The following is a 52789-nucleotide window of genomic DNA, read 5'->3' on the forward strand; positions in this document are numbered from 1 at the left end:
GAAAAAATGTAAAGCGTGTGAAATTTTACTGATGGTAAAATTTCACACGCTTTTTAATTTAGAGGTGGGTTTTGTCCCAGCCTCTTCATTATTAATCCCAAATTTTCGGGATTGTCACTTTCGCTGTTCGTAAATAATCCAGTAATTGCCCCGTATGAACGGATTCATGGTAGGCAATCCTCAGCAACATATCTCCCAAATCTCTTATGTATCCTACATCTGAGCGGTCAATTTGAATCCTTGTTAAATCCTCATTCGCGAATGATTGAACCGTTTCCATAAATTCAAGTCGATAAGGCTCTGCCCATAATAGTTCTGCTTCAACAGTGGTGTAAGGCCGTTTTTCAAATGGAGATTCATAAGTACCTAGACTGCCTTTATTTTTAATCGCCTGGTGGTAATAATGTTCACTTTCAAGCACATGTCGTATCATCTCGATACAAGACATTGCCTCATGATCGGGCTTCCAACGTAACTTTTCTTGAGGGATAGATGTCCATAGCTTAATACTACGTCTACGCACTTCCTCGAAATTTAATACAAGTAGATCAATTGCGTTCATATTCTTCCTCCATTCACTCGTATACTAAAATTATACACGAATATACGTTCTGTTGGAAGTTATTTCTACCAACCTAGAGGACGATTTTTCAATTGTTTGTGGAAAAATCTATACACTTGGCTTGCGCTCTTTTTTTCTTCATCATCTGATTGACTCGTCTATTATGTTGAAGATATTTTCTGACGTGACGATTGGCAAAAAATAATCTGCGGTACCGATCATCTTGGTATTCTTCCTCAAACCAATCATACTGTCGTAGTCTTTCCGTATTGCGATCGATTTTTGTTGAATGTAAAGTCGTAGAACCATTCAATGCATTGGCTAAAATTGCTAACATAAACTCTAACATGGATTCACAACCAATCATGTTGAATACTCTTATACGAATGTAATGAAATCGCGTGACCGAAAAATGGGAGGGGCACTCATAGAAAGTACCCCATAGTAACAAATCAGGAGATGCCTTGTTAAACGCTTTTCGCTTAACATTACTATTTATATGATAAGATAACTAGGATTTCTAGACCATCATAACGATTTCACCATTAAAAAGAGATCTATCTATCTATCGACTTTAGGATAAATGTAAAAAAATAAACCAGGTACCCTTTATTTAGGCGTACCTGGTTTATTGTATGAATGAGGATGAAATTGTCTATGTAATAAATGGATGCCTATAAAAATACTGCTGACACCGATAATTCTTACTAGTACATTTTGGAGAAATTGCTTATCGTCTACAGAGATTACGATGAACATGAGACCTATCGTTAGTAATGCAGAGCCAATGACCCCTTTTATTATTCTCATAAAGATGTTCGGTTTATAATGCTGCAAAAAACGAATCGCTCCTTTCTGAAAAGCAAAAGGATCACTAGGCTGGTTTAAGTGACCCTTTCATTATATTGAAGGGATATTTTTAGGTGCTAATGGGATGTATTAGTATCCGTAACCCATAAAACTAGCGCCAACGATAATTAAAAGAATGAAAAGAACTACGATTAATACAAAAGATGAACCGTTATAGCTGCCGCCATTGTCGCCGCCATAATAACAACCGCCGTTGTTCATATTACCTACATTTCCGCCGTATCCGTATCCCATTGAAGATCCCCCCTTTCTACAACCTATAATATGTAGGTGGGGAGGGTAGAGAAATGGTATTTACCCTATACTAGCTTATTTATTTTCAAGAATATCATAAATAGAGGGGATTTTCTTTGTTTGTCTAGTGAGAAAGAAGGAAATGAGGGGAATTCTCTCCGCTTGTATGGTCGCTCCTTTCTAAAAAGAATCCGCATCTCGGGTTTTTTTAATAAGGAAACAATCTAAATGTGTCTTAGTGTTCAAAATATGGAAGAAAATATTCCTAAATATAACATTTAATGTTGATATTTTTACATAATATGTTATTTTAAGATAGGTAATATAGTACCAAATAATAACTAAATTGCCAAAAAACCTACATAGGACTATAGGAGGATATAGAATGAAGAAAAAATTTACATTCAATCAGTTGTTAATTGGGGTTAGTACAATGGCCATTTCGTTAGGTGGGCTACAGGCGGAAGCATCGGCAGCAGAAAAAACGCCGTATAATGTATTACAAATGAAACCCATTGGCATAGAAATGTCGAAAGATGAAATGGTGCATTCGACAATGGCTGAAGAAACATTATCCTATGAAGAACGTTTAGAAATTGGAGATTTTTCACAACATCCAGCACCCATTATGGAACAGATGGATACACAGCAATTGCAGGAGCAGTACTCGATGGCAGAGCTTAATAAAATGAGCGATCGTGACCTCATCCATACGCTGGGCAGTATCCGTTGGTACCAAATTACAGACTTATTCCAATTCAATGATGACACAAAAGCTTTTTATCAAAATGAAGAGCGCATGCAAGTAATCATTAATGAATTAGGGAATAGAGGAAATTCGTTTACGAAGGATGATTCAAAGGGGATCGAAACATTTGTTGAGGTACTGCGTTCTGCTTTTTATGTAGCGTTTTATAATAATGAACTAGGTTATTTAAATGAGAGAAGTTTCCAAGATAAATGTTTACCAGCCTTAAATGAAATAGCTAAAAATCCAAACTTTAAACTTGGTACAGATGAGCAAGATAAAGTTGTATCTGCCTATGGAAAATTAATAGGTAATGCTTCTAGTGATGTGGAAACCGTTCAACATGCTACGAAGATTTTAAAACAATATAATGAAAATCTTTCTACCTATGAACGTGAGAATTCAAAAGGACAAGCTATTTACGATTTAATACACGGCATTGATTATGATATGCAGTCGTATTTATATGACACTCGTAAAGAGGCCAATACAACGATGTGGTATGGGAAGATTGATAGCTTCATAGAGGAAGTTAATAACATTGCCCTAATACATAATGTGACGGATAGCAATAGTTGGTTAATTAATAATGGCATTTATTATGCAGGGCGTTTAGGGCAATTCCATAGCAATCCGAATAAAGGTTTAGAAGTAGTTACACAAGCGATGCATATGTATCCCTATTTAAGTGAAGCTTATTTTGTGGCAGTAGAGCAAATTACGACAAATTATGATGGACGTGACTTAAATGGAAATACCGTTGATTTACAAAAAGTACGCGAAGAAGGAAAAAAACAGTATCTACCGAAAACATATACATTTGATGATGGATCTATTGTATTCAAAACGGGAGATCAAGTAACGGAAGATAAAATTCAAAGATTATACTGGGCGGCAAAAGAGGTAAAGGCACAATATCATCGTGTAATCGGGAATGATCAAGCACTAGAGCCAGGTAATGCTGACGATGTCTTAACAGTTGTCATTTATAACTCTCCCGATCAATATCGATTAAACCGTCAATTGTACGGATATGAAACAAATAATGGTGGTATTTATATTGAAGAGACTGGAACATTCTTTACATATGAACGTACACCTGAGCAAAGTATTTATAGCTTAGAAGAGCTGTTCCGTCATGAATATACGCATTTTTTACAAGGTAGATTTGAGGTGCCTGGTCTATTCGGGACGGGTGATATGTATCAAAATGAGCGACTCACATGGTTCCAGGAAGGGAATGCAGAATTTTTTGCAGGGTCAACACGTACAAATGACGTTGTGCCTCGTAAGAGCATTATAAGTGGGTTGTCACATGATCCATCACAACGCTATACAGCTGAACAAACAATGTTTGCCACATACGGTTCCTGGGATTTTTACAATTATTCATTTGCTTTACAGTCTTATATGTATACTCATCAATTCGATATGTTTGATAGAATTCAAGATTTAATTCGCGCGAACGATGTGAAAAATTATGATGCCTATCGTGACACTTTAAGTAAAGATTCACAGTTGAATATGGAATATCAAGCGTATATGCAGCAATTGATCGATAACCAAGAAACATACGAGGTGCCACAAGTAGCAGAGGGTTATTTAATGCCGCATGAACCAAAAGCGTTAAACGAAGTACAGCAAGAAATTGTCGATATTGCACATGTGAAAGATGCAAATATGACGAAACACCAGTCTCAATTTTTTAATACGTTTACACTCGAGGGAACATATGTAGGTGGTGCTACACAAGGAGAATCTCAAGATTGGAAAACGATGAGTAAGCAAGTAAACCAAATGCTGGAGCAACTGTCTCAAAAAGAGTGGAGCGGCTATAAAACATTGACTGCGTACTTTGTCAACTATCGTGTAAATGCGGCAAACCAGTTCGAGTATGATGTAGTCTTCCACGGCGTTTCCACTGATGACGGTGAAACGCAAGCACCAATTGTACAGGTAAATGGTCCATATGCTGGTACGACCAATGAAAAAATTCAATTTAACAGTGATGGGTCAAAGGATACGGATGGAGAAATAGTTTCTTATCTTTGGGATTTTGGTGATGGCGCAACAAGTGAAGCAGCAAATCCTACTCATGTATACGAAAATGAAGGAACTTACAAAGTGACGTTAACCGTGAAAAATAATAAGGGACAAGAAAGTAAAGGGCAAACAACTGCCACTGTACGGCAAGGAGGACAGACAGGGCAAGAACATGCGACGATCATTCCATTCAATAAACCACTAAAAGGTAGTTTGATTGATAATGATACAAATATCTATCAATTTGACATTACATCGCCAGAAGAAATTGATATTTCTGTCGTAAATGAAAATAAAATTGGCATGACGTGGGTGCTTTATCATGAATCTGATAAGCAAAACTATGTAGCATATGGACAGGAAGATGGACAGACAATAAAAGGTAAGTACAATGCGAAACCAGGAAAGTATTATTTATACGTTTATAAGTTTGATGATGAAAATGGAACATATACCGTTCAAGTACAAAATAGTACCAAAACGGAGATAGAACCAAACAATCGTCCAGAAGAAGCCACTATGCTTCCATTTAATATACTACTAAACGGTAGTTTAATGGAGGATGATCATACGGATGTATACGAATTCAATGTTACATCTCCTAAAGAAATAGATATATCAGTTTTAAATGAAAACCAAATTGGCATGACATGGGTGCTTTATCATGAATCAGATAGCCAAAATTATGCGTCTTTTGGACAGGAAGACGGAAACATGATAAACGGTAAATTGAATGCAAAGCCTGGAAAGTATTATTTATATGTTTATAAATTTGCGAATGAGAACGGAACATATACAGTTCATGTACAGTAATGAATTGATAGAAGGTAAATAACAGTATAAAAATATGCCGTTCAAACGGTCAAAGCCATCGAGAGTTCACACTCTTGATGGCTTTTATAGCATAAGTTAAAGGGCGGTGACACATGAGATAGACAGTTCGACTCGCCGTAGTGGTGACATTGGCTTTCCGTTTTTGAGCTCTACATATTAAAAGATAGTCGGTATCATACCTCCGTCCATACGAATCGGAGAGCCTTTAAAGGCGGAAGCATAGGGACTACAAATAAAGGTAGTGATTCGCCCAATTTCAATGGGTTTGATAAACCTTTGTATTTCCGATTGAGGAAGGTTTGTAGTCATAAATTTGTGTTCTTTCTCGGTAAAGCTCATCTCTTGATTAGCATACATACTATCAATGATTGCATACACATTCTCAGAAAGTGTTGGGCCAGGCATAATTGTATTGACGGTAACCTCTGTTCCTTTTGTTAATTGAGATAGGCTTTTTGACAAAGAGAGGAGCATCGTTTTTGTCATACAATATTGAGGCATTTGCCCAGAAGGCATAATGGCCTCTTCACTCGCGATAAAAATAATGCGGCCGAATTCATTTTCTAGCATTGTAGGTAAGTAAAATTTACATAGACTATTAGCCGCAAGAACATTCGTACGGAAGTATTTTTCCCATATCTCATCGTCAACATCTTCATATGACATCATTTCATAAATACCCATATTGTTCACTAAAATATCTATATGAGGATACTTTTCGAATAAGGCTTCTCTTTGCAGGCTATCTGCAATATCGGCTGTTGCATTTTGAGGATAAGTAGATGGGTAGGCTGATTTTATTTCATTTACAATGCGTTCTACCTCATTATAATTTCGCCCATTAATGAGTACATGAACACCTTCCTTGGCTAGCTCAAAAGCAATAGCTTTCCCTATACCTCTCGTTGATCCAGTAACTAAAGCTGTTTTATTGTTCAATCCCATATCCATACTCTATTTCTCCTTTATTATTATAGTAATTTAAACATTTGTTTCTATATGTTTAGTACGCCAATTTGCTGGTGTATCCCCTTCCCAAAGGCGGAAGGCACGGTAGAACGAGTTCTGATCTTCATAGCCAATTAAAAAGGCGACCTCTTTAATATCAAGAGAGGAGTCTGCTAAATAAACCTGTGCCTGCTCCTGTCTAACTTCCATTAACAGATGCTTAAAGCTCGTACATTCGTCTGAAAGCCGACGCTGTAAAGTACGGTCGCTCATCCCTAACTCGCTGGCAACCGTCAGAATGTCTGGGCGTCCTCCCATTAAGCTACGTTTCATCATCCACTTGACCGTCTCGGTAAGCGAACGGCTTTGTTGGTGCTCGCTCAATGATTGATCTAGAGGCGGAGTCAGCATCTCTAATAGCTCTAAATTATATGAAGAGAAGGGGCGGTCCAAATCCTCTCGATGTAACGTCAACCTGTTCCATTTTGTTCCTATCTGGATACGACAACCGAAATAGGCTTCAAGCGTTTGGATATCACCCATTGAATGTGAAAATTCAACGCATTTTGCTGTTAAAGGGCTATCCGTTCCTCGTCGTCCTAGCTCAAGAAGAAAGGCCAGTGTGATGCCAACAAGCATCGGCGGACCCGACTGCTCCCTATCTGACCATTGCAGCTCGATTGTACAATTTTCTCCCTCCTCAGTAATACGGAGGCTCTCAGGCGGGCACAATTGCTTGTAGCGTGCCATTCTGTTGAGAGCATCACGGAAATCACGAGCATGGTAAGCTGCTAAGACGGTTGGTGGGTAATGATTGCTATCAAAGTTAGTTGCCAGCTGGATGATTCCTTTAGCCATGTCGTCCATGTGATCGGCATATGCCTGCCAAATCGCGTAATATTGTGCTAGCGAAACAGTTGGTTCAGTCATCAAAGTGATAGGTAATTGTGCTTTTCGGATGACATCGTGGGGGGCTATCCCTAATTGACGGAGCCCCTCCCAAAATCCTAATGGCATTTTAATACGAGTAGAGGTAGGTAACGTCAATGTATCAGGCTCCTTTATTCATTTATTGTCTTTAAGAAGTTGTGTTTAAACGGAACAGTATATATAGTAACTTTTTCATCACGCCATGTAACTAGCAAACACTGACTACCAACTTGCAAATTACGCCAAATTTTTTTGAATGACAACGGGGCATTACTTTTCGATTCAGAAAGAATGTAATTATCATCAATTTATCATGCTACTAGGACGGAAATACATTTTGTAACATAATAATATCTTTTATATAAACATCCTTTTGGTTATTTTCTTATAGTGTTTACGTAAAATCAAAATTTTACTAGATACAGCTTAGTGATATTGGTATAAAGTAGTAAATATAGGAAATTGATATAGATATTATTAAGGTATTGAAAGGTTGTAGTGTTAAATGAAAAAAAGTTATTTATTATTATTATTTCTAGTTGTACTAATGTACGGATGCTCTAACGGAGTAAAGGAGACACCTACTGCTAAAGCTGAGGATGCTGAAAAAATAGTCACAAACGATCAAGAGAGGCAAAAGCAAGTAGTCGATCGTCAATTATATGAAAAACTATCTGAAGCAGTTGAAACATTAGGTTATACATATGACATGCATACTTTTGCAGAAAATGAGCATGATAGAGGCGTTTTATATGCGGAATTAGTTGATTTTGATAATGATGGTGTTAATGAGGTTTATACATTCATGAAAGGAATTGACTACCCGCTATCTGCCTATCCTCATCGTAATAAAGATAATTACATACAAGAAATTTGGACGGGAAATCCAAATGGAGAAGATGCGTTGCTATCTTTTTCAAGTGAAATTGATAAATTAGTATGTTCCGCTTGTGACATGAATGTTTCTTTAGTAAAGGGGAAGGATGGTCGTACCTTTGTTAAAATGTTTTCCCATCAAATGAGTCAAGGTATTGCTAATAACAACATATGGGTTTACGCAAAGGATCCCAAAAAATCAGAGATGGAATTAGTAGTGTCCGGTAATTTCGGTCATAATAATGAAGGCGATCTCTTTTATACATTAAATGATGAAGAAACAGATCGAATGACGTTCGAAGAAGAATTTGAACGATATGATGGAGAGGAACGTCCCATACTGATTAGTAATTTTGCTGAGAAAAATTACGGTTTTGACGCTTCTAGTCCAGCCACTATTGTTGGAAAAACCCTTGCAACTCTTTCGCCGAGTGTAAATAATATTGTAGGGAAAGAAGAATTACTGGAGAAGGATAAAAAGAAAGAGATTGTTGAGGCATTAGATGAATTTAGTAGTATGAGAAGCATTAATCATCATGACCCGCAAATTGTTATGACTTTAGTGTTAGACGTTGTCCAGAAGTACAATATTGATCATGAGTATTCGGAAAATGGCGAAATGGTTTTCGATGGAGCTATCGTACAAGCGAAATATAAAGAGGTATTCGGCGTTGACCTTGCTATAGATAGTATGAATTTTCCATCGAGAGATAGCCAAGGCATTGTAACTTATGAGTTAGGTAAGTTTTATATTTATCCAACTGGCTTTTATTTCGATTCCATTCATCGTAATTATCAGGATGTCTATAAAGTATCTAATGATGTATATTATGTAACATTTCTTGACTCTGAATTTAATAGCTTAGATTATTCCTTAACAAAAGATGTGACGGTCACTTCTGAGGAAATGTTCAAGAAGGACATTGCAAGTTGGCCAATGGATGCTCGGGGATTGCTAAAGCCAAATATACAAAGATATGCAGTGGTTAAATATGTGGATGGTGAACCAAAAGTTCAATATATGGGCGTACAGAATTTAACAGATAACCAATTACAAACGTTTTAAATCGAACAAATTTTGATCCAGTTCTTCTTTTCATTCCGACAAGTGAAATATGATACTATAAACAAATAGTATGTATGTTGGAGGGATGATAGTGAAAGCAGAAAAACGTTTAAGGTTTTGCGAAAAAGGACATCGTTTTTACAAAAGCACAGATTGTCCAAGCTGCCCGACCTGCGATAAAGAAAATAAGCCTACGAGTGGTTTCCTTTCAAAACTGAGTTCTCCTGCAAGAAATGCCTTAGTTCACGAGGGGATTGATACCTTGCATGAACTATCCAAATACACCGAAAAAGATTTATTAAAAATTCATGGAATTGGACCAGCGTCTATCCCCATGATGAGAGCTTCATTGGAAGAAGAGGGATTATCATTTAAGCGTGAGGGAGAAAACTAAAATGACAAATAAAGAACTATCAGTTGAACAACGCGAGGAACTATTGCAAACATTGCAAGCTCGATTTGAGAAAAATATGAATCGCCACGAAGGCCTTCAGTGGACAAATATCCAGGCTAAGCTGGAAGCGAATGTAGATAAACTGTGGTCGCTCCATGCAATGGAAGCAACTGGCGGAGAACCGGATGTCGTTCGCTATCATCCAAATTCGGATGAATATATGTTTTATGATTGTTCGGCAGAAAGTCCAAAAGGTCGCAGAAGTGTATGCTATGACCGAGAGGCATGGGAAGCAAGAAAAAATCATAAACCCGAAACGACCGCAATGGATATGGCAGCAGAAATGGGGATTGAGCTTTTAACGGAAGAACAATATCGTGAGTTACAGCAACTAGGTAAATTCGATTTAAAAACATCAAGCTGGATTCAAACCCCTGAAAAAATCCGTAAACTGGGCGGGGCTATCTTCTGTGATCGTCGCTACGACACAATCTTCCTCTATCATAATGGGGCAGATTCTTATTATGCAGCTAGAGGTTTTCGAGGATTACTAAAGGTTTAAGTGGAAAATAATCATGAAAAAACAATTTTCTCTAGGTAATCAAGTGACTTGATTACCTGAGTTTTTTTAGAAATACACGCAAACATATAACGAGCCAAATAATTGTTTATGGATTTTTTTACTTAGTACTAGACAAATATGGTTTTTTATTATACAATGATATTAATAAAATCGGTCCTAAAGAAACAATGAATTCACATATTACAAAGAGTAATCGTGTTTTTTTGATACTTTTTGCAATATGTGAATTTTTTCTTGAACGATGTAAGATTTTATTTAATACAATTAATGGAGGTCATTCAAATGACACAAGGTACAGTAAAATGGTTTAACTCAGAAAAAGGTTTTGGATTCATCGAAGTAGAAGGCGGACAAGACGTTTTCGCACACTTCTCAGCTATCCAAGGTGAAGGTTTCAAATCACTTGAAGAAGGCCAAAAAGTAGAATTCACAATCGAAGATGGTCAACGTGGACCACAAGCTGCAAACATCGTAAAACTTTAATATTTGCATGCTTTCAATACCCATTATCGGGTAATAATAAAACCAGGCGCTCATTTATAATGAGTACCTGGTTTTTTTCTATGGATTATATAAGAACTCTTACAATGACATGGGATTTTATTACATTTATATTTCTTTTGATTACTTCCATACTATTTATCACATGATAAAGATAGATGGGGGGTGTTGGTTCGTGGATTATGAATATACAGTGAAGTTCCACTTTAACGAAAGTCGCGAAGAAGAATATAAAATCAAAACTAATATTGGACAAGAAACTTTTACAGAAGAAGTTTTTAATGGGTTCAACGAGAAACCATGGTATACCTTTACAGAAACAGAACATTTCAAATCGATATTAATTAATACGAAAGACGTTTATAAGGTATCCATCGTGCAACAGACTATACAATTTGATTAATTTTATGTCGAAGGCCATATCCCATGTCGGAGTGGCTTTTTATCATGTCGTTCGTAATGAAAAGGGAGGCGGAAAAAATTAAAAGAGTCACCCGAAAGTGACTCATAAAATAGATAGGTGCATGGATTATTGTTATTACCAGTATTGGAGGATTTATTGTTTTCACGGGACGGATTAATAGGGTGTTCCCTTTTAAAGGTATTAATATGAATTATACAGGAAAGCAGCTCCAACGATTATGAGAAGTATGAATAGAACAACGAGAAGTGCAAACCCTGTACCATTCCCGTAGCCTCCACCGTTACCACCATAGTATCCAGACATAATGATAAACCTCCTTTCGATAATTTTATAATATGTATGCCTAACCAAATGATTAGCGATAAATGTCATAGGACACATCAGAAAAAAGTTAAAAGTTGAATTCATGAAGGAGAAATTGAATGGGATACAAAAGGAAACAGATGAAGTGGAAGGGTGTAGGTATTTTTAACGGAGACTAAGCGATTAACGAACTGTATGAAAATCGACGATCAAAAAATGCAAGCGCACGAGCACCTGCTTCAGATAGGGACTACATCCATTTTAGCCATCATTACATATTCATGTTTCGCCTTTTTTCTTTTCTTGCATAATATGTTCTAAGGAAGGTATTAAATACAGAAGTGGAAATGATTATATACCACGGAGCCCCGATCTCCCCTGTCATAATCCGATCATAAATTCCCCAAACCATTACAGAAGCCAATAAAAACACAGCCGTATATCTTTCTGATTTTGGATAAATTTTATACTTTTTATAGTCATGCTCACTAATGATTAACCACCACTTTCATTTTTTATGGGACTATATTCTATTTGAGGAACCACTAAAATACAGGCTGATGAAGAATGCCAAAAGGAAGCATATGGCTTTCAATTAACCTAATATTGGAATATTGGGTAATGATAAGTATATTATAGAATGTGCCGTAAATAATCAATGGGGAGCTATGTAACGGTGTCTAAACTGGGATGTTAATCTCCGTGATTCTATAAGTGCATAAGGCGGCAGTTACATAATTACGCTAGAAGCGAGACAAGTCACTTATCGTTTAAACGAATTTCAAGCCCACCTACAGAAAATATTTTTTCGTGAAATTGAAATGGGACATAATGAATTTCCGGTACGATCAGGTGGCGAATATTTATTATACGTGCTTAAATCGGATGGCGGCCGTTTGTTATGAACAACTCAATGTCTGATTTTTCCGCTTATGCATGGAATCTGAATCCAAATTTATAGTGAGGAATACATCTAGCTGACGTAGATGAGCCGTGCTTGATTTAAACTTTTTTATCTCTCAAAGAATGAAGATGTTTGATAGGGAAGGTACGGTGGAAAGGAGTGGATAGCTGCAATTGAAGGGGCTGTAAAAGGAAAATAATTAGTAGTGGGCCAGGTACTTATTCATGTTTTATTTTATCTGATTGACATAAGGAGGATTTGAATGAAAAGTTTAGCAGGGACACTATCATTATGTTTTTCATTTACATTATTCATCTATTTGTTTGGCATAAAAATGGAGCATTCCGTCAAATATGATGCAGGACTCTTTTTCCTCCCCGTTATTTTACTAGGGCTTTCACTCTCTTTCTTTATTTCAGATTACAAAATAAATAGTAAAAGTAAGGGAAGAGGATGACACTACATTATTCAGTAAAGCGTCAATTGGATGAAGACTTCGAAGCTTAAAGCTGAATAATTTTTTTAGTAAGCATCCTCTTATGATAATTTGAATGCTTGTTAATATGTTCTAACTGGAGGGCTGAACAATAGTAAATGGTAAAGTATGAGCCCTCCGTTAGCACAGTAAATAATTCTACTCCTTCAAATCAGAGGCTAACATGCCATACACAATGCTATCGGTCCACTCATTTTTATTCCAAAAATCTTGTGTGAAATGGGCTTCTTTTCTCATGCCTATTCGTTCACATAATTTTTGTGAAGCGATATTCCGTGCATCCAGCTTAGCTTGTAGACGATGTACATTAAAAACATCAAATAATTGAACTACTAAACTACTTACTGCTTCGGTTGCCAAACCTTTCCCAGCCACTTCATTGGAAAAGCTATATCCAATTTCAACAGTATCTTTCATATCTGTATACCATACAGACAAATCACCAATTACTTTATTCTTATAGGCAACTGCCAAACTTAACATTGACTCTTGAGAGAGTATACCATTCGCTAGTTTCTTATTAAATTTTTTCTCCATATTTTCATGAGTCCATTGATTATGTAATAGGAATTTACAAGTATCTTCATTATTATAAATCGCAAATACATCCTGTAAATCGGTATTCTTAAAAGGTCTAATCATTAATCTTTCTGTTGAGAATTCCATGCTAGCTCGCCCCCCTTTCATTCATTCTACAAAATTAACCAAAAACATACAATGTTCAGGTGCTAAATGAAAACCTTACATATGAGTAAAAAAATATGACCTTGTTGCTTGCGATTTTACTGAAAGTTTGGGGGTGTACAGTCTTACGTTCTAGCTATTATATATGGTTGAAGAGTGGAGAGCTCTTGTTTCGAGAACTTAAAGTTGGAGTACGTGACAGACTGTAGCGGGTGTTACAATAGTAGTAGGTACATGGATTTATAATAAAATTGTAGATTTTTTGAAGCAAAAGCTTACGAAAATGCAAAAAGATGGTGAAAAAGCAAAAGTTAAGGAGCGTAGTTTACCTACAAAAACGCTGATATGGACATCAATTATACAGACCATGCACACGCTAAAGCTCCGCATAGACATGATTAGGTGAATGGACAAAGAGGAGAGGGCTATTAAAAATGAGACTAGAAGAATACATTGAATTGCAAAAAAATATTAATCGGTGAAGAGATATTATTCATTTATAAAGGGGATAGATATTGGATTAGTAAAGATTTAAAAAAGTATTATTTATCTAGGGTAAAAGATTCTTTTACTCAGGGTTTTAATATATAGATGAACTTTTTGAAAATGCTACAATCGATGGGAAAACCTTATCTAGTATCTATAATGAGTTAGAATAATGTGATTTATAGCACTTAAACCCAGGTACCCAATTAATTTTGAGCCTGGGCTTTTTTTATTGCCATGACATAAGTTACTATGATTTTGCTAATTTCATTTTTTTGTGTGTAACGACTCTAATTAAAAATACTATCCTTTACATAAAAAGTAACATTCCCCTAAAAAAATCCCTGGAAACAGTCGAAAAGCATGCGTAAAAAGGTGAAACAATATCCATTTGTTGATGAAGCACTACCACTTATTGATGGTATCATTAAGCATACAGTCGATACACAAAACGGAGTTGTAACTGCTACGGCAGAAACATTCTTTGCATAGGTGAAAAAACCAACAGATGTTGTGCCTCCCTTAAAAAAATTTAATTATTGACATTTTTGTAAATTAAATTTAATATTTATTTATTGTAATATTTGTAAATTATGTAAAAATAAATAAGTTATAGGAGATGATATGATTAATAAATCAAAGATTTATAAAACGTTATTAATATTGTTGCCCATTAGCTTACTAATGAATTTATTTTTTGTAGTGAAGTTTACAGAAAATAATTCGAGGAAACAAGAATACTTCATTTACAACCTAAACCTCAAATTGTATGAATTAAATTTAGCAATAAATAATCAAAAAGAAAACGATTGGCAGGACCCTCAAATTGTAATCAATCAGCTAGAAAAGGTAAAAGGCATTTTAGTTGATTCGGTAATAACTAATAACTTCGCAAGTAGTGTGTTGAATGATGAAGAAAAAAAGATGCTACAGAGCATATACAATTTTTTAGAGCCTTTGCCAAAAAGTGATTTATTTGAGGTAGGAAAATGGGAAGAAGCGGATACAGAATACATTTTAAGGGTTGGAGAAGCATTAAGTTTGTCTAACTATACTGCTAACAGCTTCCCTGAACAAAGTTGGAGTTCAGTTGTAAAACAATGGGAACAATTGGTTAAGGCATTTGAAACTAATTTTAATTAAGAAAAAATGGAGAGGATAAAAACTATGAATATTCGTAAGAGATTTTTAGCTATGCCTTTTTTAACATTTATTATTCTGACAATCTTTAGTACAAATGCAAGTGCAAGTGAGTTGACTCCCGAAGAAATTGAACATTTAACAACATTAGGCTTCAGCGAAGACATCGCCTCAAGTGTAACAAAAGAAGAATATGTTGAATATTATCAAGATTTAACTGCTGCAGATGAATCACAGAGTGTTACAAATTATTACAATTTTGTTTCCAATAAATATCTACCTGAAGGGACTTTGGAAGTAACTAAATATTCTGAAGCAGAAGCTTTTAGAGAAATGAATAAACTAGAACAGTTTGCTGTGGGTATCAATAATAGCACTTGGTTAGCAATGACTCTATCCTCTACAAAGCTTACAAACGGACGAGTATTGCTGAAAAATGAATTTATGTGGAAAAAAGGACCACAGGTATTCTTTAAAGATGCATTTGCGATTACACACTCTGCAAACGTTGTAAGATATGACAATACTATTAATTTCCGTTATATATTTAGAGATATTCACGGATCAGATAGATATTATACAGGATCAAACGAAAAAAATAATAATGGAGTAGCAACATTATTTGATATAAAAGGCGAACCAGGATACTCTCATACAGGTTATTTATCAGTCGAAGCAAATAGATCAAGTTCTAGTGATATTAGATCAAATATATTTGGTCATTATACACATATGACAATTGGGTTTACTGGTTCGGTTACAATTACTACTGGAGATATTTCATTAGGATTGGCGGCAAAAGAAAGTAAAGCAGATGACGCGTCTATTACACATGAATGGTAATAAGTAAGTCAAAAATTTATAAATATGCACATCGTTTCCCATACAGCGAATAGCCATCTATCAAATAGTTCGTATAGATGGCTATTTTGTAACTTTAGGGATGAACTGATATCTAAATGTAATATGCTTCCTTTCGGTAAAATTAATGAAGGTTTTTCAAAACATACTGATTTTGCTAATTTGTATGGGCTAAATAAATTGTGAATTAAAGTTGTCCTTTGATGCTGCATCAATTAAATTGCAAGAGCAGCGGCGTAGGTATGATGAACTTGTTGCTTCAGGTACTGCATCCCCAGCACAGATTTAACAACAAGCCAATGCTGTTAACCACACACAAGCACAATACAATCACTTAGAACGTGAATTAGCAGAGGTTACAGACCAATTTCGAATCAAGTCATCTCAATGGACTCAATGGACAACGCATAAAGGAAGTTGGGGGTAGATTATCTTCAATTGTCGATGGATTGATGAATGCTGGTAAGAAATATTAATGTATGTCACAGCACCAATTACAGCAAAGGGTGTTGGAGCATTTGCCTTTGCAGTTGTTTGAAAATCTGCGGATGAAACTGAATCTGAATTCCAATTCTTCTCTGATTAAACCCGAAGTTGTCTAAAGAGATACCTGCTGCTGCCACTGAAATTGCAAAGTTGGCTGAGGCTGCCGGACAATTAGGATTAAAAATGAAGCTATTTTAGGTATCACACGAACAATGACTGATATGGGTGTAGCGACAATCATGTTTACACATGATTGTCGATGATGGGTGGCTAATTGTATATATACCATTTTTTAGGTGTATAACGACCCGAATAAAACTACTATCCGTTACACAAAAAAGTCACCAAAATCACGAAAAAGTCACATTTCCCCCTAAAACCTACGAAATGAGGCAAAAAGCATGTCTTTGTACATTCACACAAAACCTTGCTATAATTAGGTTTGCGAATACATATGAAAGAGGGTAAAAGCATGAACGCTTATGATGAATATATGAAGCAGGTTGTGAAACCGATGCGTGAGGAGCTAGTAGGAGCTGGGTTTACGGAGCTGACGACGGCTGATGCGGTAAATGAATTTATGGCAGAGACGAAGGGGACCTCGTTAGTAGTCATTAACTCGGTGTGTGGTTGTGCGGCAGGGCTTGCTCGTCCAGCAGCGCGTGAGGCGATTGCGGCAGTGAAGCCGGATCATCTTGTGACAGTGTTTGCGGGGCAGGACCCAGAGGCGACTGCAGCAATGCGTGGTTATTTCGATGAAGTACCACCAAGCTCACCTTCCATGGCGATTTTAAAGGATGGGGAATTGGCTTATTTTATTCCACGTGAACAAATTGAAGGCTTCCCTGTGGAGCAAATCGTTTCCCATTTAACTGGCGTATTAGAACAAACATGCGAGCAATAAATACGATTGTAACAACAGCGGGCAGACCAGACGATGAATCGATGGCGCTCGCTGCTTTTGCGTGTCAAACATTAGGGGCTACATTTGAGCCGAGGAAAAAGCGCTCTGTTCGGAAGATGTCAGAGGCGTTTCAGGCAAATATTATAGTGGCAGGGAAAAATCGCTATGATTATTATGCTTATGGGGTAGAGGAGCCGTTTTTCTTCCATCCTAATTCTGCGGCATTTCGCTTAAAACGGATTGCTCGAGGTGAGGCAGAGCCATTTTTAGAAGCCACGCAGCTTCAGCTAGGAGATACAGTACTGGATTGTACGCTTGGACTAGCGGCGGATGCGATGTTAGCCGCTTATATGGTTGGGGAAACAGGGCGCATTGTAGGCCTAGAAGCAAATCCAAATGTCGCCTTTATTGTCGGGCAGGGCATGCAAAGTTATGATACAACAGAGCTACCGTTAACGGCCTGTATGCGACAAATCGAGGTCGTTCAGTCCGAGGCAGTTCGTTATTTAAAAACATTGCCAGCGAATGCGTTTGATGTCGTTTATATGGATCCAATGTTTGAGGAAGCTATTGAAGAATCCAATAATTTCGAGGCTTTACGCCGAGTGGGTGAGCATGTTACTTTAACTGATGAATGGGTGCAAGAAGCGAAGCGGGTCGCGAAAAAGCGTGTGGTGCTGAAGGCTCATTTTCGATCAGAATGGTTTACGAAGTATCATTTTCAGCAATATGAGCGAGTGACCGCTAAGTTTCATTATGGTGTTCTCGAAGTGTAGGGGCTTGTTTTAAGACAGGCCTCTATTTACTTATAGGGCAAAAATAAGGAGGCTCCAAATATATGACGAATAGCGAAATTAGAACCCCTTTTGAACTAGATTTATTAGCCAAAGCACAATCATTGAAAGCTACAAAACCTCCGAGTCCGTGGGAGCATGAAACGATCATTCCTGCCAATGGTGTACGAGCCTGTGGATGGGATCAAGATGAAAATATCATCCTCATAAGTGGGTCGGGCTATAGTATCACTGAACCGATAACGGGTCTTTGTCTTCATCGTGAACGAGATGCAGAATTGACGGAGGACTGTGTCAGTGAGGATCGCATAACCTTTCACTCTCCATTATCAAAAGAAACTACCTTCATTTTTGGCTTGGAAGCGGGGGATGGGATACATGTGACATCGGACGGCTGGCAGGTTGAAGTCATTTACCCATGGTGGCCACGTGCAACAGTAGTCCTCGATTATCTATTTACACCCCGTTATAGCTATTTTAGCAATGCTACAGCTATTGATATACAGCGTTTGGATGGTGCTATAAAATGTGGATTTTCTCCTTCTGGTAAACATTTAATGATGATGGGATCAGGTGGTGCCTTAATCTATTCGAGAAAAGAATGACATCCCATTTGGTAACTCTATTTATTTTTGAACGATAATTCGTATGGTGTTTGAGAGATTTTATAATTAGTGCTTTACATTTTTAATATAGAGTGCTATAATTGAAAACGTGCTATTTTAGGTGGCATATTTCAGTAATCTGGCATTCTGCTTTTTGTTTTTGTAGATACTTATTCACACTGGCGCATGCTTTGGGGCTGCAAGGACGCAAAAGATGGTAGGGTTTGCGTTGCTTAAGTTAGAGAGCACACAGTGGAATTTTACCGCGGTGATGAAACAACTATTGTTTCAAGATAATATTCCCCAGATGATTGGGTTGAGACTTTTACAATTTACGAAAATGTTACCTATAAATACTAAAGGGGTAGTTTCGCATGAGCGAGGCTGCCCCTTGTCTAATTGTTGGACGCTGTCGCATGAGTTGCTGGCAGTTTTTTTGTTGCCAAAATTATGCTGGTATACATTACCGTTTACTATGCTAGTAAAATAAGTAATAATAAAAGCAAGAATTTTAGTAAAAGTCTAAATTCTATAGTTAAAAATCTGAAAAATCAAAAAGGTGAGGGAAGTTTATGGAGAAAATCAATACAATAACAGCAGATGTAATTACGCAATTAACAAAAATGGCAGAAATGAAAAAAGCAAGCATTGAGCAACTAGTAGCATTTTATTGTCAGGAAAGACTTCTCTACCGTTTATCAACATCATCCTATTATGATCAATTTTACATAGAAGGGGATCTTTTCTTCTTTACATTAGCTGAAGGAGTAGGGATGCCTCCGAATGAACTAACACTCACAGCACAAAAAAGCGCGTATCAAAACGACATAGTCCAACAGGCATTTACAGAAATTTGTTCGATCGAAATACAAGAGGACGGCGTTCAATTTTTAGAAAATGACATCGAAAGTTTAATAACGGATTCGCGTATTCACTTAAAGATACCGGCAAAATTGGATACGATCACTACATACATAGAAGTTAAAATAACCTTTATAGAAAATCGAATAGCGCCGACGACCATTACTTTCCCGTCGATGCTAGACATGAAGCTAGCGGAGCTCTCTACCTCTCCAATTGAATTTGTAGTTGCCCAAGGCTTGCTTGACATATTCCAATATCCCTCTATGACTTCAAAAATAGTAGAAGATATTGAGAGGGTATTAGAAACACAAAACATAGAAGGCCGTAAATTACAGGCTTATCTTGAAGAATTGTCTGACCAACGTCACCTGACATGGGAGCCAACAACTATACTAGAAAAAGGTATTGTTAAACAATTTTTCAACCCAATATATGAAGTCCTATTGGCAGATGAAGAGTTTTTTAAACAGTGGGATGGTAAGGAGCAGGCTTGGCAATGACGATAGAAACCCCTCGAACAATAAAAAGTTCGCGGGGTTTTTCATAAAATGATTTCGTGTATCGGGGATAGGGAGATGATCAAAACGCAATTGCTAGGGAGCAGTCGTTACGCTATCTTCTCACTAGTTGTACAAAGACGACATGCATAGAGCAGTTTCAATAAATTATGTAAGAATATATATGAATTTGTACTAAGTCCCGCTTTAAAAACGATAGAAATATGATAATTTGTCGGTAGCATCAGGAAAAATTTCAGGTGCTACCTTTTTTATAGCTTTACGGGTGACTATTCTCGTAGGTTTCTTAATTTGAGAGTAGTTGAAGTGGTCGTGTGAATGAACTCTTTAGGGTTTTAAGTAACGGATTATTACTTACAGTCCACTTTACATTTGATGCTATACAAAAATCTATTAATTTTGAATGTTAATTTGCTAATCATTAACATTATTCAGTATTACTCTTTTTTTTTCTATAGTATAGTGAAAATGTATGTATTTCTATAATGATACATAGAGAAAAACGGCAAATCACGTAAAGGAGGGCAATTATCTTTGAAAAAAATAAGTAACATCTTCATCATTTTATTTCTATTTGGTTTACCCTGGGGGAATATGTCTGCCGATGCAAATGATACAAACGATGATGATGTTGTTGTGACACCTATCGATTCGGATGTCATGTTAACTGATGATACTGCACAAGAGGAAAATGTGGTCATTCCAGAAAGACTTAATGATCTTCGATCTGCATCAGCTGCTGATACGCTTGACCAAACATCCGGAGCGGGGGACCCGGGTGGAATCTTTCGAGCGCACGGAAAGGGTCAAAGCTTTACGGCAGGCTTGTCCGGTTATTTGAATAAAATCGATTTGTATATGGTGGATTACGGAAGCTCAGGTATTGTTTTTACGCTCAGTATTTATGCTGGTGAAAGTGTTTCTGGAGCTGCTCTAGCAACTGCGACATTTAGCAGTAAGGATATTCCCTATAATCCGGGAGGCTGGGTGAACGTATTATTCGATAAGCCGACGCAAGTACAAGCGGGACAGCAATATACGATGCTGTTAACATCCTCAATCGGTGATACGCCGCAAACGTCTTGGAAGGTTTATACTTCCGACGTATATGGAGGGGGCCAAGCCTATACGGAAAACAATTGGACAAATTATGACTTCGGCTTTAACACCTATGTCGGACAATCACCAAGGGATTATACAACTACGCTCGCAGTGTCTCCTTTGAATGGTACATACGGCCAAACGATAGTTATTTCAGCAATGCTGACAACACCTGATGGGCCTATCGCAGGAAAGAGAATTACTGTCTCCATTAATGGAAGTACTATAGGTTTTATCACAACCAATTCAGCAGGTATTGGTTCGGGCTCCTATTCACTTAGGCAAGCTGCGGGAAGCTATGAATTGAAAGTATCGACAGAAGCTTCGTATCCTTACCCTGCGGCAGAACAGACAACAACACTTACGGTCAACAAAGCCCCGCTTACTGTAACGCCTAACAATGTGTCTAGACAATATGGAACATCTAACAACAATTTTACACTGAACTATAACGGCCTGATGCCATGGGACACAGCTGCCTCCATCGGGCAACCAGTGTATTGGACAGTAGCTGATACTTCAAGCTCAATCGGCAATTATAATATAACAGCCAGTGGTTTGGCATCAACGAAGTACACAATCACCTATTCACCAGGTACTTTAACTGTGACACCAGCACCTTTAACCGTCATGGTTGCGAATCAATCCCGGGCATATGGACAAAGCAATCCGCCTTTGAGTGGTTCAATCACTGGAATTGTGAATGGAGATGAAATTCTAGCGACCTATTCGACAGCAGCAACCGAATCAAGCTCAGTAGGATTGTATCAAATCGTTCCGTCCTTATCTGATCCCGAAAACAAGCTTAGTAATTATCAGGTTGTGATGGAGGAGGGAGTGCTAACAGTTACAAAAGCCGAGCTTCGCGTTGCGACAGATTCAGTATCACGCTGGGTAGGTAAAGCAAATCCTCCATTCACTGGTAATCTTACAGGCGCTGTTGCCGATGACTCCATTACGGCAAAATATGATTCAGCAGCGAGGGAAGATAGCGCTGAAGGTGTTTATGATATTACTGCACAGCTTCTTGATCCATTGAACCGTTTGTCCAATTACGAGGTTATAAACGACATAGGTAAGCTAACCGTTTATGCTACTCCAAAGCCAGTGTTCGCCACAGGAGAAACGTTCAATGCGGTGAAGTCAAATGTTGGGTTACCAAGTGCAGATGATGCAGGTCGTCCCATTCGCTGGACGTCTTCGGACAACAGCTTACTTGATGCAACAACAGGAGCCGTGCATCGGCCGGCTTACCCAGTTGGCGACTCAGCCATAACGCTAGAAGCAGAGGTTGATGCGAATCAGACAACTTATAAAATCCGATATAACCTAACGATTTTAGCTACTGATATGGTGGATAAAGAGGCAGTGGCTCGAGATATTAAGCTACTTGCGATTGGTTACACAGCTGGTGATGACGAAAAGCACGTACGAAATCGGTTAAGCCTTCCAGCTACAGGGAAGAATGGTTCTTCCATTACATGGACTTCTAGTCGGGCAGAGCTGATTAATCCTGCTGACGGTTCCGTTTCCCAGCCATCATCTGGAGACCAATCAGTTACCCTTACAGCTACGGTAACAAAAGGACTGGAATCAGATAGTCGACAGTTTCATTTGATTGTTTTAAGGAATAATACAAATGTTGAGGGGCCAAAAGAACCTATTAAAGAACCAACTAAGGAACCTACTAACGAATCTGAACAGCAACAATCGCATTTTTACATTGATTTTATTAACCAAAATAATCAAAAGGAAAGAATGAACCTTACCCAGTCTCAAGTGAAATCTGGCTTTATTGAGCTCGATAAGAAGACAGCAAAGGGATATTTCGAGGTGAGCGGAGAAACGGCACACAAATTACTCAAGTTGAATCCTTCGTTTGCATTTCAAATAACAACAGCTGGTGGAATAATGAAACTACCTGTCTCTGAATTAGTTGCTTCTGCAAAGAACCAATTTGTAGGGAAAAACAGCGATAAAATCAACTTTTCAATTTACGTTGGAGGGACGGAAGCTCCAGTTCCTTTATTAAATGATTTGAAATCCCGAGGTGCAAAATTATTGTCTGGCCCTATTCAATTTAAAATTAATATGAGTATTGCAGACGAAGCTGGAATTGCTATCACACAATTAGGCAGCAAGGTTGAAAGACGCATAGCCGTTTCCGATAACCCTACAGATACGATTGTAACGGTATGGAACGAGCAGCTTAAGCAACTGAAATATGTTCCGGTCCGTTATGAAAATATCCGAGGCCAAGTCTATGCCTTGCTTCCCGCCAGCAGTGATGGCTTGTACTTAAATTTTGTAAACCAACAAATTTTTGCAGATATGAAAAGACATTGGGCCAGAAAAGAAGCGGAAAAGTTGGCTTCAATGCTTATCTTTGAGGGAAAAGGACAGGGAATCTTTGACCCGAATGCCCATTTAACGCGTGCGGAGACAGCCGCACTATTGGTCAGAGCAATAGGCATCCCAGAGCCGGCGCACACTGCAGCATTATCCGATATTTCTGGTCAATGGTATGAAGAGGCGATTTCCTCTGCAACAGAAGCTGGATTTGTGAATGGGTATGAGGACGGTAGTTTCCGACCGAATGAATTTGTTTCAAGGGAAGAACTTGCGGTCATCCTTTCGAGAGTACTTGAATATGGTAGCAGCACTTCTTCAAATGCTTCTGTAAACTATTCGATATCTCTCAATGATTCCAAAGAAGTATCCAATTGGGCTACTGAGGCAGTGCAAAAAATCATTTCCAACGGTATTATGATAGGTGATAAGGAAGGTGATTTTAAACCACATCAAACTGCAACCCGTGCTGAAATGGCGATAATAATGAACCGTCTTCTTAACAAGCTAGGATATATGTAAACACGCCGTTGGAGCGTCATTTAACAGTTGTCAATTATATATTTGAACATAAGTAGATTTGGTTTAAAAGAGCATCATTCCTGAAAAAGAATGGTGCTCTTTAATGTTGAATAAGAATATTTGAGTCTTATAGGCAACTCTTTTTTCTTTATCGAATTTCAGGGTGATTGATTTGGTGTTAAATTACATTTTTTGAAACTCATTTCATCCAGATTCGTTCTATAAAATGGATTATAAAAAAGGATAAACCATATATTTTTGGAATATCATTGAAACAAATATATGGTTCCTGCTAAATAATACACGAGGTGAGTGATTAGTGGCATTTGTTAAAGGGAAAACGACGTTTATTTATATGGTGAGGCACGGTGAATCTCCGTATGATGGAAATGACCGGACAAGAGGGTTAACTGTGAACGGCCAATTAGGTGCTCAAAGTATCGCTGAACTGTTAAGGGGTGAGGGAATTGAAACTATAATATCCAGTCCATATACTCGTTCCATTTTAACTGTTGAGCCATTAGCTAAACAACTGAGTCAAGAAGTTATCGTTTGTGAAGAATTAAAAGAGCGAATTTTTTCATCAGAAGAAAAGCGATTACCTGATAGTGAGTTATTTCCGCTATTAGAGAAATCCTTCTTGGACCCCAATTTAGCATTAGAGGGTGGAGAATCAAATAACGATTGTCAAAAAAGAGCTGTAAAAGTTTTAAAAGAGCTATTAAATACCTATGAGGGACAGAAAGTAGTAATAGGAACTCACGCATTAGTCATGACCTTGATGATGGGATACTATCATGAAGCGTACAATGTAGATTTTTTGCTACAAACAACCAAGCCCGATATATACAAAATGGAATTTAACCGACAGGAATTAGTAGGGGTGAAGAGGCTCTACGAATGTAGTAAGGACGGTTAATACATGTTTCCTTAGGTAATGGACCAAATTAGATGAAACAAAAAAAGTCGGTATCCTGAACACATAGGAAACCGACTTTTTTATGTGCTAGAAAAATCTACCGTTCTCCAATGGAAACAAAAGATAGTATCTTTATAAAAAATGTTTAAGGTGTTTTTCTATTTCTTCAAATGAATGAATAGTGAATTTTTTATTTTTATAATGTATAAGGCCCTCATTGATACACTGACTAATTGAACGATTTAAGCTTCTAATGGGGGCACAGACCTCACTTGATAAAATTTGCTTTGTAAGATGATCTAAATCACCGATTTTATAGTGATTATGTATGCTTAATAAAATACGGTCTTTAACAGTTAGCAATGATAATTTTGCTGTAGTATCTGAGCTTAATGTTAACTTGGAGGCAAGTTGTTTCACGATATAAACATTAAAATTAAAATCGATTTTCATCCATTCGTACACCTTTGTTTTATGGATAGCTATCGTTTCACAATTTTGTTTCGCGATTACACCGAGTGTTTTCATTTTTTCATTAAAAATTTCTATTTCCCCAAAACAACTATAAGAATCATAAATATAAAGCGACAGCATTGCTCCCTCATAGCTTTGTCTATACACTTCTGCCGTTCCTGTAGTAAGGATATAAAGATAATTATTTTGTTCATGCGGGTGAATGATAGGGCTGCCTTTTGTATGTTTTCTATAAATAAATTCTTTCTTAATAGGCGCTGGTGCATCGTTCACAATAGCTTGAAAATCCATATGTTCACCATCTTTTTAGTTTTGGTCATTTGACCTATTTTCATTATAGATTGAATTATATAATCAGAGCAAATATGAATGGGAGGTCTTGTTATGAGGAAATTAATTATTGATACAGATACTGGAAGTGATGATGCGGTAGCCTTAATTATGGCATTAAAATCAACTAATCTAAAAGTAGAGGCGATCACCACTGTTTGTGGCAACGTCCCGATTGAATTAGCGACGAAAAATGCACTAATGACAATTGAGGTTGCGAATGGTCAAAAGCCACCGCTTTATGTTGGAGCAGCCAAACCACTTATGCGTGATTTAGTTACAGCTGTGAATGTTCATGGTGAAGATGGAATGGGCGATTGTCATTTAATACATCCCACACTTTTGCCAGAAAGCAAGCATGCCGTAGATGCGATTCTTGAATTGATTGAAAATAACCCTGGCGAAATCGAAATTGTAACGATTGGTCCCGTTACAAATATTGCCCTTGCTCTATTAAAAGCACCAAAGACAATGAAAAAGGTCAAGCATATTTACACAATGGGTACTTCTGGCTTTGGCCCTGGAAATACAACACCTGTTGCTGAATTTAATGTGTATGTAGATGCAGAGGCCTATAGTATTATGCTTAATTCTGGTATACCTACTACCATCATTGGATTTGATGTATGTTTAGGCGAAGCAGCATGGAATAAGGAAGATATGGATGTATTACTAGCGAGCGGTAAAGAGGAGGCTGTGTTCTCTGTTCAATGTAACCGTTCCTTGCTTGCGTATAATTTAGAAAGAAGTAATGAACATATTGTTGATTTACCAGATGCGGTAGCAATGGGGGTTGTGTTATGGGATGAAATCGTTGTGGAGGACAAATTATGTTATTGCTATGTGTGTACGACAGAAGCTGCTGCCTATGGTCAAGTAATCTTAAATGACGGTAGTAAGCTTGCCATTTCAGATGGATTTGCCGGGCATATGCCTAATGCCACAGTTTGTAAGACGATTGACAATCCATTATTCAAGAAACGTCTAATAGAATTATTGATTAGTTAATAGGAGGGGGAGGGTAGATGAAATTTTTAAATTTCGGATCATTAAATATTGATAAGGTCTATACATTACCTCACTTTGTGAAAGAAGGAGAAACATTATCTTCGGACAGCTTTGAACAATATCCAGGTGGAAAAGGATTAAATCAATCCATTGCCCTTTCAAAATCGGGCGCTCAAGTGTTTCATGCAGGTAAGATTGGCAAAGATGGTCTATTCCTCAAGCAAACATTAGCCGTAGAAGGAATTAATGTTGATGGAATAGTTGAGGACGGTTTGATTACAGGGCATGCCATTATTCAAGTGACGCCCACAGGTGAAAATTGTATTTTCCTTTATGGTGGAGCGAATAAAGAAATAACGGCCGAACAAATTGAGCAAGTACTAGAGGACTTCAATGCGGATGATTTCCTCGTTCTACAAAACGAAATAAACGGTCTAGATGATCTAATTAATGCGGCATATAGGAAGGGTTTAACCATTGCGTTAAATCCTTCTCCAATAAGTGATACGATGAAGGATTTAGACCTTTCGAAAATTGATTTTTTACTACTAAATGAAATCGAGGGACAGGCCATTAGTGGAGAAACCTCACCTAACAAAATACTCGATCATTTACTATCAAACAATAGTAATTTAAAGATTGTGCTGACCTTAGGTACAAATGGCGTCGTATATAGAGACAAAATTCAAGAACACAAGCAAGAAATCTATAAAGTCAAAGTGAAAGACACGACCGCAGCAGGGGATACTTTTTTAGGCTATTTCCTTAGTATGATTTCTCAGAAAGCAGACATTAAATCCGCACTAAATATAGCCTCAAAAGCTGCTTCCCTTGCAGTATCTAGAAAAGGCTCCTCTTCCTCAATCCCGCTTTTGGCGGAGGTACTTGGTAAAGATGCCTAATAGATAGGAAAATTGCTGATATTTCATCATGGCTATGACGCCACTCTTTTTGGGTTCTTTTGACAAACTTTTACGTTGTTTAGCCGATTCACAAAACAGGGCGGAAAGACTGCTAATAAATCTTATTTCATAAAACATAGTAAAGGGTGTGTAGTGAGCAGCATTACACACCCTCATCATTTCAAGACCTTAAATAGCTACTTTCCGTATTTTCTATCCTACATTTAAAAATATAGTATAGTTATGTAAAAAGCCTAACTGATCGAAGGGACTGGAATTTATGAACTTACTAGAAGTGGGAGTAAAAATAAAGCAGATGCGAAAGAAAAATAAAATGTCTCAGGATGATTTAGCTTCGCAGATCAATTTAACGAAAAGTCATATATCTAAAATAGAAAATGGCAAAGCGACACCGAGCCTGGTGACATTGTCCAAAATTGCGGAAATATTTGATGTGCCTATGGCTTGGTTTGTTATTCAGGATCAATTTGATGGCATTTCTATTGTTTCGAAAAAAGAGCGCAATGAGACGGTTGAAACGAATCAGCTTGGTTATCAATACGAGCTGTTAGCGAATAAGAGCTATATGAGCAATATCAATCCTTCAATTGTCACTGTACATAATGGGGCAGAAAATTTAGCCCTTTATACACATGATAATGATGAATTCATTTATATCATTTCGGGTAGTATCATCTTGAAATACGATAATAAGTTTTACCAATTAGAAGAAGGTGACTCGGCGTATTTTTCAGGAAAAAAAGAACATATCTTTATTAATAACTCTGCGGAAAACTCAAAAGTATTGACAATTTATGTAGAGGATTAAATCTATCTTTTAAACGTAAATATAATCGAAAATACAATTTTCTTGTTTACAATACTATTCAGACAATTTACAATTGGTGTAATGCTATTCAACTTAGTTGAATTGTATTACACTTTTTTATATTTTTGGGGGTATGGGGATGACTTCACGAATTAAAGGATTTTATTTACTTTCAGTGGAAGAGCGAATTAAGTTAATCGCTGAAAAATCAAAGTTAACAAACGAGGAAGTTGAAGCTTTAAACAGTGGAATTTCATTAGAGCTTGCAGATGCAATGGTTGAAAATGTTATTGGCCACATTTCAATTCCTTTAGGGGTAGCAGCCAATTTTAAAGTAAATGGGAAAGAGGTATTTATTCCAATGGCTACGGAAGAACCGTCTGTCATTGCTGCAGCTAGTAATGCTGCACGTGCCGCATATGAGCTAGGCGGAATTTTTACTTCCAGTTCAGGAACAGTTATGCGTGGACAGATTCAAGTATTAAATATTGATGACCCTCATGCAGCAAGGGCGAAAATTTTTGAACATAAAGATGAAATCATCGAACACTGTAATGCAAAAGATCCGACGTTAGTAAAGCTAGGCGGCGGAGTAAAGGATATAGAAGTGCACTTAATCGACACAGCAAAAGAAACAATGGTTGTTGTGCATTTGATCGTAGATACGAAGGATGCGATGGGGGCAAATGCTGTAAATACGATGGCAGAATCTGTGTCACCATTAATCGAACGGATTACAAATGGACGAGTTGTGCTCCGAATAATTTCAAATTTAGCAGATAAGCGTATTGTTCGTGCCCGTGGTGAATTCTCAACAGAAATGCTCGGGGGGATAGAGATTGCGAAAAATATTGTAAGTGCTTACGAATTTGCAGATTCTGATCCGTACCGTGCTGCTACCCATAATAAAGGAGTTATGAATGGTATTACTGCAGCAGTATTAGCATCGGGTAACGATACACGTGCTGTTGAGGCAGGCGCTCATGCCTATGCTGCCCGTTCTGGCAGATATCGTTCTTTAACAACTTGGGAGCTGAATAAAAAAGGCAATCTTGTTGGCACATTGGAATTACCGTTAGCTGTTGGTATTGTGGGAGGGGCTACAAAGACTCATCCTGTTGCAAAAGCCGCGCTAAAAATTATGGATGTGCAATCTGCAGAGGAACTAGCCAGCTATATTGCCGCGGTAGGATTAGTAGAAAACCTAGCCAGCTTACGAGCGCTTTCAGCAGAAGGTATTCAATCTGGTCATATGCGTCTGCATGCCAAAAACTTGGCTGTAATGGCTGGAGCAACCGGGGATATTATTGACCGTGTTGTGCAGCAGGCTGTTGAAGAGAAAGATTTCCGTTATGATCGTGTTTTAGAGATTACAAATTCTCTGCGAGGTGAATAACTTGGCGAATACTCCATATAATGAGCAAAAAAATGTAGATGAAAAAAAGTTTATCGAAATTCTAGGTGACACGGTTTCTGGTAATCAGTTAATCATTTCAATTATCTTAAGCGTTGCAGCAAGCTTTTTGGGCTATCAATTAGGCCAGTGGGTATTTCCGAAGTTTGCAGACCCTCAAATGATTAATTCCTATTCACTATTAACAGGAATTGCAGGTATTCTGATAGTTGTCGTTATCAATACCATCCTATTTAAACCAAAGCGTATTTTAGTAGAGGATGAAACATCTAGTCATTCTTTAAAGGAAGCGTTTGAAGATTTACAAATTGATATCGATGAGGAAATACGCTTAATTGAGGAAGACCCTGTGACAAAAAAAGAGCTCGAGGAATTTGGTATTCTTTCTAGCTTACAAGGCTTGAAGGGAGCGGATAAAAAATGAGTATTTATTTAATCGCTCTGCTATTTGCTCTTCTAGGTGCAGCTATTTTCACTGTCATTGGTCTTATCTCAGGTACAGATGAAACTGCAATTATGGTACCCATTACATTGCTAGTTATTTTACTAGGAGCGCCTCCTGAAGGTGTGTTCGCATTTTTTATGGCGGGGGTGTTGGCTAAGCATTTAACACATGCTGTACCCACTGCGTTATTAGGTATTCCTGGTGACACAACGGCTGTACCGTTAATCGACCACGCAAATACATTACGTAGATTAGGCATGCCGCATGTTGCACTACGTAAAATGATTTCAGGTGGTGTCATCGGTGCCTTTATCGCCTTACCAACTGCCGTCCTATTAGGTCAGTTTTTAGGTCAATTTGCCGACTTCTTTAAATCTTCGTCAGGCATTATTTTTACACTTGCCGCTATTTTAATCGCGTTCTTTTCAAAAGGGAAATGGGCAAGTCTTTTAATCATTATTCCATTTGCGTTTTTCATTAAGGCTTTAGATAGCGTTAGCTTTGCAATGCTTGATAAACATTTAAGTATTACATTCTTTTTAGGAATTGCCATTGGGCCAATGTTTTGTAATATTTTAATGGCCGCATCTCCTGTTGCTAAAAATGATTTAACGCGCAGTAAGCAAAATCAATATAATCTTGCACCTGAAACGAAATCATGGAAAGGCTATTTTCCGAATCCATTTAAAATTTTATCGAAAAGGCAGACAATTTTCACGAGCATTACAACGTTTCTTTCTTCCTTAACATTTGTCTTTAGTCCTGTAGGGATGACGTCTTTAATGGGAGAAATTGTAGGCTCTCGCACAAAAGGTGCCTATAAAAAATCAACAACCAGTCTTACTGTCATGAATGGAGTAACGGAATCGACATATATCGCTGAAGCGATTATTCCATTAATTGCATTCGGTATTCCGTTAAGCCCAGTAGCACTTGGACCAGCATCACCTTTATTTAATGCACCACCGATTTTTACTGTGGATCCGGTAAACAACCTACACACGTTAATGTCATCATGGGACTTTTTCATTTTTGGGTTAATCGGTATTAGTGTGGCGGCTTTAATTGCTTATCCGTTTGCGATGAATTATGCACGTAAAGCGTCTGTATTAGTATTAAAATATATTAGTCAGGAAGCAATCGTAGCCATGTTCATAGGATTAGCTTTTTTGCTTGCCTATAATGAGGCACAATTGTTAGGGGTAGTTCTAACATTTACAGTCGCAACGGTTGGTGGTTTATTAAATCGTATTTTAGGTGTAGGTGCCGGTGTGCAATTCATGGTATTCTACGCATCAAGCTGGATTATGCTACAACTGTTCGGCATTTAGTTAAAGGAAGTGTATCTTTATGACTTTACCAAAAAAAGTGGAAATAAGAGAAGTGGGTCCGCGTGACGGCTTACAAAATGAGAATTTATTTATTCCTACTGATTTGAAAGTGCAATGGATTAACTTAATCAGTGAAACGGGTGTTCGCCATATCGAAGTATCCTCGTTCGTTAGCCCAAAATGGATACCAGCCTTGGCCGATCATCAAGAAGTGTTTGAGCAAATCACACGTAATGAAAAAATAACGTATGCAGCGCTTGTCCCTAACTTAAAAGGGATAGAAGGAGCCATTCAACAAAAAGTTGATGAAATTGCATTATTTATTTCTGCCTCTGAGGAGCATAATCAAAGTAATTTGAATGCTTCCATCGACCAATCTTTGCATAACCTAAAGGCTGTAGCTGAGGCAGCAAATCGTGAAGGTATAGCGTTAAGAGGCTATATATCAACTGTATTTGGCAGTCCGTTTGGGGACGAGGTAAAAATTCAAACCGTCAAGAGAATAATTGATGCCTATATAGAAATGGGCGTTGCTGAGATTTCGCTGGGCGATACAATCGGTGTAGCAGACCCTGTACAAGTAAAGGCTATTTTAACAGAGCTGCTCACGCAATACGACAGTAATCTGTTTGCCCTTCATTTTCATGATACGTATGGCCGCGCTTTAGCCAATATATATACTGCTCTTGAACTGGGGATCACAAAATACGACAGTGCTATTGGTGGATTGGGTGGTTGCCCTTATGCCCCTGGTGCAAGTGGCAATGTATCAACGAATGATTTAGTGAATTTCCTACATCGTTTAGGCATTCAAACATCTATTGATGAAGACAAATTATTTACCGCAACGCAATTTTTACAACAGGCAATGAACAGACAGCCTGATAGTAAAGTTTATAAAGTGCAAAGTAAATAGGAAAGAGAATATGGGAATCAATCTGCGCCCCCAATTGTTAGTTATACGCTAATAGTTGGGGGTGCTGTTTTTAGGAAGAATCTATTGCTAGGTAAAATTAGAACAAGTTCTAGTTAAAGAGAAATCGGGGATGAAAATACGAACATAGCGACATAGAAGCTATTTTAAATCATATTTACAGACAACCATTTTAAACTAAGCGTGCTAAATTTTGAGATTGCACAAGGTACGTCTTTAATATTTCAGCGTTTTTTTATCGATTTCATTTATATCATCCACAAGTTAGTTGTGATGAAAAGCATTACATTGTTCACGTTTACTTGTTTGCTTTATCGTTGTGATTTTTAAGTGTTCTGGTAGCATCGATAAATCAGCTAAGTCCCACTTTTTATATTTCTCAACATAGCTTTCTTGCTCATTACTAGAATGTTTTGGCTTATAGGCTTTGTTGAAAAATATAAATAACTGATCTACCATGTTTGATATTTTTTGAGCTATAGCCATTGATTTATCACCTTGATTAGCGGGTTTAGTCTGTCATAAAGCTTTTTAGTATATGGCAATTAGAAGGGCCTTACAGGACAATGTAAGGCTTTTTTTATAATCTACTACTGTTTTCAAAGAAAGTTTATTATGAATTGTGGAGTGTATAATTTGAAAAATGTATAAGAAACAAATGTTAATACTGAACTATTAACATTTGTCAGTATTTTAATTTGAAATTCCTTTTTATAATGGAATAGATATTCAGTGAAAATCATCTGAATACTGTGGATGTAATGAGATTAAAGAAATCACCAAGCGAAAAATGTGGTTGAAGCAACAAAAGGCGATATAAATTGAACTATTACCGTAGTTATTTTAGTTAAGGAGAAAGGAAGCATGTATGATGAAAAAGAAAATAGCTTCGATTGTAAGTTTACTGCCTTTGATAGTTAGTATGGGATTAATCTTTATTTTTAGTAACAAAGATATAGCTTTTGCAAATATGGTTTCGACACCAATTTATGCATCTGAGGATACAACAATGATTTACCAGGGTATTAATGCTGAGTTAGTTTATGAGGATGGGAATTTAGGATATCTTGATGTAGGCTATCAGGGGATATATGGTAATCCTTTAGAGGCTCAAGTATTACTTAAGTTTCAGTTGCCACCCATTCCTGTAGGGTACAGGGTTGAAACTGCAAATCTTTATATTCCTGTAACAGGTGGTACTTTTCAAGGAACAACTAACTTTTATCTAAAAGTGTCTACAAGCACAAATCATAACTGGACTCAAGATGCTGTGATGATGTCGTCACCACCAGCCCCTACTTCAGGATCTATACAAACAAGATTGCTAGCCCATAGTGTCCCTATACTCAAACCTACGCTAGCCCCATTTAATTTTACTAGCTATATATCAGAGGAGTTTACGAAAGCTGATCCTAGAGCAACCTTTATTCTTTCAGGAATGACTGCTCAAGAAGCAACTCAAGCAGGAATACCAAATTCTGATCATTTTATACAGATGACTGAAAATCATGCACATGACGGCAGACTGGGTCCATATTTAATTATTACGTATTCTGAAATGGCTAACATTGAAATAACTGGTGTTGTAGATGGTGGTCTATATAACACAAATGTAACACCGCAATTTAATGTCGGAACAGCAACGTTAAATGGACATCCATTTACAAGTGGAACACCAGTTACTGCTGAAGGCTCGTATACACTAACCGTTACAACAGGCGGCCTATCAGAAACGATCCAATTTCAAATAGATAAAACTCCACCAACAGGAACGGTAATTGTGAATCAAGGCAACCAATATACGAATAGTGCAGCTATATCCGTTTCAGTAACGCCAAATGTGGGTGTACAAGATAGTACGTATATACAATATTCGGTTAATGGAAATCCATTTACACAAATCCCTTATGTACCAAGCTTTATGCTAAGTATAGGAGCTGTTAACGAAGATAAAATATTGACATTTAAGCTTGTTGACGCTGCGGGGAATGAATCACCAGAATATCAAAGAACCATAACTCTAGATACTGTAGCGCCTTCAGGTATCGTAGTTATTAATAATGGCAACTCGCATACAATGAATCGTGAAGTAACGCTTAATTTAACCTTAGGGAATGGCGTCACTGATGTGGTAGGAGTGCAATATTCAAGTAATAATAGTAATTGGACACCTGACGAAGCCTTTAGCTCCACTAAGAGCTTTACGTTACCAGATGGAGACGGAAATAAAACAGTATATGTTCGTTTAATTGATCGAGCAGGCAATATTAGCGTCATTCAAGACAGTATTGTATTGGATACAACTGCTCCAATCGTCAGCGGAGTAGTAAATGGAGCTAGCTACAATACGGAAAGAACAATTACCTTTAACGAAGGAACAGCAACATTAAATGGTCATTCATTTGTAAGTGGCACCTCTGTGGATACAGAAGGGTGGTATACGCTCGTTGTTACAGATCTAGCAGGCAACTCAATTACCATGACTTTCAGCATTGTTAAGACAGCTCCAATTAAATATACAGTAATATATGACGGAAACAGAGCTACTGGAGGACAAGTACCCGTCAATAGTCAAACTTATGAGAATGGACATAGTGTTACAGTAGCTGGTAATACTGGCAATCTAGTGAAAACTGGATTTACGTTCAATGGTTGGAATACAAAAGAAGATGGCAGTGGGATAAACTATATGGTGAATACCAAGTTTATTATTAATGCGTCGGATGTCACATTGTATGCCTTGTGGAAGGTTAATCTTTATACATTGTCATTTGAATCAAATGGAGGCAGTGTTGTAGCAGATCAGAATATATCCTACAACGGAACAACAACAGAACCAATTGCGCCAACAAAACTAGGTTATACATTTGGGGGCTGGTTTAAAGAGGCTACTCTTAAAAATTCATGGGATTTTACAAAAGATACGGTAATAGGGAATACAACGCTCTATGCGAAGTGGATTGAAATTAATTCATCAGGAGGCAGTGGAGGCCATATTCCAACACCAGAAACAAATCCTAACCCTATTCCTAAACTAACACCAGAGATTCCAGTAAAGCCAGAAATACCAACAGATCCAGAAATCCCTGTTCAGCCAATACCAACTATTACGTTTAGTGATATTTCAACACACTGGGCGAAGGAAATGATTGAATATATAGCACCACGTGGCATTATCAATGGTTATCCAGACGGTACATTTCGTCCAGATGAGTCAATACAACGTCAGCATGTTGCAATCATATTCACTCGTGCATTTGAGTTAGTACCTAGACGTGAGGCAATACCATTTAATGATGTTGCACCAAGCCATCCGTACTATGAGGAAATTATGAAATTACAGCAGGCAAAAATTATCGATGGATCAAATGGATCCTTCCATCCAAGTGAATCATTAACACGAGCTCAAATGGCAAAAATAATAGTGCTTGCCTTTGGATTGACACCAGAAGGAACAAGTCATTTCGAAGATGTTTCTACTACACATTGGGCTCATGATTATATTGCTACACTCGAAGATCATGGTGTTGCATTAGGGGATAATGGGATTTTCAGACCGAATGAACCAGTAACACGTGCACAGTTCATTGCTTTCTTTTACAGGGCGCTTCATATGTAACATAGTAGCAATGGAATTGTACCTATTCTGTAAATATTCTCTGAATGGCATGAATGATAAATAGAAGCGAAGCATCTACAGTTATTTATAGTAGATGCTTTTATTATGCTACCAAATAAAAAAGATTGAAGCGGTTAGCCCCAATCTTTATTACTCATATGTTCCTGTATACACGCCGGATATTTCTATTTGCTCAATTGAGAGCGTTATTTTACATCATATTGCAATAAAAGAAATTCAAAAATAAAAGCTAAAACCTTGATAACACGACGTTATACATAAGAACAGTTTATATTATGCATATTGATTAAATTAGTCCGTGAAGCATTAAATAAATGGAAAAGTATTGAAAGTACTTTTGCAATAGAGAGACAAAAGTACCGTAATACTATATTTAGGGTTTTAAAACCACTTTAATACAGTTTTCCTGTTTGGTATCGAATATTTCATAACCATGTTTTGCTTTTTCAAGAGGGAGGACGTGTGTAATGATATCACCTGCGTTCACTTTACCATCTGCGATTAAGTTATAGACATGAGGCATGATATGAACAACTGGAGCTTGTCCAGTACGAATCGCTACATTACGCTGGAAAATATCTCCGAGTGGGAAGGCGTTGTATCGACCACCATATACACCTGTAATTTGGATAGTTCCTCCTTTACGTACAGCTTGACTGGCTGTGACAATAGCTCCCATAGCACCACTTTGAAGTTTTACGCCACTTGCAAGCAATTCGAGTGGCGTCATTTTTCCGCTCATCCCGACACAATCAATGACCACGTCTGCACCGCCCTTGGTAATCTCTTTTAGATATTCACCACAATTTTCATGGTCTTCAAAATTAACAATTTCGACTTTATTTGTCTTCTTTGCATGTTTAAGACGATATCCGATGTAGTCAACTGCGATTACTCTTTCTGCTCCTTTCAACCAAGCAAATTTTTGTGCTAATAGTCCAACAGGTCCGCAGCCAAGAATTACAACAGTATCTCCTTTCTTTACACCAGCATTATCTACACTCCAGAAAGCAGTAGAGGCAGCATCTGCAAGGAGAACTAGACTTTCATCGGGAACTTCAGATTTCTCTGGAATTTTGAAGGGGATAAAATTGCCATAAGGAACTCGCATATACTCTGCCTGTCCTCCAGGAAAACCGCCTGTTGTATCTGAATAACCAAAGTAAGCACCCATTTCGCCATTATCGTTTGCATTATCACACTGACTTTCCAGGTCATGATTGCAATACCAACATTCCCCACAAGCAATATTAAAAGGAATGACAACTCGGTCACCCTTTTTAACCTTCGTCACACCCTTGCCAACTTCTTCTACAATGCCCATCGGTTCATGGCCAATCACATAGTCCTGTCCAATATTCGGGATCATTCCATGGATCAAATGCAAGTCTGACCCGCAAATGGCAGTAGTGGTTAAACGAACAATAATATCATCGACTTTTTTTATTTTAGGATCTTTTACTTCTTTAACCTCGACATTTTTTATGCCTTGAAAAGTGACAGCTTTCATTAATAAAATCCCTCTTTTTCTTTTATTTTTTCGGTGGGGTAGGGAACATTCCTTTTCGATTCATGCTTTTAGGGAATAAATCCAACTGTGCAATACTAATCGCATTTTCGGCAGATTTAATATCCAGTTCTTTTTGACCTTCTAAATCATAAGGTTTTAACCATTCTTTTTTTAGCATCAGTTCAGAAATTTCAAAGTATAAATCAACCATCACATCCAGCTGAGTTCTCATGATTTTCCGAAGTGCAGGAGAAGCTGTTTCGGTTAAGGCAATTGAAAGATTTCTAATACCCGTCTTGGTTGTTAGTAAAAACTCAAGAGCAATCCCGGAATCAGTTAGTTCAGGCATTCCAATTGAATTTATAGGATCTAAATAGTCTTCCATACAATTGCCCTCCTAATATTCTAATTCCGATTTAGAGTATAACTTAACCATAGCAGTGAGTGCTGGGGTAGATAATTTCACATTCTTGTCCAATAATGCTCTTAAATCATCATCAAAGACCACACCTTGACTCAGCTTCGATTTAAGTAAACTAGTTGTCATAAAGTTAATGACTTCATGAAATTCCATTGTTTCATGAAGTGCTAATTTTTTCTCAAACACGTAATTCGCACCTCCAAAATTTTCTTTAAAAAGTCTGCCCTGTAGCAAGTCTATTTATACAAAACGCCTTAGGTTTGGATTAAACGGTCATTAATCAATTACTAAATGATTCTGGAGAATCTTCTGCCATAGGCAATAGCGGTATGGACCAAGCTCCTTTAGACGAGGCCGTTAGACATGCAAACCCACACCATTATATTGTGGGGGCACAATCATCTTTACCTGTCGATGCTGCAGGTAACCCTTGGAATGGCTCTTGGGTGTATGCTCACGGAAACCTCATTGCAGATTTATTAGATAACTTAGTTCTTGAGTCAACTGGTGTACTTCAAAAAACACGTATATATGAAATGAGTTCTAATCAGACATTTAGGGAAACACTTGCTTTTCTAATCGTTCGTGACAATGCTCATCAGAACGCTTTTGCCAAAGCATTGGAAACTTTAGGAGTAGATTGGGGAAAACTATTCCCTGTACCAAACTACGATATCAACAAATATCCTGAATGTAGGAAGTTCGTTGAAATGGGCTATCATAATGCTCAGTTTAACTTTAGATTAGATCCAACTCGAATCGGTGAAATCTTCCAAGGACAAACACCTAGTAGAAATGGTGGAGATTTAAATGTGACTCCACCACCTGAAGGATTTCCAGTACCAGTTATGCCAGAGATGCCAAATGAACACAGCCCTGGCCTTAAAGATATGAATAATTAAACAACGCATTTTAAGCTGTGACGTGCGACGACGTTGCAGCTTTTTTCAATGTATTAATTCTACACAAAAGGATAGTTATTATGCTTTGATTTTTATAATCAGAGTCAGTCATCCGAGGATACACTTATTCAAAGGAAGCAAAAAATGAATAGTTTTTATAAAAAACTTTGAGTGACTTAAAAAGCCCCAAAAATTAAAAAGAGACCACCTCCAAAAAAGTGGTCTAACATATTGTTAGAAAATTTTCTTTTGATTTCTGCCATCTTTTAAAATTTCTACAGCTTCTCTAAAACGCTGAGAATGGACAACTTCTCGCTCACGTAAAAACTTTAAGTTATCATTTAAATCCGTATCATCAGATAAATCGATAATCCATTGATAAGTGGCACGCGCCTTTTCTTCTGCAGCAATATCTTCATACAAATCAGCTATCGGATCTCCTTTAGCCTGTATATAGGTCGCTGTAAAAGGAACCCCTGAGGCATTTTCATAAAATAATGCTTTATCATGATTTACATAACGGTCTCCAAGACCAGCTTCTTTTAACATTTCTGGAGTAGCGTCTTTCTGGTTAAGTTGATGGACAGTTAATTTAACCAATAGTTAATACTCATTACTAAATAAATTAAAAATTTTGCTTAACACACTGCCAAGTATTAGTAATATTATATTAGCCCCAACTTTTTGCATTATTTTGCGTTAATATGCATTGTAAAGAAAAATAAAAAACCCCAAAAGACTGCATATAACAGGCTTTTGAGGGCTTAATAAAGTGCTTATTACAAAATAAAAAAATTAGTCCGTGAAACATAAAGATGATAAGTAACCTAACATTAATAAAAGACCAATACCCATTGCGATGCTCATGCTTTGTACCTCCTTTAAAAAACCGACACATTATTCATAAATATTGTACAATGAATTATAGAAATATGAAACCTTTTAATGGCGAGAACGTATATAATAATAGGAGAATTACCAATTTGTACATAAAGAGTAGGTGATACTGAATGAAAACGTGGGTTAAAAAAAGTATTGTCATAATGGTTGCGTTTTTAACATTTGGTTTAATTACGCCAACGCATGAAATATGGGAAGCATTTGATCAAAATCCTTCGAATCGTGCATCTATCGGTCCTGCATCGGGGTCAAGCACAGCTCTAGCTGCTGAGCCTGATTATAGTAGTGACGAGCAGATTCATATCCAAGAGGAAGAAATTGATTATAATACCTTGCTTATGGATGCAGCGAGAGAGCAATCATACATAAAGTTTGGTACTAAAATTGGTCCTAAAATTAGCCATGAATTTGACAACATCATCTTCCCAAAAATGGAGGAGGCGATTGCCATGACTGTCGCTAGTTTGGACGAGCAATCCTTAGCATCTTTAACCATCTCTGAAAAGCCAAGTGGTAATTATGGTGAGAAAATTTTCAATGTCATCAACAACGACACAGGATCAGATGTCATCCGCTTCCACGTACGTACGGAAAAAAGACCGCAGGAAGGCTATTATTACAACTTCCACTATCACAGCGTCGAGGACGACTTCATGGCACACTATAACCTAGGCGATATTTACTGGGAAAAAAACACACCACCGAAGTGGTTATCATAAAATACTCGAAACACTCGTTTACAAAACGGGTGTTTTTTTGTTGTAAAACGTTGATATATCAATGTTGGCTGTAGTTCATTAAGTTGTTTGTTTTTAACAAAATAGAGGGAGGGGGGAAGTAGGGGAAAGTATGTACCCCAAAAAGTAACCTAAAATCATGGTTACAATGCTGAATCGTTCACTGATTACGGCAGAAAACAATAGCTTTATTGGATCTAAAACGGCTATATATGGCATTGAGGCAACATTACCAAAGGCAAGTTGTGGAACGAGTGATCTGTTTATATAGAAGTATAGCGTGTGTATTATCGCTAAATTATCGCATTAAGGAGTATGAATAAAAAATTGCAGAAGTACAAAAACGTATTCAGTTCGTATAAGGAGACAGAGAGATTGAGATACTTAATAGGCTTTTAAATGGTGATAGCATACGCGTGATCGGAAAGCAATGAGATTATCAAGCATGAGGATTATTTACATAAGAGACTATATAATTAAACAAATGTTGTTGGGGGCATAACATCCCTTATCACAGAATTTTTCCTAATAGGTCCTTGTAATCCAACTAAAAACTCTGGATAGTTAAATTTTTGATAGATATGATATAATTTATTACGGAAAAATGAAATAAATAGAATTAATACTTCTAGTATAGAAAATCTAGGGAGATAGAATGCTTTATGGGAAGTAAAAAAGAAATCAGTTCAGCTAAGTTAATGTGGACAATGACTCGACCACATACATTAACAGCGACGTTTGCTCCTGTTATATTGGGGACAGTTGTAGCACTTTTTGAAACCAAGATTGATTGGTTACTATTTATCGGAATGATAATTTCGTGTTTAGCATTGCAAATTGCAACAAATTTATTCAATGAGTATTATGATTTTAAACGCGGGTTAGATACTGCTGATTCTGTTGGGATTGGTGGCGGGATTGTCCGTCATGGATTAAAACCCAAAAACGTCTTAACTGTGGCTATTCTATTGTATATCGTTGCAGCATTTATCGGTGTATATATTTGTATGAATAGTACTTGGTGGTTAGCAGTCATCGGTTTATGTGGTATGGCAGTTGGCTATTTATACACAGGCGGCCCATTACCAATTGCGTATACACCGCTTGGAGAGTTGTTTTCTGGATTGTCAATGGGAACAGGTTTTGTATTAATAGCTTTCTTTATTCAAACAGGTTCTTTAACAGTTGAAAGTATATTGATATCCATTCCAATTGGGATTTTAGTTGGGGCAATCAACATGTCCAATAATATTCGAGATATTGATGAAGATATTAAAGGTGGAAGAAAAACGTTGCCTATCCTCCTTGGTAGAGAGAAAGCAGTTAAATTGTTAGCGATAGCATTTGTATTTTCCTATTTGTGGATTTTACTAATTGTGTTAATGGGATATATAAGCCCATGGTCTTTAGTTTTATTCATGGGTTTGAAAAAGCCAATAACAGCAATAAAGGGTTTTCAAAAGGGTGCAATAGAACCCCAATATATGCGTATTGCCATGAAATCAACAGCATTGACAAATACAGTTTTTTGTTTTTTGTTATCAGTAGGGCTATTAATCAGTTATCTATTTTAGAGATATGCAAATGTAGAAATGGATTCGAAATCAAAATATAAAACCAGAGTGATCCTCAAAATTGTGGATTAACTCTGGTTTTTATGGTTAAAAAATAAAACAAGCAATTGATAAGTATAGCTCCTTACTAAAACCAACTTACTACATCAACAAAGTGCACGGAAACGCACTTATCTAAAACACAATTACGAATTAACTTTGTACGCTCTACCACGATGTCAAAAGTGAGTTCTCGATAATTTACAATAATATTTAAGCTTTCATTTTCGTATGGAGGCTTTTTCTTATGCTCTGTAAACTGCCTCAAACAGCCGAAACACTACGGGTTGAGAGGGTAGAACTTGATGTGGTTTTGCGAGCATAAAGAAATAAATAAAATCATAAATAAAAAATTCTAAACACTAAATGAAAATGTTGAAGTACTATTGGAAAGCTTTTTGATATGGAACTTATTTATACACAATAACCCATATGAGCTAAAGAGAATCTAAATTCACATCTCTTTTACTTAAATCAATATCTTGTTAAAAAATCATTAATTTCTAAAGGGTCAATCAGGTATTCCTTACTCTCGAGCTAGGTGATATGGTTCCCCTACGTGATAAAGGTTGGGGGTGTTACATTAGACACTCACATAACTGCCGTAAAAGAAGCATATGAATTCGGCAAGAAAAAGATAGAGGTATTGTTCGATAATGATATAAAGGCCCGTTACCCTAATTGGTAATGGGCTTTTTAAAGTAAAGGCCAAAATCCAAAAGTATACTCTCAATAAAATCCTTAAGCTAATCTTAAAATGACAATAGACGCGCTGACAACCGGTGTGCCCCCAATAATTGTGTTTAATAAAGCTGTCGGGTTTGGATGAATATTTCTCAAAGTAAGAACATCCGATGAATTTAAAGTCGTTATTACTTGACCATTTTGCGGGTCGGAACCACCATTGCCTCCGTAATTAGAACCTGCTATTTGGTTGTCGCCGTTGAAAAGGGCAAATGCAAAAGGACCACCTGTAACGAACACTTCGTAGGTAATAAGATAAGTCCCCGTTTGGTTTATAATGATAGGTGCTGTTCCTGGTACATGTGATACAAATCCTGCAGGGGTAATATTACCATTTGTATTGAACGTAACTTGGCCATTATTTGGTATACCTGGTTGTGCAGTTGTATCATAAATATAAGCAAAACCTGGAAGTCCAGTACCAACAACTTGTTGTGGTACCTGTACTCCATGATGAACATTTTTGTTATTACAACTTTCCTCACAATCATCTTGAATTCTGCTAATTCTTTTATAAGTAGTTTCCTTTTCACTTTTATTGAAATTGTCAAAACCCAATTTATCACGCTCCTTGTTTTTACATTATTCAACAAAGAGATACATTTAGACCAAACCTTTATGTTTTATTTGGTCTTGAGGTAAAGTCGAACTGTTTATAAAATTTATAAGTTGGAAATTACATTCCTAGAAAGGTTTATCTAACACTTGATAAAAACTCCAATGAGCTTTATAAAATTGAACAGATTAGAGCAATGGGTTTAAGGGATGAAAGTGTAATACACTAGAATCCTGGAGACTAAAGCAACCTATCTCTATAAAATTACACCATACAAAATCATTTGAACTCTGGGAAAAAAACACACCACCGAAGTGGTTATCAAAAAAGACTCGAAACACTCGTTTACAAAATGGGTGTTTTTTTACTCCGAAATTATCATTTTTACATTTTCTTAGATTTTAATGAATTTTAAGTAAAATTTAACAGAAAACTAAATTAAGTTCATGTTAAGTACATCCTTAAGATTAGATGAGGTACACGCATCTAATTCTTATGCATGAAATACTGTTCTCTCATTGTTTGGGTGTAATCCTCTACTACTTTTGGGTCATTGCCTATGAAGTGATAAAGGAAAAAATGTCAATCGTTTTTTAATGAAGATATGAATAAAAATATATTAATAATATGTAGCTGGGGGAGTAGGTTCAATTGCTTTCCAACTAGCTAAATGGACTGGGTTAACGAGTATAGGTAAAGCTACATCCAATCACTTTGAAAGTTTTTAATGAAGGTGGTTAAGGGTAAATATTACTGATGGAGGGGAAGAGGGGAACTGGTTCTTCTACAGCTAACGAAGCAGTAAAATTACATAAAGAGAAATGTATATGGGAACTAATATTAGTTCCCAACGTTATAAAATTAAAGAGAAAATGTAGGAAAATTGGGTTTTAAGTGTGACATTTAGAATGTGGTGAAAAAGCAGGAAGATAGTACAGCCTAATCTTTAATGGCTGCTAGATAAAGATCAATGTATAAACTAAATATTGTTAAGAGCAATATCGAATCCCTACTAAAGTAATTAGATAGTGTAATTTCTTCAATGCAAATGATGGGAGAGATGATATGGAAAACGACTGGGACAAAGCTATAGGTTCTCTATCTAAAATAAAAGTTTTCTCAAATCCAAATAACGAGCCGGTAACCATATGTGGTGAGGCTAATGATTTGAAATGTATAGGTATTGGTACAGATGCAGCTGTTTTTCAGTCTCTTTCCGCGCCGGCTTATGCATTTAAAATATATGCCAAAGACAAAGTACACAAAGTAAAAGTTGAAGCAACTGTTTATCAAGTTTTAGAAGAATCACCTTACTTTTCAACATGTTTTGCTGCATACAATGAATACCTGGTTTTAAGCTACGAAGAAGGAAAAACGCTCTTTGACTGCATTCTTCAAGGTATTCACATCCCAAAACAGGTTGTAAATGAAGTGGAGGAAGCAAGAGAATATGTTCGGAAGAAGGGACTTAACCCTCGTGATATACATTTAAAAAATATTTTACTACAAAATGGAAGGGCAAAAATAATTGATGTCTCTGAATACACACTACAAGGTAATGATCATCGATGGGAGCATTTAAAAAAAGGATATGAGCAATACTATCATTTAATAGATGGAAATTCAGTGCCGTTTTGGTTAGTCGAAACGATTCGAAAGTGGTATAACCAGCGTGGAAAAAAATCATCATTTGAAGAGTTTACAAAATATATTTTAAAACTTCTGTAAAAATATAATTGAACTTACGGGTAGTTTAATAACAAGTAGGAGCTAACCTCTTACAAGATTATTTCATATTGGTCAGTAACGCTACTCACACACCGAGTAGCGTATTTTTTAGTAAGAGGGTGAGAGTATGTCAATTTACTACTGCTATTATAATCCATTTTAAGTATGATAGATTAATTATTTACTATAAATGGAATTATTTTTAAAAGCCTCTAATTGTATGGAGGAGAATTTTATGCATTTTACATTTTAGTGTATATATTGTTAAAAACATCTTTAATTTCGCTATCTACGTCTTTGTCTTTTAATCTTCTGAACCTAGTTACGAAAAAAAGTAAAAAAATAGAAAAAAACAATAGCTAGTGGCCAAGTCTGCTGGTTGTATTTATTGGAATGAATGATGTTTGAATGAACAATTTGAGAAAGCGCTATGGAAATCATTCCAAGTGGTAGAATTAATGGTCTGTGATCATTTAGTTTAAGCATGTGAATTATTCCGATTAAAGAAGTGTAAAAATCTAAAAAAGCATTGAAGTATTGTAGGAAAACTTTCAATTTATAGAAAATTCGCTGATGGGTAATCGTTATGAACAAGAGGAGTTTGATCAAGTTATACGTTTTAGTCAGACTCGTAATTTACTAATTTTGTGCAACTTACTTTTTTTACGTTTATGTGTGGGAACCTCTCAAACGCAATGGGCATAAGTTGTTTATATATTTCGAATTGAGAGGGTGTCTTGTACATGTTTTCGTATCATCAAGATATACATCAATCTCCCTATCAACATGGTTTTATGCCTAGGGTTTATCATTACGTCCCTTATTCATGGAACAATAGTGCTCTAGAATTTGAAAGGCACCAATTTTCACCACAGCAACGGCTTACTTTTGTACTTGTACATGGTTCTTGGGCTGACGCTCATTTTTGGGACGGTGTAGCAGCAGAACTCCGCAGTCGAGGGCATATTGTCTATACTCCAGAATACGCAGGCCACGGCAATGATCCGAATAAAAATGTCACACATGCTATGATTACTAAGTCCATAGTGGATTTTATTCTGGAATGTAACTTATACGACTTTGTTCTTGTAGGACACAGTTTCGGGGGAACAATCATTCAAAAAGTTGCTGAACAGGTACCAAAACGTATAAAGCGTCTTGTTTTCTGGGATGCCTTTGTGTTGAAAGATGGAGAATCGGTTGCCGATGCATTTCCACCACAAATGAGGAAAGGGTTTGAGCAACTCAGAGCTAACTCAAAGGACGATACAATCATGCTTCCATTTGCGTTGTTTCGGGATGCTTTTGTCAATACTGCTACTTTAGAGGAAGCTAAACAGATGTATTTAAATGTTACTCCAGAACCTGCTAAACCTCTTTTCGAAAAACTAAATCTTAAAGCTTTCTACACATTACCAACGCCTAAGAGTTATGTCTATTTCTATCAAGATAACGCTTTGCCACAAGGAGAGGGTTACGGTTGGCATCCGAATATGTCCAGCCGACTAGGGCAATTCCGCCTGATAGTAGGCGATGGTGATCACTTTACGGACACACTTTCAAGACCCTATATGTTGGCACAAAAAATTTATGAGGCCAGCCGTGACTGATGCAATATAAAAACGAAAAACAGGCACTCACGTTGATATGCTCCCTATTAGGTAGACAGATGAAAAAATAAAATCTGTTTATCTAAGGGGAGTATTTTTTATGGGGAATAATTAGAAATGAAATGGGTTTCGTTAGTGAGAAAATTTGCAATAATATTTTCAGTTATAGTCGGGGCACTACTCCTTTATCTTGTGGGGACTTATGGAAATGTAAAATATCAGCTATATGCAGTCAAAAAAGATACTCATGAATATTTAATAAATAAAAGAATTGATAGTGAAGATGATGTTTATAAGATAGACTCTAAAATAGGGAGTGGAATAAAGTAGCAAGCGACTGTAATTTTTGAAGATGAAAAAGTCCATGTTTATGATTATGGAAAATTGAACGGAAAGATAAAGCAACTTTTCCTTATCCTGAAATGGAAAAAGATGATAGTTATAAACATAGAGAATAGAGAAAGAGGCTGGAGAAAACCCACCTCTAAATTAAAAAGCTTGTGAAAATTTACGATCAGTAAAATTTCACAAGCTTTAAATTTTTCCATAAAAAAATAAGGACCACCTCTGATAAAGCTAAGACTAAACACCCCTTTAGATAATTGATCTGTGAAAGGGTGTTTAATGTCTAAAAATAGACTTTGGAGTTGGCCATTCTTTATTTATTAAAAATAAGGAAAATAGATGAGAGAACATATACTAGCGTATTTTTTTAATCACCCTTTGATTACTATAAGGTGTTCGCATCCTTTTTTTAGGTCCAAACCACCGGAAAAAGTCATGTCGTCCGTTTGGTTCATGAAGGTTTTATTGTTTTACCTTATACGGAAGTGGCGAGTTTGTATAAAGCCGGTCGTAGAGAATGTGTATTGATTATGTCATCCAATTTGGGGTACTATCTACACAGGCTAAACGATAATGATTATCATTCTAAACGATCGAATTGTTTTGCTACTATACATAAATTACGGGAGTGAATTTAATCATGGCAAGATTAATGCTTATGAAAACAGGATGGATATCGCTTATAACTGCAGGAATGATTACGATGTCAGGTTGCGCCTCGACAGGCGATCAAGCTGTGGGGACGACCGATCAGTCTGCAAATGCAACGGCAGTGTCAAGCGAAGGCATGCCTCAGACCGAAACACGCGTCGTAACAGATGGCTTTGGAGAGGTAGAGATTCCGATAAATCCGAAGCGAGTCTCAGCGCTTTATCGTGAAGATTATTTGGTTGCACTTGGGGTAACGCCCATTGTGCAATATTATAACCCGATGTGGGGCAAACAGGATTATTTGAAACTGGATGTGCCATTGTTCGACGTGACTGGGAATATTGAAGCTTTACTTGTATCCGAGCCAGACCTGATTATCGGCGCTGGAGAGGTAGACGCCGAACAATACGAGCTCTATTCTAAGGTTGCACCGACATTCCGCTTGCCGGACGACGTACTTGTGGATACGCGCAAAACATTGACCTTAATCGCCGATTTGCTTGGTCTAAGTGATAAGGCGAAGCAGGTTCTTGCTGATTACGATGCACGTATTGCGGATGTGAAAACGAAGCTGAACGCAGCGATCGGCGATGAGAAGATTGTTGTTCTGCGAATGAACGTCGTAGACAAATCGATTAATATTTTCGGCATTCATAACACGTTTGTCGGACAAATCTTGTATGAGGATCTTGGACTGAAGGCTCCGGGGTTCGCCGAGGCAATGACGGAGGGCAATATCGTCTTGTCGAAGGAGGTCATTCCAGAGCTTGACGCGGACCATATTATTTTGCTTCCATCCAATGGGACGTGGGAGGAAGAGAGCAACGCGAAAGCTCTTGAGGAAATGAAGGCAGACAGGTTATGGCAAACCGTTCCTGCATTTAAGAACGGCCATGTATATCCAGTTGAGAGATCCTATTGGCAGACGGGAGCCATTACGGCTAACGAGTTGAAACTGGACGATTTACTTCGATTACTGGCTCCTTAATATGAAATAGGGTGATTACATTCCTAGGCATGCCTTATCGTCATCTTTAGGAAATATACCTGTCCCCTTTATAAAGGACAATTTTAAGAAACTTTTTTTGAAGCTGCCGTCTTCATTTTGCGGCAGCTTTTCAACTTCCATTGACTATTTTTCCATCTATTCTTAATTCACCTTCTGACGCACGTCTTGTATTTGTTTTTCGCATATCTTGTAAACTTTCAACTTCAGCTATACGAAAAGTGGTACGCCACCGTTTCCCCTGATTACGCTTTAAACGACTTCATTCTACATCTAAACCTGCTGCTTTATAAATTTCTCTAGGTTTTTCAGCTTTCCTAATAACATGACAGTTACATTCTTTTATATATGTAATCGCTAGCCTGTATATTTGGACTGCATTTTTTTCCTGCTCTTTTTTAGTACATCAACCTCTTTTTTCTCAATTTAAAAAAGTACAGTTTAAGGTTGATGGGCGGCTCTTTTTGATTTACACTATATTCATTGAGAATGAATATCAATTAAAGGGCGGTTGTTAGTTACAATGGATATTGAACAGTGCAAACAAGCCGAGATGGTCCCATTAGTCCAATATATACTACGATCCATCCGCTTCATCGTTGTAGGCGACCAAGCCGAAATGAATGATTCGGATGGCAGCAATAGAAGCGATAAGGAAAGCTATGAACTGCTCTTTATTATGAGTGGCACGGAACAAGGAAAGTGTTATTTACAGGGGCCTGGCAGATATTTCACTATTGATCGAAAGATTTCGAACTGCAGTTACTATCGGGTGCGCTTTGAAACGAGTGGCTATGATGCAGCTTCGGGCTTACTGCCGGATAAGCAAGAGCTTGTCTGCTCACCATTCGCAAAGACAATGGAACTCCTTAATGAGTTATATGGACTCCGCAGAGCGAGCGACGAGCTCGAACTGTTCCAACGATTTGTGAAATTCCAAGAGTTGCTGCTCTTTCTATTCCACCAAAATGCACCGGCAATTGAAGAGAAGGGAACGGATACCGTGCATCAGGGGATAGAGCTCAGTATACGGCACATTCAGCAATATTACCGTGAGCTGCTGACCGTGGAAGAGCTGGCCTCCCTTGCAGGTATTGATCGTTGGAAGTATACCCGTTTGTTCAAAGAAGCTACTGGGCAAGTACCGCTCCAGTACTTGAATGAAGTACGGATCAATCAAGCCAAGAAGTGGCTAGCGAGCGCCGATGACAAGTTGCTCGATATAGCGCTAAACGCAGGCTTCAGCAATGAATATTATTTCAGCCGTCGTTTCAAGCAGACGGTAGGCATATCGCCTGGACAATACCGTCGCAGTCGCAAGGGAAAGCTTAGAATAGTAGCGCCATATTTGGAGGATTTCATCGTCGCGCTGGATATGGAGCCTATCGCTCAATATCGGCATGAGAAATGGGGAAAACAAGACTATCTAGGCTTAAACGAAATTCCGACATTTGAGGAGAACAGTGACAATCTTGAAGAGCTTTCCTATTATAAGCCAGATTTGATATTGCTTGTGGATCGTTACGAACAACAGCAATATGCCCAGTGCCGACGCATCTCCAACACGTGCATCCTGCGTGAGCAGACCAATAATTGGCGTACATTGCTGCGTAACGTCGCTGATTATTTCGGGCGGGAGGAGTTGGCCAATGAAGCTATCACAAATTATGATTTCAAAGCAAGGAGTGCGAGTCAAACGCTGAGTCATCTTATGAAAGGGCAGAGTGTTGCTTTTTTGCGTATTTCGGCGGACCAAATCATCCAATATACGGAAGGAGGGCAAGCCTTTGTTTCAACAGTTCTTTATGGCGATGTTGGTTTGCGCTCCCACTCCGCAGTTGGTGTAGCTTCAAAAGCGAATAGGCCGGGTATGTTCACTCTCACTGTAAAAGATCTGCATATGCTAACCGCAGATCACCTGTTCATTACGTTCGATAAATGGCATAGCCAAGAAGAAGGGAAGGAGAGGGAACTGCTCGAGATGCCGGAGTGGCGCGATTTGCCCGCTGTTAGAAACAACCGTGTTTACGAGGTTGATTTTCTAACATGGATGAATAATGGAATTATTTCCAACAGCAAAAAAATCGATGATATACTGCGATCGTTAGCTTGATTGGGTTTTGCTTGTGGGTCTCAACTTTTACTGTTAACGGTTTAAGAGCACCACGATGGAGATGATAATCAATGCCGAACTTTGATTAAATAGTATGATTACAAAAGGAGTGTTTCTTTCAGACAAAGGAATGCTTCTTTTTCTTTAGTTATACGAACGAAAATAAATCTCTTCTTTATAAAGTGCAAAAGTTATGATATCGTCCACGAGTGCTTCTAATGGCGATAAAAATGCTAATGCCTGTTACCAATTGGGAATGGGCTTTTTAAATGTACGGAATAAGCGTAAAATCACATTTTACTGCTATTAAATTTTTTAATGACAGTAGCAAAAATGGCGACCATCAAAACGATGACACTATTGATCAATAAAAAGTACCCTATTTGCATGCCATAAAACAACGCAAAAGGATCGCGAATAACCATTACCGCTAAAGACCCACCGATGGCACCAAAGAAGACTGCTAGTAGTAATAGTATGAACGCAGAAAAATAAAAATTATTCTTTTTTCTGTACGCTATAAACGCAATCATATTTGCAATAATGATAAACAAGACCATAAGTATGATGAAAAAAGTACCCATTTTTACGCCCTCCTTCATAATCAAACACGGCATTATTATGTTTGTTGAACTATTCTGCACCGATGGTTGAAAGATAAGCCTTCTTTTAACTTCGAAAGCAGGATTTTCCATTTTACATGTATTTACTTAAATACGCTTCAAATGAGTAAAAGTTTCATTGTGAAACAATTCACCTACCTAAAAAGGACGGACATGGCTAATGACGACGCAGTGTTACAAAGGCGTATCAAGATCTTTATCTACAGCAGAAATTGACGTTGTACTACGCTATGTTAATAGTGCTCTTCAAGCACAAGTAGAAAATTATTAAAGCCCAGGCACTGCATTAATTTTGAGCATGGGCTATTTGTGTATTTTCTCAAAAAGTTGACCATTCTATTATGGATAGGAGTGAAACAATGAACGATATAGGCTACTTACAAATAGCTATTGAAACAATTATAACTTTTTTTGTCCTTCTGGCTCTTACACGTCTTTTAGGAAAAAAACAATTAAGTCATTTAACTTTTTTTAATTATGTAACAGGAATAACAATAGGGTCCATGGCTGCAAATATGGTTATTCTTAGTACAAAAGATTACACAAAGGATCTACTTAGCCTAGTAATTTGGTGTTTACTTACTATAATTATTAGTTATATAAGTCTTAAGTCAGGGAAAATTAGAGTAATCCTTGATGGTCAACCTACAATTATTATAAAACATGGAAAGATAGACAGAAAAGCATTAAAAAGAACAGGTGTGAATATCGATGACCTAACGATGTTGATTAGGCAAAATCAAATCTTTTCAATAACAGAAATTGATTTCGCCATACTAGAACCCGATGGTAGACTTAGTATTCTCAAAAAGCCTGAATATCAAGGGACACAAAAAAGTGACTTAAACATATATCCTTCGCCACCGACTTATTTACCGATTGAAATAATTGCGGATGGTAAATTATTACCTAAAAATTTGTTGGAAGTTGGTAAAAGTAGAGATTGGTTGAAAAATGAATTAAGCAGGGTCCATATAAAAGAGATAGAAGAAGTATTTTATGCTGAGATTCAATCTGATGGAAGCTTATTTATACAAAAATTCTAAACAAAAGTGAGGCTGGGACAAAACCCAC

Annotated in this window: 46 protein-coding genes and 3 pseudogenes; 33 read left to right on the forward strand and 16 right to left on the reverse strand. The window is 37.2% G+C overall.

Features of this window, described 5'->3' with window-relative positions; all coding sequences use genetic code 11:
* Nucleotides 1-91 precede the first annotated feature (91 nt).
* The 4 genes and pseudogenes from PI85_RS20530 to PI85_RS25280 all read right to left on the reverse strand — a co-directional run.
* Complete coding sequence (locus PI85_RS20530) at nt 92-562, reverse strand: DinB family protein (protein ID WP_036125466.1); 471 nt, start codon at nt 560-562, stop codon at nt 92-94.
* An 88-nt stretch (nt 563-650) separates the two neighbouring features.
* Entirely contained in the window at nt 651-929 is a 279-nt protein-coding gene (locus PI85_RS20535; protein WP_052323576.1) for a hypothetical protein, read from the reverse strand.
* A gap of 242 nt (nt 930-1171) precedes the next feature.
* A complete protein-coding gene (locus PI85_RS20540) occupies nt 1172-1399 on the reverse strand; it encodes a hypothetical protein (protein WP_235318522.1) in 228 nt (75 codons plus the stop codon).
* Nucleotides 1400-1501: 102 nt separating this feature from the next.
* Nucleotides 1502-1585, reverse strand: a pseudogene (locus PI85_RS25280) (YjcZ family sporulation protein); the annotation flags it as partial.
* Nucleotides 1586-2051: 466 nt separating this feature from the next.
* On the opposite strand from PI85_RS25280, the gene PI85_RS20545 reads away from it, so the two are divergent.
* Nucleotides 2052-5270: a collagenase gene (locus PI85_RS20545; RefSeq protein WP_036125467.1), complete on the forward strand. Its 3219-nt coding sequence runs from the start codon at nt 2052-2054 to the stop codon at nt 5268-5270.
* 177 nt (nt 5271-5447) lie between these two features.
* Here PI85_RS20545 and PI85_RS20550 read toward each other — a convergent pair whose 3' ends face one another.
* Both PI85_RS20550 and PI85_RS20555 read right to left on the reverse strand, forming a co-directional pair.
* Nucleotides 5448-6242 (reverse strand): SDR family NAD(P)-dependent oxidoreductase, encoded by a 795-nt coding sequence (locus PI85_RS20550; protein ID WP_036125469.1) that lies wholly within the window; start codon nt 6240-6242, stop codon nt 5448-5450.
* 30 nt (nt 6243-6272) lie between these two features.
* Nucleotides 6273-7256 (reverse strand): AraC family transcriptional regulator, encoded by a 984-nt coding sequence (locus PI85_RS20555; protein WP_036127873.1) that lies wholly within the window; start codon nt 7254-7256, stop codon nt 6273-6275.
* A 418-nt stretch (nt 7257-7674) separates the two neighbouring features.
* Here PI85_RS20555 and PI85_RS20560 point away from each other — a divergent pair, with 418 nt between their 5' ends.
* The 5 genes from PI85_RS20560 to PI85_RS20580 all read left to right on the forward strand — a co-directional run bounded on the left by PI85_RS20560 (nt 7675) and on the right by PI85_RS20580 (nt 10992).
* Entirely contained in the window at nt 7675-9111 is a 1437-nt protein-coding gene (locus PI85_RS20560; RefSeq protein ID WP_036125471.1) for a hypothetical protein, read from the forward strand.
* Nucleotides 9112-9202: 91 nt separating this feature from the next.
* The gene (locus tag PI85_RS20565; RefSeq protein ID WP_036125474.1) at nt 9203-9505 is read left to right on the forward strand and encodes an RNA polymerase alpha subunit C-terminal domain-containing protein; all 303 of its coding nucleotides are present in this window, start codon (nt 9203-9205) and stop codon (nt 9503-9505) included.
* A 1-nt stretch (nt 9506) separates the two neighbouring features.
* Nucleotides 9507-10067, forward strand: coding sequence for a DUF4256 domain-containing protein (locus tag PI85_RS20570; RefSeq protein ID WP_036125476.1), 561 nt, complete (start codon nt 9507-9509; stop codon nt 10065-10067).
* A 303-nt stretch (nt 10068-10370) separates the two neighbouring features.
* On the forward strand, nt 10371-10571 hold the full coding sequence (locus PI85_RS20575; protein WP_008175097.1) for a cold-shock protein: 201 nt from the start codon (nt 10371-10373) through the stop codon (nt 10569-10571).
* 193 nt (nt 10572-10764) lie between these two features.
* Entirely contained in the window at nt 10765-10992 is a 228-nt protein-coding gene (locus tag PI85_RS20580) for a hypothetical protein (RefSeq protein ID WP_036125478.1), read from the forward strand.
* A gap of 201 nt (nt 10993-11193) precedes the next feature.
* Here PI85_RS20580 and PI85_RS24055 read toward each other — a convergent pair whose 3' ends face one another.
* On the reverse strand, nt 11194-11316 hold the full coding sequence (locus tag PI85_RS24055) for a YjcZ family sporulation protein (protein ID WP_080709324.1): 123 nt from the start codon (nt 11314-11316) through the stop codon (nt 11194-11196).
* A 1166-nt stretch (nt 11317-12482) separates the two neighbouring features.
* On the opposite strand from PI85_RS24055, the gene PI85_RS20585 reads away from it, so the two are divergent.
* Nucleotides 12483-12677, forward strand: coding sequence for a hypothetical protein (locus PI85_RS20585; protein ID WP_036125479.1), 195 nt, complete (start codon nt 12483-12485; stop codon nt 12675-12677).
* Nucleotides 12678-12854: 177 nt separating this feature from the next.
* Here PI85_RS20585 and PI85_RS20590 read toward each other — a convergent pair whose 3' ends face one another.
* Nucleotides 12855-13382, reverse strand: a complete 528-nt coding sequence (locus PI85_RS20590) for a GNAT family N-acetyltransferase (RefSeq protein WP_036125480.1) — start codon at nt 13380-13382, stop codon at nt 12855-12857.
* A gap of 867 nt (nt 13383-14249) precedes the next feature.
* On the opposite strand from PI85_RS20590, the gene PI85_RS25115 reads away from it, so the two are divergent.
* The 9 genes from PI85_RS25115 (at nt 14250) to PI85_RS20635 (ending at nt 24949) form a co-directional block, all read left to right on the forward strand.
* Entirely contained in the window at nt 14250-14378 is a 129-nt protein-coding gene (locus PI85_RS25115) for a hypothetical protein (RefSeq protein WP_255350112.1), read from the forward strand.
* A 132-nt stretch (nt 14379-14510) separates the two neighbouring features.
* Nucleotides 14511-15029, forward strand: a complete 519-nt coding sequence (locus PI85_RS24935) for a hypothetical protein (RefSeq protein ID WP_233300658.1) — start codon at nt 14511-14513, stop codon at nt 15027-15029.
* 24 nt (nt 15030-15053) lie between these two features.
* Nucleotides 15054-15869, forward strand: a complete 816-nt coding sequence (locus PI85_RS20600) for a hypothetical protein (RefSeq protein ID WP_235318523.1) — start codon at nt 15054-15056, stop codon at nt 15867-15869.
* A 976-nt stretch (nt 15870-16845) separates the two neighbouring features.
* Nucleotides 16846-17277: a BrxA/BrxB family bacilliredoxin gene (locus PI85_RS20605; RefSeq protein ID WP_036125483.1), complete on the forward strand. Its 432-nt coding sequence runs from the start codon at nt 16846-16848 to the stop codon at nt 17275-17277.
* Nucleotides 17265-18053: a class I SAM-dependent methyltransferase gene (locus PI85_RS20610; protein WP_036125485.1), complete on the forward strand. Its 789-nt coding sequence runs from the start codon at nt 17265-17267 to the stop codon at nt 18051-18053. Before PI85_RS20605 ends, PI85_RS20610 begins: the two co-directional genes overlap by 13 nt.
* 62 nt (nt 18054-18115) lie before the next feature.
* A complete protein-coding gene (locus PI85_RS20615) occupies nt 18116-18676 on the forward strand; it encodes a hypothetical protein (RefSeq protein WP_036125487.1) in 561 nt (186 codons plus the stop codon).
* 572 nt (nt 18677-19248) lie between these two features.
* On the forward strand, nt 19249-20040 hold the full coding sequence (locus tag PI85_RS20625) for a nucleotidyl transferase AbiEii/AbiGii toxin family protein (protein ID WP_036125489.1): 792 nt from the start codon (nt 19249-19251) through the stop codon (nt 20038-20040).
* 552 nt (nt 20041-20592) lie between these two features.
* Nucleotides 20593-24030, forward strand: coding sequence for an immunoglobulin-like domain-containing protein (locus tag PI85_RS20630; RefSeq protein WP_036125491.1), 3438 nt, complete (start codon nt 20593-20595; stop codon nt 24028-24030).
* A 355-nt stretch (nt 24031-24385) separates the two neighbouring features.
* Nucleotides 24386-24949 (forward strand): histidine phosphatase family protein, encoded by a 564-nt coding sequence (locus PI85_RS20635; protein ID WP_036127882.1) that lies wholly within the window; start codon nt 24386-24388, stop codon nt 24947-24949.
* A 132-nt stretch (nt 24950-25081) separates the two neighbouring features.
* Here the strand turns inward: PI85_RS20635 and PI85_RS20640 are convergent, their stop codons facing one another.
* On the reverse strand, nt 25082-25714 hold the full coding sequence (locus PI85_RS20640; RefSeq protein ID WP_036125492.1) for a Crp/Fnr family transcriptional regulator: 633 nt from the start codon (nt 25712-25714) through the stop codon (nt 25082-25084).
* A gap of 93 nt (nt 25715-25807) precedes the next feature.
* On the opposite strand from PI85_RS20640, the gene PI85_RS20645 reads away from it, so the two are divergent.
* The 7 genes from PI85_RS20645 to PI85_RS20675 all read left to right on the forward strand — a co-directional run bounded on the left by PI85_RS20645 (nt 25808) and on the right by PI85_RS20675 (nt 32598).
* The gene (locus tag PI85_RS20645; protein WP_036125495.1) at nt 25808-26761 is read left to right on the forward strand and encodes a nucleoside hydrolase; all 954 of its coding nucleotides are present in this window, start codon (nt 25808-25810) and stop codon (nt 26759-26761) included.
* A 17-nt stretch (nt 26762-26778) separates the two neighbouring features.
* Entirely contained in the window at nt 26779-27663 is an 885-nt protein-coding gene (locus tag PI85_RS20650; RefSeq protein WP_036125497.1) for a ribokinase, read from the forward strand.
* 280 nt (nt 27664-27943) lie between these two features.
* Nucleotides 27944-28492: a helix-turn-helix domain-containing protein gene (locus PI85_RS20655; RefSeq protein WP_025117096.1), complete on the forward strand. Its 549-nt coding sequence runs from the start codon at nt 27944-27946 to the stop codon at nt 28490-28492.
* A gap of 139 nt (nt 28493-28631) precedes the next feature.
* Nucleotides 28632-29888 (forward strand): hydroxymethylglutaryl-CoA reductase, degradative, encoded by a 1257-nt coding sequence (locus PI85_RS20660; RefSeq protein ID WP_036125499.1) that lies wholly within the window; start codon nt 28632-28634, stop codon nt 29886-29888.
* Nucleotides 29881-30330, forward strand: a complete 450-nt coding sequence (locus PI85_RS20665; protein ID WP_230584788.1) for a hypothetical protein — start codon at nt 29881-29883, stop codon at nt 30328-30330. Before PI85_RS20660 ends, PI85_RS20665 begins: the two co-directional genes overlap by 8 nt.
* On the forward strand, nt 30327-31682 hold the full coding sequence (locus PI85_RS20670; RefSeq protein ID WP_036125501.1) for a tripartite tricarboxylate transporter permease: 1356 nt from the start codon (nt 30327-30329) through the stop codon (nt 31680-31682). The genes PI85_RS20665 and PI85_RS20670 overlap by 4 nt, the downstream gene beginning before the upstream one ends.
* Before the next feature lie 19 nt (nt 31683-31701).
* Nucleotides 31702-32598, forward strand: a complete 897-nt coding sequence (locus PI85_RS20675) for a hydroxymethylglutaryl-CoA lyase (protein WP_036125502.1) — start codon at nt 31702-31704, stop codon at nt 32596-32598.
* Between the two features lie 282 nt (nt 32599-32880).
* On the opposite strand, the gene PI85_RS24530 is transcribed toward PI85_RS20675, so the two are convergent.
* Entirely contained in the window at nt 32881-33102 is a 222-nt protein-coding gene (locus PI85_RS24530; RefSeq protein ID WP_036125504.1) for a hypothetical protein, read from the reverse strand.
* 382 nt (nt 33103-33484) lie between these two features.
* Between PI85_RS24530 and PI85_RS24060 the strand changes: the two genes are divergently transcribed.
* Nucleotides 33485-36235, forward strand: coding sequence for an S-layer homology domain-containing protein (locus PI85_RS24060; RefSeq protein WP_082011610.1), 2751 nt, complete (start codon nt 33485-33487; stop codon nt 36233-36235).
* A gap of 394 nt (nt 36236-36629) precedes the next feature.
* Here PI85_RS24060 and PI85_RS20690 read toward each other — a convergent pair whose 3' ends face one another.
* From PI85_RS20690 to PI85_RS20700, 3 genes are read right to left on the reverse strand one after another with little or no spacing between them, the layout of a single operon-like run.
* Complete coding sequence (locus tag PI85_RS20690; protein ID WP_036125505.1) at nt 36630-37766, reverse strand: zinc-dependent alcohol dehydrogenase; 1137 nt, start codon at nt 37764-37766, stop codon at nt 36630-36632.
* A gap of 22 nt (nt 37767-37788) precedes the next feature.
* Nucleotides 37789-38151 (reverse strand): spore coat protein, encoded by a 363-nt coding sequence (locus tag PI85_RS20695; RefSeq protein ID WP_036125507.1) that lies wholly within the window; start codon nt 38149-38151, stop codon nt 37789-37791.
* 12 nt (nt 38152-38163) lie between these two features.
* Nucleotides 38164-38373, reverse strand: coding sequence for a hypothetical protein (locus PI85_RS20700; RefSeq protein WP_016993944.1), 210 nt, complete (start codon nt 38371-38373; stop codon nt 38164-38166).
* Nucleotides 38374-38462: 89 nt separating this feature from the next.
* On the opposite strand from PI85_RS20700, the pseudogene PI85_RS20705 reads away from it, so the two are divergent.
* A pseudogene (locus tag PI85_RS20705) lies at nt 38463-39089 on the forward strand (manganese catalase family protein); the annotation flags it as partial.
* A 234-nt stretch (nt 39090-39323) separates the two neighbouring features.
* Here the strand turns inward: PI85_RS20705 and PI85_RS20710 are convergent.
* Nucleotides 39324-39656 (reverse strand): annotated as a pseudogene (locus PI85_RS20710) (manganese catalase family protein); the annotation flags it as partial.
* 443 nt (nt 39657-40099) lie between these two features.
* Between PI85_RS20710 and PI85_RS20715 the strand changes: the two are divergent.
* The 3 genes from PI85_RS20715 (at nt 40100) to PI85_RS20725 (ending at nt 42300) form a co-directional block, all read left to right on the forward strand.
* The gene (locus PI85_RS20715; protein ID WP_036125508.1) at nt 40100-40708 is read left to right on the forward strand and encodes a YpjP family protein; all 609 of its coding nucleotides are present in this window, start codon (nt 40100-40102) and stop codon (nt 40706-40708) included.
* A gap of 157 nt (nt 40709-40865) precedes the next feature.
* Nucleotides 40866-40997, forward strand: a complete 132-nt coding sequence (locus PI85_RS25120) for a hypothetical protein (RefSeq protein WP_255350113.1) — start codon at nt 40866-40868, stop codon at nt 40995-40997.
* A gap of 391 nt (nt 40998-41388) precedes the next feature.
* Nucleotides 41389-42300, forward strand: a complete 912-nt coding sequence (locus PI85_RS20725; protein WP_036125510.1) for a 1,4-dihydroxy-2-naphthoate polyprenyltransferase — start codon at nt 41389-41391, stop codon at nt 42298-42300.
* Nucleotides 42301-43080: 780 nt separating this feature from the next.
* Here PI85_RS20725 and PI85_RS20730 read toward each other — a convergent pair.
* Nucleotides 43081-43641, reverse strand: coding sequence for a hypothetical protein (locus PI85_RS20730; protein ID WP_052323578.1), 561 nt, complete (start codon nt 43639-43641; stop codon nt 43081-43083).
* 1063 nt (nt 43642-44704) lie between these two features.
* On the opposite strand from PI85_RS20730, the gene PI85_RS20735 reads away from it, so the two are divergent.
* From PI85_RS20735 to PI85_RS20755, 4 genes are all read left to right on the forward strand, one after another.
* Nucleotides 44705-45367 carry a serine/threonine protein kinase gene (locus PI85_RS20735; protein WP_036125513.1) on the forward strand — a complete coding sequence of 221 codons (663 nt, stop codon included), beginning with the start codon at nt 44705-44707 and terminating at the stop codon, nt 45365-45367.
* 743 nt (nt 45368-46110) lie between these two features.
* On the forward strand, nt 46111-46977 hold the full coding sequence (locus tag PI85_RS20740; protein ID WP_036125514.1) for an alpha/beta fold hydrolase: 867 nt from the start codon (nt 46111-46113) through the stop codon (nt 46975-46977).
* Between the two features lie 985 nt (nt 46978-47962).
* Entirely contained in the window at nt 47963-48961 is a 999-nt protein-coding gene (locus PI85_RS20750; RefSeq protein ID WP_036125518.1) for an ABC transporter substrate-binding protein, read from the forward strand.
* 541 nt (nt 48962-49502) lie between these two features.
* Nucleotides 49503-51092 carry an AraC family transcriptional regulator gene (locus PI85_RS20755; protein ID WP_036125520.1) on the forward strand — a complete coding sequence of 530 codons (1590 nt, stop codon included), beginning with the start codon at nt 49503-49505 and terminating at the stop codon, nt 51090-51092.
* Nucleotides 51093-51382: 290 nt separating this feature from the next.
* Here PI85_RS20755 and PI85_RS20760 read toward each other — a convergent pair whose 3' ends face one another.
* A complete protein-coding gene (locus tag PI85_RS20760) occupies nt 51383-51676 on the reverse strand; it encodes a hypothetical protein (protein WP_036125522.1) in 294 nt (97 codons plus the stop codon).
* A 398-nt stretch (nt 51677-52074) separates the two neighbouring features.
* On the opposite strand from PI85_RS20760, the gene PI85_RS20765 reads away from it, so the two are divergent.
* Nucleotides 52075-52761, forward strand: a complete 687-nt coding sequence (locus PI85_RS20765) for a DUF421 domain-containing protein (RefSeq protein WP_144422591.1) — start codon at nt 52075-52077, stop codon at nt 52759-52761.
* Nucleotides 52762-52789 lie beyond the last annotated feature (28 nt).

The sequence above is a fragment of the Lysinibacillus sp. A1 genome (assembly GCF_000801965.1).
Classification (GTDB): Bacteria; Bacillota; Bacilli; order Bacillales_A; family Planococcaceae; genus Lysinibacillus; species Lysinibacillus fusiformis.

What these genes read in the sequence shown, in the direction of transcription:
- PI85_RS20590 (WP_036125480.1), bottom strand. Translation starts at nt 13,382, where the DNA reads ATGGAATTCTCAACAGAAAGATTAATGATTAGACCTTTTAAGAATACC.
- PI85_RS20570 (WP_036125476.1), top strand. Translation starts at nt 9,507, where the DNA reads ATGACAAATAAAGAACTATCAGTTGAACAACGCGAGGAACTATTGCAA.
- PI85_RS24060 (WP_082011610.1), top strand. Translation starts at nt 33,485, where the DNA reads ATGATGAAAAAGAAAATAGCTTCGATTGTAAGTTTACTGCCTTTGATA.
- PI85_RS20715 (WP_036125508.1), top strand. Translation starts at nt 40,100, where the DNA reads ATGAAAACGTGGGTTAAAAAAAGTATTGTCATAATGGTTGCGTTTTTA.
- PI85_RS25120 (WP_255350113.1), top strand. Translation starts at nt 40,866, where the DNA reads ATGGTTACAATGCTGAATCGTTCACTGATTACGGCAGAAAACAATAGC.
- PI85_RS20555 (WP_036127873.1), bottom strand. Translation starts at nt 7,256, where the DNA reads ATGCCATTAGGATTTTGGGAGGGGCTCCGTCAATTAGGGATAGCCCCC.
- PI85_RS20605 (WP_036125483.1), top strand. Translation starts at nt 16,846, where the DNA reads ATGAACGCTTATGATGAATATATGAAGCAGGTTGTGAAACCGATGCGT.
- PI85_RS20550 (WP_036125469.1), bottom strand. Translation starts at nt 6,242, where the DNA reads ATGGATATGGGATTGAACAATAAAACAGCTTTAGTTACTGGATCAACG.
- PI85_RS20585 (WP_036125479.1), top strand. Translation starts at nt 12,483, where the DNA reads ATGAAAAGTTTAGCAGGGACACTATCATTATGTTTTTCATTTACATTA.
- PI85_RS24055 (WP_080709324.1), bottom strand. Translation starts at nt 11,316, where the DNA reads ATGTCTGGATACTATGGTGGTAACGGTGGAGGCTACGGGAATGGTACA.
- PI85_RS25115 (WP_255350112.1), top strand. Translation starts at nt 14,250, where the DNA reads ATGCGTAAAAAGGTGAAACAATATCCATTTGTTGATGAAGCACTACCA.
- PI85_RS20635 (WP_036127882.1), top strand. Translation starts at nt 24,386, where the DNA reads ATGGTGAGGCACGGTGAATCTCCGTATGATGGAAATGACCGGACAAGA.
- PI85_RS20660 (WP_036125499.1), top strand. Translation starts at nt 28,632, where the DNA reads ATGACTTCACGAATTAAAGGATTTTATTTACTTTCAGTGGAAGAGCGA.
- PI85_RS20670 (WP_036125501.1), top strand. Translation starts at nt 30,327, where the DNA reads ATGAGTATTTATTTAATCGCTCTGCTATTTGCTCTTCTAGGTGCAGCT.
- PI85_RS24935 (WP_233300658.1), top strand. Translation starts at nt 14,511, where the DNA reads ATGATTAATAAATCAAAGATTTATAAAACGTTATTAATATTGTTGCCC.
- PI85_RS20610 (WP_036125485.1), top strand. Translation starts at nt 17,265, where the DNA reads ATGCGAGCAATAAATACGATTGTAACAACAGCGGGCAGACCAGACGAT.
- PI85_RS20645 (WP_036125495.1), top strand. Translation starts at nt 25,808, where the DNA reads ATGAGGAAATTAATTATTGATACAGATACTGGAAGTGATGATGCGGTA.
- PI85_RS20725 (WP_036125510.1), top strand. Translation starts at nt 41,389, where the DNA reads ATGGGAAGTAAAAAAGAAATCAGTTCAGCTAAGTTAATGTGGACAATG.
- PI85_RS20575 (WP_008175097.1), top strand. Translation starts at nt 10,371, where the DNA reads ATGACACAAGGTACAGTAAAATGGTTTAACTCAGAAAAAGGTTTTGGA.
- PI85_RS20600 (WP_235318523.1), top strand. Translation starts at nt 15,054, where the DNA reads ATGAATATTCGTAAGAGATTTTTAGCTATGCCTTTTTTAACATTTATT.
- PI85_RS20735 (WP_036125513.1), top strand. Translation starts at nt 44,705, where the DNA reads ATGGAAAACGACTGGGACAAAGCTATAGGTTCTCTATCTAAAATAAAA.
- PI85_RS20650 (WP_036125497.1), top strand. Translation starts at nt 26,779, where the DNA reads ATGAAATTTTTAAATTTCGGATCATTAAATATTGATAAGGTCTATACA.
- PI85_RS20755 (WP_036125520.1), top strand. Translation starts at nt 49,503, where the DNA reads ATGGATATTGAACAGTGCAAACAAGCCGAGATGGTCCCATTAGTCCAA.
- PI85_RS20695 (WP_036125507.1), bottom strand. Translation starts at nt 38,151, where the DNA reads ATGGAAGACTATTTAGATCCTATAAATTCAATTGGAATGCCTGAACTA.
- PI85_RS20750 (WP_036125518.1), top strand. Translation starts at nt 47,963, where the DNA reads ATGGCAAGATTAATGCTTATGAAAACAGGATGGATATCGCTTATAACT.
- PI85_RS20640 (WP_036125492.1), bottom strand. Translation starts at nt 25,714, where the DNA reads ATGGATTTTCAAGCTATTGTGAACGATGCACCAGCGCCTATTAAGAAA.
- PI85_RS24530 (WP_036125504.1), bottom strand. Translation starts at nt 33,102, where the DNA reads ATGGCTATAGCTCAAAAAATATCAAACATGGTAGATCAGTTATTTATA.
- PI85_RS20615 (WP_036125487.1), top strand. Translation starts at nt 18,116, where the DNA reads ATGACGAATAGCGAAATTAGAACCCCTTTTGAACTAGATTTATTAGCC.
- PI85_RS20690 (WP_036125505.1), bottom strand. Translation starts at nt 37,766, where the DNA reads ATGAAAGCTGTCACTTTTCAAGGCATAAAAAATGTCGAGGTTAAAGAA.
- PI85_RS20530 (WP_036125466.1), bottom strand. Translation starts at nt 562, where the DNA reads ATGAACGCAATTGATCTACTTGTATTAAATTTCGAGGAAGTGCGTAGA.
- PI85_RS20545 (WP_036125467.1), top strand. Translation starts at nt 2,052, where the DNA reads ATGAAGAAAAAATTTACATTCAATCAGTTGTTAATTGGGGTTAGTACA.
- PI85_RS20740 (WP_036125514.1), top strand. Translation starts at nt 46,111, where the DNA reads ATGTTTTCGTATCATCAAGATATACATCAATCTCCCTATCAACATGGT.
- PI85_RS20675 (WP_036125502.1), top strand. Translation starts at nt 31,702, where the DNA reads ATGACTTTACCAAAAAAAGTGGAAATAAGAGAAGTGGGTCCGCGTGAC.
- PI85_RS20535 (WP_052323576.1), bottom strand. Translation starts at nt 929, where the DNA reads ATGATTGGTTGTGAATCCATGTTAGAGTTTATGTTAGCAATTTTAGCC.
- PI85_RS20560 (WP_036125471.1), top strand. Translation starts at nt 7,675, where the DNA reads ATGAAAAAAAGTTATTTATTATTATTATTTCTAGTTGTACTAATGTAC.
- PI85_RS20765 (WP_144422591.1), top strand. Translation starts at nt 52,075, where the DNA reads ATGAACGATATAGGCTACTTACAAATAGCTATTGAAACAATTATAACT.
- PI85_RS20760 (WP_036125522.1), bottom strand. Translation starts at nt 51,676, where the DNA reads ATGGGTACTTTTTTCATCATACTTATGGTCTTGTTTATCATTATTGCA.
- PI85_RS20625 (WP_036125489.1), top strand. Translation starts at nt 19,249, where the DNA reads ATGGAGAAAATCAATACAATAACAGCAGATGTAATTACGCAATTAACA.
- PI85_RS20655 (WP_025117096.1), top strand. Translation starts at nt 27,944, where the DNA reads ATGAACTTACTAGAAGTGGGAGTAAAAATAAAGCAGATGCGAAAGAAA.